Here is a 57,671-nt window from a genome sequence, read left to right on the forward strand (position 1 = left end):
AAAGTAGCACCTTTATAGCGTTAAACAATACTTTTTATTGACTATTTTTTTATGTTTTCTTAACGCATGACTTAACTCGCTGGAAATAGGAATCTTGAAGTGGAAAGTTTTTTCCTCCTACTCCCGAACCGTCGGGAATCTCCCAAGGAAAGGGAGAATTTGTGGACGTGGTTCGCCCTGTTTCGTTGAGAATACAGCATTTTTTATTGACTCCGTAGTAGTATCACATAGCATAACTAGCCTTGATTCCCGAATAATTTAGTGCTCTTGCTTTATATACTATTATATATAGGTGTTGTTTTTTGGAGATTTTATTACTAATATTTAAATCTCACTTCTAAAAGCGACTCACCTAGCCCCCATAGCAGTGGAAATCCTATCAAGCCAGTCCCTTCTCATCCGAAAAGACGAGAAGAGAAGGCCAGGTAGATTGTAGCGTCCCAAAGTGTCGGGGGCGGGAAATAGCTTCTGAAGAAAAGTGGTTACTCCTTATATATAGGTATAGTCTATTTTTTATATAACGAGGAACGTCCAAATACTATATCAATCGAAACGAATTGCTTTGACCGGTGAAATTTTGGTTATTATATAAGAAGGAATCAGTAATACTAAAAAACAAACACTAATGGTAAGTCCATTCAGTAATAATATGTACCCCAAATTAAGATATACCGGCGCTTGATCGACATAGTAGTTTTCAGGATTAAGTTTGATTATCCCGAAGTATTTCTGAATCAACAGAATTGCTATTCCGATTAGATTTCCCCAAAATAATCCGCGGAGAATTAAGTAGGACGCATTGTAAAGAAATATTTTCCGGATACTCCAATTGTTAGCTCCGAGTGCTTTTAATATTCCGATCATCTGAGTTCGTTCCAGAATAAGAACCAACAAAGCCACCACCATGTTGATTGTAGCAACCAATATCATGACTATTAATATGACAATGATATTAAAATCGAACAATTGCAGCCACTCAAATATATAACTGTATTTTTCGATGATCGTTTTAGTATCTAATGTAGAACCTGTATACTGATACACCTCTTCACCTACCGACCGAATATTATCAAAATCATCGACAAAAACTTCGAATGCCCCTACCTGATCCGCTTTCCATTTATTAATACGCTGAATATGGCGTATATCTCCTAACACATAGGTCGCATCGAATTCTTGAAAACCAGAATTAAAAATCCCGACGATTTTAAACCTCCTAATATTAGGCAATTTGTTCTGCCCTTCTTTCATGAAAAAGGTATTAAACGGATCTCCTACTTTGAGTTTTAACCTATCTGCCAGAAATTGAGATATCACTACATCTTCATTTATCTTGTCTGAAAAGTCAGGTAATTTTCCATCAATGAGATACTCCTTTATATTGTCCCACTTATAATCGGCACCTACCCCTTTGAATACGACTCCTTCAAAAGCATCTTCGGTTCTAATAATCCCAGCTTTACTGGCTATCGCCTGAATATGACTCACTCCAGCTACAGCATCAAAATTGGGATAAAAATTCTGTTTTTTCGAAATGGGAACTAGAGTAACTTCAGATTGATTGCTATCATAATTAGAAATAATGATCTGACCATTGAAGGCCGAAATTTTTTCTCTGATCTTTTGTTGCAAGCCAACACCAGTCGCTACTGAGATTATCATCATAACCATTCCGATGGCAATGGCTGAAATTGCAATTTTTATAATAGGTGCAGATATACTACTTTTATAATCTTTAGCGGTTATAAGTCTTTTGGCAATAAAATATTCTAAATTCAATTTGATTAAGTATCTGATTTGGATTCAAAAATACAGCTAAAACGTGAATTACGCTAATTGACACTAATTTTATTCAAATCCGTTATATGAATTCACTTTTTAAAAATATCCCATCAATATTTGTTCTAACAGTAATTTTGCTTTCTTGCTCTAGCTCAATAAATAAGAAATAAGGATTAGACCAGAGCAAGTCGAAAGATACTGCCGCGATTATTACTGAAGACACAAAAGAAGCCGCCTTACTAGATAAAGCTACCAAAACACATTCAATTAAAACCGGCGCAGACAATTATGAAGTTTATCTACCTCTTTTAAAAGGTAAAAACATAGGCTTAATTACCAATCAGTCAGGTATCGTTTTAATAGAAGAATCTCCCACAAGTTCTACAAGCACGAAGAAGCAAACCCATTTAGTTGATTTCTTGATAGACAAAAAAATTAATGTCCGAAAAATATTTGCTCCGGAACATGGTTTTCGAGGTACTGCCGATGCCGGCGAACATATCGTCGACGGAATGGATTCAAAAACTGGACTTCCTATTATTTCGCTTTATGGCAATAATAAAAAACCAAAGTCGGAGCAATTAGCTGGACTTGATGTTTTGGTCTTTGACTTACAAGATGTTGGCGCCCGCTTTTACACTTATATTTCCTCACTGCATTATATAATGGAAGCTTGTGCGAAAAACAATATTGAATTAATTGTTTTGGATAGACCCAATCCTAATGGAAGCATTGTTGACGGGCCAATTCTAGAAAAGGAATATAGCAGTTTTGTGGGAATGAATCCTATTCCCGTTTTACATGGAATGACAATTGGTGAATATGCAAAAATGATTAATGGTGAAAAATGGCTGAAAAAAGGAATCAACTGCAAACTAACAGTTATTCCTTGCTCCAACTATAATAGAAATATGCAAATACAGCCTTCCTGCAAAACCTTCGCCAAACTTACCAAATGAGCAATCGATCAATCTATACGCTAGTTTATGTTTTTTTGAAGGCACAAATGTAAGCGTAGGAAGAGGAACCGAACTGCAATTCCAAATCTACGGTTCGCCCTATTTAACAAAAGGTAATTTTAGTTTTACTCCCAAACCAAATATGGGAGCACAAAATCCAGTTTATAATGAAGTAAAATGCTTTGGCGAAGATTTGTCAACTCAAAATGAACTCCGACAACTGGAATTGAAATGGCTCATCAAAGCCTATACTAACACCATGGATAAATCCAAGTTCTTCAATGCGTTTTTTACAAATCTAGCTGGAACACGAAAGTTGCAACAACAAATTGAATCCGGAGTACCAGAAACTGAAATCAGAGAGAGTTGGAAAACAGGTTTAGATCAATTTAAAAAAATGAGAGAGAACTATTTAATTTACGAATAAAGTCGTTCACTACAACGGTAGCTTTTTCTTCATTTCCTCGACAATATTATAGGCAGCAGGGCAAATTGCAACATTCTTCAAGGTAAGATCTGCTATTTGCTGAAACTTCTTTCTATCTGTGTGTGGAAATTCTCGACAAGCCTTTGGTCGAACATCATAAATCATACAGGCATTTTCATGATCTAAAAAAGTGCAAGGCAGGCTTTGCAGCACATAATCCTTGTCTTCGTCAACCCGAAGGTATTGCTCGATGAACTGCTGTGGTTTTTGCTTAAGGTATTTTGAAACCCGTTCAATATCGGCTAACGTAAACAAAGGTCCAGTAGTTTTACAACAATTTGCACATTTTAAACAATCCGTTCGTTTAAATTCAGCAACATGTAAGTCTTGCATCACATAATCTAAATTTTTAGGGGTCTTCTTTTTAAGCTTATCGAAATACTTTTTGTTTTCTATATGCTTATCTTTGGCAAGTTTTCCGAGTTCGTTTAAAGTAGGTTTCAAGTTTAGATTTTAAAATTCTTTACAAAATTACACTTTTTGAGCGACGAACTTTGAATAATGAATGTTGAATTTTGAAATACAAACAATGAAAGACCTTTTTGGCAAAGCCATCCTAGATTATCAAACCAATAATTCTCCTGAAGATTTAATTACAGAAACCACCATATCCGAAGAAGACGAAATGAGTGTTGCTTATTTATTTCGTTCCTATAAAGAAATGCCAAAAATGGAACAAAAAGCTTTACAGCTTGCAAAAGGAAAAATCCTTGATGTAGGCTGCGGAGCAGGAAGTCATAGTTTGTACTTACAAAACGACTTGAATTTAGTAGTGACTGCAATCGATATTTCACCAAATGCAATTGAGGCCTGCAAACTACGAGGTATTAAAGATGCGCGAGTTCAAGATGTAATGACATTAGAAAAGGAAAGCTACGATACGATTTTACTGCTGATGAATGGCGCAGGAATGTGTGGGAAACTAAAAAATATTCCAAATTTCCTTCTAAAACTAAAATCACTATTGAATCCAGGTGGCCAAATTTTAATGGACAGTTCTGATATTATATACATGTTTGATGACGATGAAGACGGAGGAAAATGGATTCCTTCTGATAATGAATATTATGGAGAGGTAGTTTTTAACATTGGCTACAAGGGTGAAAAAGAAAAACCTTTCAACTGGATGTATATTGACTATAATACTTTACAAAACGCGGCTTTCGCAAATAACTTACAAGCAGAATTAATTCTTGAAGGAGAGCATTATGATTATCTAGCGAAACTTTCAGTTTAGAGGCACACACTTACTTATAGAATTCAGCTAAAAATTCAAATAAGAAAAGCCAAACAACAATTGTTGTTTGGCTTTTCTTATTTAATCTCAATTTTTTAAGGAATATTAAGAAATTTATGAGTCTGTAAAGAAACTCTCCATTTTGGACTATTCATAACATAATCTACAATAAGCGGTGTCATTTCCTCCTTTTTACTCCATTCTGGCTGAAGGAACAAGATGGCATCTTTATTAACTAATTCGGCCTGCTCTTCCGCAAAAATAAAATCATGCTTATTGTGGATAATCACTTTTAATTCATGTGCATTAGCATAAACAGTTTCGGTAGGAAGCTTGTTTTTCTTTGGCGAAAGACAAATCCAATCCCAAGTTCCAGACAAAGGATAAGCGCCAGACGTTTCAATATGTACCTTTCGATTATTCTCTTTCAACTTGCGAGTTAACAAACTCATATCCCACATTAAAGGCTCTCCACCAGTTACCACAACTGTTTCAGAATATTTACTTGCATTTGCAACAATCCTATCAACAGCTGTAGGTGGATGCAACTCTGCATTCCAACTTTCCTTAACATCACACCAATGACAGCCTACATCACAGCCACCAATTCTAATAAAGTATGCCGCGGTTCCAGTATGATACCCTTCACCTTGAATCGTATAAAACTCTTCCATCAAAGGCAACATAGCTCCTTTATTTACTTCCAATTGTATTTCTTTTGATAACATTTTTGTAATTTAAAGTGCAAAGATAGTTAATTAGAAAAGGACTTAAATTAATAATACAGAAAGGATATTTTAAAATCCCTTTAGCACAATAAAAAACGATAAAAAAAGACAACAAAAAACCCGATAGCTTTTCAACTATCGGGCTTTCCTATTTAGTAAACTTGACTACTTAAGTAAATTAAGTGATTGTGTTGCGTAAACATTCGTTGGGTCAAGTGCGAGGGTTTTAGCAAAAAATTCTTTAGCCTTAGCTTTATCAAAATTTGCATATCCTGCAGCCATAGAGTTGTAACACTCAATTAGTTTAGCCTTAACAGCTGGCTTCGCTAATTCTTCAGGTCCTTTCTTAGTAACGAGATCAATATATTGTTGGTAATATTTAATCATTGCTTGATCATCACCTAACAAACTATTTGTTCTAGCACGAGAAAGATATACGTCTTGAGTATCAGGTGAAGCTGTAATTACATTTCCATAAGCAATATCAGCCTTTCTCAAAGCAACTGTATCTTTTACAACACCAGGTTGTGCGTTATCAAAATAAATAGCATTACCTAAATAATAGTTGTCATATAGGAAACCGCTAGATTCATTGTTAGAAGTAGCAATTTCTAAAATCGCAGCTGCTTCTTTATATAATTTTTGCTCATAAAGGTTCTTACCTACTTCACCAAGTTCGTTAGTAACTGATTTTTCAATTTCAACCGCTTTTCTAATAGAAGCAAGTCCTTTTTCAAAAAGTACTGGATCTACAGAAGTACCATCTGCACTAGTTCCTTTTTTTATTTGGGCTAAACCTAAATACATATGATCTAAACTAATCACCTTATTTGATGGGTTAGCAATATAATCAGTTAAAGATTTAATTGCTAAATCAACATTATTATTTTGGTAAGCAGAATAACCTAAATAACGATAGATACGAGGATTCACCTGATCAATCTCTTTCATTTTATTTGCTTCAATTTCTAAAGCTTTGTAATCTTTAGCAAGAATTAAAAAGTCAGCATGACGCATACGAGAATCTAAAGAATAGTCAGTCAAAGACATGTACTTTTCATAGTGACCTAACGCCTCTTTCAAGTATTGGTCTTGTCTTCCTGGTACGTTAAGCGCCCATAAATAATAAGTCTCAGCTAACTCACGGTGCAATGGACCATAATTAGGATTAGTAGCCATAACATCACTGTATGCTTTTACTGCCTCAGTATACGCTTTAGCTCCTTTTAATAAAACACCTAATTGAACTTTTGCTCTAATTAAACTGTTATCAGCTTGAAAAGCGTTACGGTAATTAGAATAGGCTTCATTCTGGTTTTTATCACCATAATAAGCATCTCCAAAAGCTAAAAGTACTTGTGGCTCTTGACCATTTTTTTCTTTAGCTAATTCTAAAGTTGACAGCGCTTGTTTATAATCCGGTTTTGTAGAATTCATGTAAGCTCTTGCTACATAAACATATTCTTCAAAATCTTTTCTTTTCATTTCTTTGATCGCTGAATCAAAGTTAGCCTTTGCAGCTGAAGCTTTTCCATTGTCAAGATCTAATTGACCAAGTCCAATATAATTGAAATGCGCATCATTTTTAGCTGACAAACCACTTTTGTATGTCATTTGAGCAGAATCTGCTACGTTTTGATATAAGTAAACATTTCCTAAAAGGAAAAATGCTTTTCCTTGAGACGGATCTGATTTTACAATTGATTTCAAAGTTACCTTCGCAGCTTGGTATTTTTCGGCGTCAATTTCTTTTTTAGCTTGATCAATGTTCTGTGCGAAACTCACTGTCATTCCGGCCAAAAAGGCAACTCCTAGAATTCTAAATTTGTTCATTTTAACTTTATTTAATTTATCCTTATTCATTTTCTTTAATTGATTTGGTTTTAAACTCAACTTTTCTACCAGGCATACGTATAGGCAATAGTCCTGCTTTCAAAATTATCCTTTGTCCCACGTCTCCAGCAACAAATGAAGCGAACCCCATTCCTAAACCAGAATATCCCTGACAATTAATTATATACAAATCACGTGCCAAAGGGTATTTACCTTCTGCTAAATTGTTTTGTGTAGGCGCCACAAACTCCTGACTACCTTCTCCTTTAACGCTTAATACATTAATATTTTTAATGAAATCAGCAATGTCAGGCGAGGGTTGATACAACCAATTGAGACCAACAACACCTATCATCCCATCATTTTCAGATACAAACTTAACAACATCTTTGTTCGTTTTAAAAGAGAAAACTCCTTCCTTCGGCATTTCTGCAATACCCGCCAACTCGCTCATGTAACGCATGGTACTAGAATTTGGATTATCAAATACTAACCCTTTAATCCCCTTTTGTGATTTACCTTGCATAAAAAGAATAACGTCTTTTAAAGCTATTAACGTATCATTGTTGTTTTTATTTGAAATAAAAGCGATGGCATCACTACCAATTTTAGTTGTTTTAGGTTTAATTTTTAATTGCTCAAAATATTTAACCTCCTCATTATTCAATTTTCTAGATAAAAGAGCAATTCGAGAAGTGTCTTTTAGGAATGCAAGCATAACCTCTTTTTCAGACCTAGATTCCAATACAATCTCAGCCTTATAACGACCTTGAAAAACAGAAATCTGATCTTCCATTAGGGGTTGTAGCGTTTCGTCAACAAGTATAGTTGTTGTTCCTTTAAGAATAGTTTCCTTATTATCCTCTGATTTCTTACAACCAATAAATAATAACGAAATTAAGAGCACTACTACAAACGACTGCCTAGCAAAATTTATCATAATCTAATCTTTATTGTCTTTTATAATTCGAACCGCTCTTATAATAGAATATACGATAAGAAGCACCCCAAAGGCTATTCTATATTCCATAGCCATATCAAGCGGGAAATCATTCATAAATATAATAAATAATCCCAAAACAAAATAAACTACAAAAAACAAAATTGCCATAACGAGAAGAAATCGCTCTTTAAGCGATTTCTTCTGTATGTTTTTCATTGCTTGTTCTAACATTAATCCGCTGTTTGAATAGTAATAGGAAGAGAGTATAGTACTCTAACCGGTTTTCCATTTTGTACACCTGGATTCCATTTAGGACATTTACTTAAAACTCTAATAGCTTCTTTCCCTGTTCCATAACCAATATCTCTTAATACTTTGATATCTGTTAACGAACCATCTTTTTCAACTACGAAAGTAACATAAACTTTACCTTTAAGTCCTTCTTCTTCAGGAGCACGATAGTTTTTCCCTACATAAGAGTAAAACTTATCCATACCACCTGGAAATTCAGGTTTTACTTCGATACCAGCTGTGTTATAAATTTGATTGTCATCAGCTTCTACCACTTTAGTTGGTCCAGTACCCACTGGAGCAACAGTTAAAACTGCATCTGGATCTCCTTTAATTGTTTCAGCACCAATCTTTTTTTCTTTGATCTCAACAATTTTCGGCGGCTCTTCAGTCACTTCTTCTGCCTTAGCCACTACTGGCTTCACAAACTTAACCTGATCCACTTTTGGTGGTGGTGGTGGTGGTGGTGGAACATTTAACTTAGGCTCTTCTTTCTTCTTTGGAGGTAGTTTTATCGCAGTGATTTTAATATCTCTGTCCATATCTTTCTCTTCTCCTTTAGGAATTAAGTCCATGATTAGAGGAGCAGCAACAGCAACACTAAAAAATAAGGCTCCAATAATTAGCGCTTTAATAGTAGTTTTTCTATTGGTTCTTCTCAATTCATAAGCTCCGTAAACTTTATTACGTCCTTCGAATACGATCTCAAGCCATTGATTTTTTAATATGTCTAATTTCATTTTTCTTAATTATTAGGTTATTAAGAAAACAAGATTACTCTTGTTTTCCTTCTAACAATTTTTGTTCTTCAGGAGAAAAATCATTAACAATAGTATAGGTCGGAACGTCAGAAATTGCCATCTCATCTAGTATATCAATTACATTTCTATAATTTGCTTTCTTACTAGGCTTGATAATTACAATCATACCTTTGTCTTTATTTCCTGTATACTCCAGTACTGACTTCTTTCTAGATAGAATTTCCTTTCGTATACCATCTTTACCATATGGTAATTCTTTTGGACCTGCAATAGGAGTAGCCAACAAACCAACGTAATAAACCAACTTATTATCAGCACCTAACATAATTGTCATAGTACGATTTTCGTCCACTTTCATATCCACGTTATCTTTGCTAGGATCTTTATCTGGCAACCCCAAGTTCATCGATTGAGGTTTAGACAACGTCGTGGTAAGCATAAAGAATGTGATTAATAAGAAAGCTAAATCCACCATAGCAGTTAAATCTACCTTTGCATTCGCTTTTTTAGCTCTTACTTTACCACCTTTTTTGCCTCCACCGTCACCGGTATTTAATTCAGCCATTTTAGTGTCTTTTTTTTATTAAAAATCTTTTCCTCTTAAACCAGTAACCAAACTAAAGCTATTGATTTTTTGATCTTGCAACATATCCATCACTTTTCTAATGGCTGGATACTCTTCTTTTGCATCCCCTTTAATAGCGACCTGCAATTCTTTATCGTTCACCTCTATATTTGCAATACGCGCATTATAGATCCATTCTTTCAATTGATTATCAAGTGAATCTGCAGGAATACCAGGTTGCCCTGCTTTACTTCTATCAGACGCTTTCATATCAATGATTTGTTTAAGATTAAGAAGCGGCACACCAAAATCATCCATCCTTGAAAATACTTCCTTATCTTGATCAGAAAAAGTTACATCGTATTTCTCACCCATTAACTCTAAGGTTCTAACTCGAACTTCTTTTCCTTTCAAATCAAAGAAGACCTTTCCTTCACCTACAGTTAACGTAGCCAAATCAGTTTCAGGCAATTTAGTCTGAACTGTTGAAGTAGGAGTATCTACAGGCAATGCTTCAGGAATCTTAGCTGTTGAAGTCATTACAAAGAAGGTAAGCAATAGAAATGCGACATCACACATTGCGGTCATATCAGTAGACCCCGCATTCTTTTTTATATTTATTTTAGCCATTCTTTTTGTTTTTTATTTGATATAAATATCAACCTAATTATTGCTTCAAACTTCCTCTGAATCTTCTGTAAGTATTTACAATTGATACAGCTGCCTCATCAATAGAGTAAGTCAAATCATCAATTTTAGAAGTAAAGAAGTTGTAAGAGATAATTGCAACAGCAGAAGTCCCAATACCTGTAGCAGTATTAATAAGTGCCTCAGAAATACCAGCAGCAAGAGCAGCTTGATCAGGAGTACCAGCAGCTGCTAGTGCACCAAACGCTTTAATCATACCCGCTACAGTTCCTAATAATCCAACAAGAGTTCCTAAAGAAACTAAAGATGAAATAATTGTCATATTTTTTTGTAGCATTGGCATCTCAAGAGAAGTTGCCTCTTCTATTTCTTTGTGAATAGTCTCAGCTGCTTCTTCACTATTAAATCCTTCTTTCTTAACTGCTTGGTATTTTACAAGTGCAGATTTAATTGCATTTGCAACAGATCCTTGTTGTTTGTCGCAAGAAGCAATCGCCTCATCAATCTCACCTTGTTTGATACTTGCTTGTATCTTTGTCATAAAAGTATCTAATTTAGTTTTACCAGCTGCTTTAGATATAACGAAAAATCTTTCGATAGAAAAAACAAAAACCATTAACAACATTCCTAATAATACCGGTACAACCGCACCACCGTGATATACTTGACCTAACGTGTTCAACGGAATTCCATCAGGATTTCCACCTTCAAAATTCGCAGGGTTACCCATGATAAATTTCCAGATTAATACACCCACACCAATACATGCTAAAATAATCATTCCTGAAACCATTCCTCCACCGTTTGAAGTGTTTTCTTTTTTAACGTTTGCCATTTTTTTTAATTTTAATAGTTTTAAATAATTTTATTTTTACTTATAATAAACTTGTAGTCCCGCAAATTTATATTTTTAGTTCAAATAAAAAAACTTTTTTTAATTTTATTACAATTTAATTTATTCAAAATAAAACAAGATTTTTTTGATACAGCTATTTTACTCAATATCGTTAAACAAATTTACTATATTTCAACATAAAAACCATCAATTTATGAATTATTGACACAATACATCAAGAAATGAAATTTAATATACATATTTAAGTATTTTCACTATTAGCAATAAAAAAGGAATAAAAATACAGTAACTTCCAAAATTACTTCGTTTAAAAAATTAATAATATATTGCAGCTAACTTTAACAATATCAATGTTATGAATAAAAAAGAAGAATTTATACAACACATTACTAAAGGCTACACCTCTAAAGGCGAAAGTATTATCTTGGGAGGAGCCATTCTTGATGGAGAAGCATTAGCCGATGCTCATGTTAAAATTCCATTAAAAACGCTAAATAGACACGGCTTAATCGCTGGCGCAACCGGTACTGGGAAAACTAAAACTATTCAAGTTTTATCTGAACAGTTATCCTCTTTTGGAATTCCAGTATTAATGATGGACATCAAAGGTGACTTTAGCGGCATTGCCAAAAAAGGTGAAGAAAAGGCATTTATTACGGAAAGACATGCCAAAATAAACCTCCCGTACAACGTTTCTAAATTTCCTGTAGAATTATTATCACTATCTGAACAAAGCGGAGTGCGACTGCGTGCCACTGTATCAGAGTTTGGACCTGTTTTATTTTCGCGAATTTTGGATCTAAATGATACTCAATCCGGGGTAATGTCTGTTCTATTTAAATATTGCGATGACAATAAAATGCCTTTGTTAGATCTGAAAGACCTAAAAAAAGTCATCAATTACATCACCGAAGAGGGAAAAGAGGAAATAACGAGAGATTATGGCAAGATTTCAACTTCGACAACAGGAATCATTTTTAGAAAAATAATTGAACTAGAACAACAGGGAGCTGAACTCTTTTTTGGCGAAATGTCATTTGATATTAACGATTTAATGCGAATGGATGAAAACGGAAAAGGTTATATCAACATCATCCGACTGACAGATATTCAAGATAAACCAAAATTGTTTTCGACATTCATGTTAAGCTTATTAGCAGAAATATACCAACAAATACCAGAAAAGGGCGATTCAGAACAACCTGAATTAGTTATTTTTATTGACGAAGCACATTTAATTTTTAACGAGGCTAGCAAAGCTTTACTTGAACAAATCGAGACTATTGTAAAGCTAATTCGATCAAAAGGTATTGGAGTTTACTTTGTAACCCAAAATCCAATGGACGTTCCAAGCGGTATATTAGCACAATTAGGTCTAAAAATACAACATGCTCTGAGAGCTTTTACTGCCAAAGACCGACAATCCATTAAGCAAACTGCAGATAACTACCCTACTTCAGAGTACTACGAAACAAGTGAAGTGTTGACCAGCTTAGGAATTGGAGAAGCCTTAGTTACCGCTTTAAGCGAAAAAGGAATTCCAACTCCTCTTGTGGTCACCATGATGCGAGCTCCAATGAGCCGCATGGACGTTTTAACCGAGAGTGAAATTCAGGAAATCAACACCAAATCAAAATTAGTAAAGAAATACAGCGAACTTATCGATCGTGAAAGCGCATACGAGATGTTAAATAAAAAGATAGCTGTTATAGATGCCGAAATCGCCAAAGAAGAAAAAGAGAAAGAAGAGATTAAAGTAACCGTACCCAAACAAAGACAAACACAAAACACTACAGGCACAGTTAGCGGTAGAGTAACAAAATCTGTTTTAAAAGTCTTGACTAGCGCCACCTTTATAAGAGGAGCATTAGGGATTTTGTCGAAAATGATGAAAAAATAACATAATAAATAATGAAGAATTAAAGGAAGGCTTACTCGTTTCTTATAAATAGCCCTACCTTGATCCCTTTAAATTAATTATAATTAACCCCACTCATTATAATGATTACATTCATTACAGCCATAGTCTTACTCGTATTGGGATATATCTTTTACGGTAAATTTATTGAAAACATTTTTAAACCAGATCCTAACAGAGCTACTCCAGCCTACACTCACGCAGATGGAGTAGACTTTGTCCCCATGAACAGCAATAGAAATTCTTTGATACAAGTTTTAAATATTGCAGGAGTCGGACCTATTTTCGGACCTATTTTAGGCGCTTTATACGGTCCAGTAGCCTTCCTTTGGATCGTTATTGGTTGCATTTTTGCTGGAGCTGTCCACGATTATTTAACGGGAATGATCTCCATCAGATATGGAGGAGCTCACTTACCAGCCTTGGCCTCAAAATTCTTAGGAAAATCCTTCAGTCACATCGTTAATTTCTTTACCGTTCTACTGCTTCTTTTAGTGGGAACTGTTTTTATTTCCGCACCAGCAAGCATGATAGATGACCTTATAGGCAAAGATTTAAATATGTTTACCTTAATTGTACTCGCTATTTTCGTCTATTACATCATAGCTACAATTTTACCAATTGATAAAGTTATCGGAAAAATATACCCTATCCTTGGACTTCTATTATTATTGAGTGCCGTAGGTGTTGCAGTAGGGATGTTTATGTATGGAAATCCAATTCCTGAATTGACGCTGACAAATATGCATCCGAAAGACATCCCATATTACCCCGTAATATTCTTAACGATTTCGTGTGGTGCTTTATCAGGATTTCATGCAACCCAATCCCCTATAATCGCCAGAACCATTAGAAATGAGAAAGACGGTCGTAAAATATTCTACGGAATGATGATTGTAGAAGGAGTTATAGCAATGGTATGGGCCGCAGCGGCAATGAGCCTTATGAACGGAGAAGGGCTTAGTACTTTACTAGCAACTGAAGGACTCCCTGGAGTAGTTCATAAAATTGCAACAGTATTTCTAGGAACCATCGGTGGAACAATTGCTATTTTAGGGGTTATCGTCTTACCTATAACTTCTGGAGACACCTCTTTCAGGGCCGCAAGAATGATTATCGCAGATTACCTGAAAATTGATCAAAAGACACTTAGAAATCGTTTTATAATTGCAATTCCACTTTTTGCAATTGCCTTTATTCTAACTAAAATAGATTTTCAACTTCTTTGGAGGTATTTTTCTTGGGCAAATCAAAGTATATCCGCAATTGCGTTATGGATTGGAGCAGTTTATTTGTACCAAAAAAAAAACCATTATATCGTTGCCTTAATACCTGCATTTTTCATAACATCAGTCCTTGGGTCTTATCTTTTTTATGACCCTACAATAGGTTTTGGGTTAGACATCATAACTTCAGATATAATCGGAATTGTGATTGCTATTTTAACAACAATTCTGTTTTTTGTTGTCATGAAAAACAATACGGAATTACCCGCAAGCGAATAATTAGCGAAACATTAGAATACCTTTCAATCCTAAAATTGATTCCTTTTATACTTGAATCAATAGCGATACTAAAATTAGTAACTAGAATCGATTTTTACACGAAAGCAAAACACAAGAAAACTAAAGGCCTTTATTACACGCTAGATAAAGTAATAGAACTTAGAAAAGTGTAATTAATCTTTAACTAGAAAATATACAATGAAAAAATATTTTATTCAAAGCACTCCATTTGTTGTACCAACAACAGATGGAAAATTGATTGAAGAGCACCATGGTTTAGCGACTACAAACAATCCCGAAATATCGATTGCACACATGATCGCACCTCCTAAATGGAGTGAACCTTTTCAAACTCCAGAATTTGCAGAATACACCTATATTATAAAAGGAAAAAAACAGTTCATTATTGAGGTAGACACCATAATCCTAGAAGCCGGGCAGTCTATAAAAATTGAAAAAAATACCCGGGTTCAATACTCAAATCCATTTGACGAGCCTTGTGAGTATATTGCAATATGCACTCCTGCATTTGACTTTACTAAAGTACATCGCGAAGAATAAATAAAACAGTCAGGAATTAAACTTTAATTCCTGACTGTTTCTTTTTCAGATAAAAGTTCTAAAATCTTATTTTCTACGTCTGGAGAATCCCACACGCTTTCTATGTTTTTCATTTTTAAAACTTCCTCCATAATAGCATTTTGATCATCCCCGATAGCTAATGCTTCAGTATATGGACGGTCGCTAAACGTGACTCTACTATAAAGTGGAATCCACTTATCAGGATGTTTCTCAGAGAACCAGTTTTCAATCTTTTTTTGTAGTAGGAATTTATCGTCAGCTGTTTTAGAACTCATCTCCATGAAATTACGATAAGAGAGTTCTGCAATAGCATCAGCATTAGGCTTACGAGATTTTTGGTATTCAGAAAAAATCGACAACCAATCATCACCGTATTCTTCCATCATTTCGTTAAGAACTGAAATGTCTTCAAATCCAGCATTCATACCTTGTCCGTAAAAAGGCACGATAGCATGACATGCATCCCCTATCAAGGCGACTTTATCTTTATATGTCCAAGGATAACATTTCATAGTCACCAATGTACTTGTTGGATTCTGGAAAAAATCTTCCGTTAAATTTGGAATAACATCAATAGAATCAGGGAAATTCTTTTCGAAAAACAATTCTACATCTTTTATTTCGACCAATGATGCAAACGAATTTTCTCCTTCAAAAGGCATAAATAAAGTACAGGTAAAACTGCCGTCCAAATTGGGTAACGCAATCAACATGTATTCACCACGAGGCCAAATATGAAATGAATTTTTATCTATTTTATGCGATCCATCAGCATTTGCAGGGATATTTAATTCCTTGTACCCAATATTTAAAAACTCTTGAGAATAGTTAAACATACTTTGGCGTTGCATGCGGTGACGAATTCTGGAAAAAGCACCATCAGCACCAAAAACCAAGTCGTATTTCTTTTCCTGCCAAGCTCCTCTTTCTGTTTCCCCAATGTGCAAAGTAGCTTCCGACAAGCTAACATCCCAAATTTTCTGTTCGAAGAAAAATTCTGCTCCAGCTTCTTCCGCCAGATCGATCATTTTTCTATTTAAAGCCCCTCTTGAAATTGAATAAATGCTCTCACCTTCTTGACCGTAATTTTGAAAATTAAGCTTGTCAACCAAATGAATAGCGCGTCGCCCCATGGGTATTGCGATTTCCTGAACAGAATCCCCTATACCAACGCCATCCAAGGCTTTCCAGCCCCGAGTAGACATTGCTAAATTTATGGAACGACCCGAAAATTGAATTTGCCTAATATCTGGACTTCTATCATATATGTGAACGACGTGTCCTGCTTTGCGTAAGTAAATAGCTAATAAAGATCCGACTAAGCCAGAACCAACAACTGCTATCGTTTTTGGAGTTTGCATTATTTTCTTTAAAAAGTTAGGCTAAAATACTGATTTATTACTTTAAGGCCTTTAAAAACCCCTAATTTTTAACTGGTTTAAATATTAATTTTGTTGAAGTTTTAACAATCTCGCCCTCATTTAGCAACATTTTCCTGAAATTCCCCGCGTTATATATTGCTGCCTGATCGTTGTAATGCCTGCTTAATAAATTCCCTGATTGCCCAGTAGGCAAAACATTCCAGCTGTTTTCAATATCCGAAAAATCGATTACTCTCCTAGATGACGGGCCTCCTTTTACTACATATTTTGCTTCATTTGTATAATCAAACATTTGGTTATTGATGACTTCATTCGAACCATCAACATCATAGGGACCAACGTTAAATATTTTTCTCAACATAGCTACTTTGCCCAACGGATGCTGGTATTCTACAACATGAACTTTACTCCAATTCCAAGCAGGAATTGATTCTCCAAGTTGATTTTCTAATGCAGCTATCGCCTCTTTAAATGACTTCGAAATAATCTCTGATCGGGTTTCCTTTTTGTTTGTCGTTTTAATATTGTCCCACCAAAGCGAATTTTCGTTAACACTTTGTTTCGCGATTAGTTGCTTCATTATGTGCGTTGTTAAAAACTGCTTGAAGCCTTCTTCTCCTAACTCGTCTTCAAAGGTATTTTTTAGATAAAAATAAATCCACTTATTGTAAATCGTGGGGGCAACATCTACTTTATTATTCGTTCCTTTCCAAGATTTTAAAACAGCAACCGCTTCTTTTTCATTATTCGAAAGCGAATTCGTATTTAGATTCGAAATTAAATTCTTAACTACATCTGGCGCTACGGATGAAGTATTATCAGTGATCATTTTACCGACCGATTCTTTATCCCAATTTGATTTTGGATCTAACAGTTGGGTAATTCTTTTAGCTCTATCTTCGGGTAGATAATAACCCGGGTATAAAACTCCATCAATCGCTTCGGGTTGATTGTTTGCAGAATACACGTAGTTCCATTCCGGATTTTCAGCCGAAGGATTTTTGGAGAAATCCAAATAAGCTGCAATATCATCTTTTCCAGAAGCGCCATCCAAAATAAAATTAGGATTAACTCCTTCCTTATGTTTATATAGTTTGCCCGTTGCCCACCATCCTATATTACCTTTAGCATCTCCATACATCACATTTAGACCTGGAGCCGCGATAAGACTCACTCCTTTCTGGAAATCAGCCTTACTTTTGGAATGTGAAAGCATATAAACTGCTTCCAGAATTTGAATAGGTTGCTGAGTGTAAATCCAAGACATAGCCACTGGATTCTTGTTATCCAAACCATCAATTAAATCATTCATGACAGGACCATGACGGCTAATTTTTAAATTTAAAACCACATCTGAACTCTCTTTTACTTTTATAACTTTTCTCCTAATCTCATAGTCATTATAGCCGTTCGGTGTTTTATATTTATTAGCATCATTAGGATCATTCTGTTCTTGATAGAAATCGATATCATCATTTTCAAACATAGTCAAACCATAAGCATATTCACGGTTATGCCCTAACAATGGATACGGTGTCCCTGCAAGATAACAACCATACAATTCAAATTCTGGCGTTACAATATGAGCTTCGTACCATGTTCCTGGTTGCGAAAAACCAATGTGCGGATCATTGGCAAAAATAACTTTCCCGTTTTTAGTTTTCTCGGGAGCAATAACCCAGCTGTTACTTCCTATAAAAGGCGGAATTGGTGATTTATCTAACAAGGCTGCAATTGACTTAGAAATCGCAGCATACTCTTGTGGCCTCTTTTTTGCGGTTTTTATAATTGTAGTATTTAACGAACCATCTAATCCAAAATCCTTAAGATAATCCATTCCGTATTTATTTCTAATATCAGTCAATAACGGATCTGTTTTATGTGCCATGGCAAAACTGAATGACATATATCCAAAAATATTATAAACGTCTTTAATCGTGAATTTCTCTTTCTTCACACCAAGCAACTGAAATTCGATTGGACTAGCCCCTTCTTCCATATATTGATTAATCCCCTCCAGATAGGCCATTGTCCCCTTGTAACCTTCACTGTTTCTATCCAAAGCTGCAATCGCTTTTAGCGAAGCCTCTTCGATACCAAGACCAGCAAAAAATTGATCATTCTTTAAAGTCACATTCCCAAAAATTTCAGACAAACGGCCTGGAGCGATACGCCGCATCAGTTCCATTTGCCACAATCGATCTTGAGCATGCACATAACCTAAGGCTGTCATCGCATCTTCTGCATTTTGGGCATAAATATGCGGAATTCCGAAATCATCAAAATACACCGTAGTTTCTTTCTGAATGTTTTTCAATTGTAATTCCCCTTCATATTTTGGTTTTAAGTAAAAACCATACAACATGAACCCTATGATTAGAATTACAACGAACGAAACTATAACGAGAAGGACTTTTTTAAATATTTTCATACTGGTATTTTGAGACTAACAAATATAAATAAATTGCGATGCATTTGAACGAATTGTATTTCATTATCGAGATCACACGGTTAACCAACATTTAATTTACAAAATAAAAATATAATTTTGTTTAATTATATTTCATTTTTAATAAACAAAATTTACATTTGTCGTAAATACTACTCAAGATGAAAGAAATATCAATACAAGATCTATCCGAAATGGGAAGAGTTCAAAGACTAAACCTAATCAACTCCTGTACGGGCTATAAATCGGCGAATTTAATTGCTACACAATCCCTGGACGGGATTAATAATGTTGCAATCTTTAGTAGCGTTACACATTTAGGTAGTGATCCCGCTTTAATTGGACTGATTGTACGTCCCACGACTGTTCCTAGAGATACCTACAAAAACATCAAAGAAACAGGTTATTTTACAGTTAATCACGTTACTGAGAACATGATTGCTGATGCTCATCATACATCGGCAAATTATGAAAGTAATATATCAGAATTTGACAAGACAAATTTACAAGAAGAATATAAGGAAAATATAAAAACACCTTTCACTCAGGGAAGCCCAGTGCAACTATACTGCAAATATGTGAGTGAATATTATATTAAAGAAAACGATACTATTCATATTATTGCATCAATAGAAAAATTATATTACAACGAAGAACTAGCAAATGAAGATGGCTGGTTGCAAATTGACAAAGGAAATGTAGTTGCCCTAAATGGATTAGATGCCTATTGCTTACCGAAGTTAATTGATCGCTTTCAATATGCACGAAAAGACAAGCCTACTGAATCTTTTCCTAAATAAAAACAGCGGAACATATACGATATTGAAGTAAACAGAAAGAGTGTTTAAGTTCCCAATTGAACTTAAACACTCTTTTAAAAAATGATTATTCTTTTATTACTTTTTGCTTCCATCAATAATAGCACCAGTTCCAGCTCCAACACCAGCTCCAGCTAAACCACCAATTATTGCACCCTGTCCTTTTTTCTTACTTATAATCGCTCCGGTAGCAGCACCTACTCCAGCCCCAATTACAGCACCTTTAGCCGTACTACTCCACGCTTTTCTTTGGGTTGTTGTCGTTGTAGTTGTGTGCGTATTAGTATTAGTTCCTGGCTGATTAACAACTATAACTTCTTTTTGAGTCTCTACCTTTGCCATCTCAATCTGCATAGAATCGATTACTTTTTGTTTTGCAATTTCAGTTTTCATTGAATCGATACTAACCTGTTTTGCCGCTTCAACATCCATACTTCCTTGATTTTTACAAGAAATAATAAACAAGGACAATGCTATAAGATATAATGCTTTCATAATTTTTACTTTATTAATTAATATATTACAAAGAAACGGCTATAAAACACGAAACGATTTACATTATTAAATCTATTTGTTACATAATTAATGTGTCAATCAAAAACCTCTATTAATAGTTCTTATTTTTATAGCACCATAATACTGAAAATAACATAAACCTTCATTTTAATATTTAGAAGAAAAATAAAACTTATGTCTCTATTAAAAAAAATAGCACTCCTAGTCTTTAGTCTCCTTATTTTGGTTGTAATAATTAATGTTGGACTTAACTTTTGGCTCAATAAAAAACTTCCCATAATTATTTCAGAAAAGAATCCAACTTCGTATACTATTGCTTACAGTATTTTAGAAATTAATCTTTTATCGAAAAAAATAAAAGCCTCAAAATTAATAATTGCTCCAAAAACTAAACAGCTAGAAAACGGTAAAAAACTAAATATCTATTCGAAAATAGAGTCAATTGAAATAAGTGGATTTAAGGTCTGGGACATCCTTTTTAACGATCGCATCAAAGCGAACACTATTATTATTACAGCACCCGAAATTGTTGTCGAGAAGGATTCTCAGAATGCTATTAACAATTCTAAAAATTTAGGCTCTGCAGTGGTGAAACCATTTCAAGAAATCATTATGGTTTCAAATATCATCCTAAATAGAGGCAAGCTTAAAATCATGAATACAACAACTGACAAACCTATATTGAGCCTTACTAATATTAATTTAAGAATAAACAACATTATTGTAACTGATGATTTATTACAAAATAAGATCCCCTTTTCTTATCAAAACTTCGCCATAAAAACTGACAGTATTTATTACCGATTAAACAACAACTATCACCTTAAAGCCTCAAATTTAATAGCTTCAGACAAAGATTTTAGTGTTGAAAAATTTGAAATGATCCCAGAATATAGCCGAAGTCAATTCACTAAAAAACTAGATAAAGAAAAAGACCTTTTCACACTACGGTCCGAATCTATTAAAATCAACAATATAGATTGGGGTTTTAAAGATGACAAACCATTCTTCAACGCTAATTCAGTTATCATAGATCAATTGTCAGCAAATATCTACAGAAACAAACTACCGCCCGATGATTTAAGTAAAAAACCATTATATAATGCACTACTTCGAGACATAAAATTTCCACTAAAAATTGACACACTTGCTATAAGAAATTCCCTTTTAGTTTATGAAGAAGAAATAAATTTCCAGAAAGGACCTGGAAAACTCAGCTTTAATAAATTTAACCTTAAAGCAAACAATATACAAAGTGGTTTTCAACAAAAGAAACTCGCTGATGTCGCTATTGACATCAATTGTAAATTCATGAATCACTCACCTCTAAAGCTAAACTGGACGTTTAATGTTTTGGATCAAAAGGATCGCTTTACTATACATGGGAATGTATCTAATTTAAAAACAAGTGATCTAACCACATTTACAAAACCCTATCTCAACGCCACTACACAAGGTATAATTGATGAACTCAAATTTACCATTAAAGGAAATGATTTCAACTCTTATGAAGACGCATCCCTAAAATACCATGGATTAAAAGTTACTTTATATAGAAAAGGAGCTCCTGAAAAGAAAAACAAGCTAAAAAGTGCTCTGACTAATTTAATTGTTAAGAATGATACCAGTGGTCAAACCATTAATACTACAGCCACCGTCGAGCGAGATCGAGAAAAGTCATTCTATAATTTCTTATGGATTAACATTGCCGCAATATTGAAACAAATCATAATTTAGAGATAAGAAAAAACACCGCTTGATTACTCAAACGGTGTTGTTGTCTATATTTATTTTAAAATTCCCTCTTTCAAAATCTGCCCAAAATCATACATATCTTCAAAAGAACAGTACAAAGGAACTGGCGCTAACCGAATCACGTTGGGTTCTCGCCAATCTGTGATTACTCCGCTTTTCATTAAATAGTCAAATAAACTACGTCCTTCTCCATGAAGTAAAACAGATAATTGGCATCCTCTTTCGGCTGGATTCGTTGGTGTAATTATTTCGAAACTACTATTGACTTCTTTGTCGATTTCCTGAAGAATAAATTCTAAATAGGCAGTGATTTTATCTCTTTTTTCAATAAGCGCGTCCATTCCTATTTCGTCAAACATTTCTATTGAGGCCAAATAAGGTGCCAAAGAAAGTACTGGCAAATTACTTATTTGCCAACCGTCGACCCCATGAACGGGATCAAAAGTAGGTTCCATCTTGAAACGGCGTTCTTTGTTGTGTCCCCACCAGCCAGCAAATCTTGGTAAGTCAGGATTTTTGTGGTGTTTTTCATGAACGAAACATCCAGAAGCATTTCCCGGACCTGAATTCATGTACTTGTAACTGCACCAAGCAGCAAAATCCACATCCCAATCGTGTAATTCTAATTTTATGTTTCCGGCAGCATGAGCAAGATCCCAACCAACTATCGCACCTGCATCATGTCCAGCGAAAGTTATTGTTTTCATGTCAAAAACTTGACCTGTATAGTAGTTTACTCCGCCTATTAAAACTAAAGCCAACTCATCTCCTACTTCCTTAATTTTCGCTAATACATCTTCTAATCGAATGTTATGCTCGCCGTCGCGTCGTTTAATTTCTACAATGGCGTCCTCAGTTTTATATCCGTGGAAATGCACCTGACTTTGAAACATATATTGATCTGAAGGGAATGCTTTTTCTTCACAAATGATTTTGAACCTCTTTTTTGTAGGTCTGTAAAAGGAGACCATCAACAAATGAAGATTCACAGTCAACGTATTCATCACCGTAACTTCTGAAGGAAGTGCTCCAACGATTTTACTCAATGGTTCAGCGAAACGTTCGTGATAGTCCCACCAAGGTTTTTCGGCATAAAAATGCCCTTCTACCGCAAGATTTGCCCAGTCATTCATAACTTCATCGACATAAGCTTTGGTTCGTTTAGGCTGCAATCCCAATGAATTCCCTGTAAAATAAATTACTTTGTTATCATTCACTTTTGGAAAAATAAATTCGTCTCTGTATTTATTTAATTTGTCTTGTGAATCAAGTTGTTTTGCAAATTCTCTAGTATTTTCGAAAGTCATATCTCTAATTTAGTTCTGTAAAAATAACTAATAATTATTCCTACACAAAGTGACACCACTTTATTTTCAGAGTTACAAAAACTCAAATGCATAAGCCGAAGATTACTTCTCAACATTCCAAATACCGTCTTTATTTTATGTATATTTACTGGTATTAAAATCCAAAACAAATGCTAAAAAACAGTCTAAACGTAATTATCCTTTCAATAGCCTTAGTAATCTCTGCTTTTTTGTTTTCGAATGCTTTCCAAAACAGAAATAAAAGTAACGACACTATTAGCGTTACCGGTTTAGGAAAAACAGATTTCGTATCTGATTTAATTGTATGGACTGGATCTTTTTCAAAAAAGAGCAGCACCTTAAAAGATGCTTATGCATCCCTGGACGCTGACCGTGAAAAAATTAAAAGCTATTTATCTGCCAAAGGAATCCCTTCTACTGACATTGTATTTTCGGCAATTTCTTTCAACAAGGATTTTGAGACTACTTACAATGAAAATGGAACCATCAGACAATCTATTTTTACTGGCTTTACATTAAATCAAATTGTTACTATCCAGTCCAAAGACGTAAATAAAATAGAAGATATTTCGAGACAATCCAGCGAATTAATTAACACGGGAGTTGAGTTTTACTCGAATGCTCCCGAATATTATTACACTAAACTTGCGGAGCTAAAAATAAAAATGATTGCTGAAGCTACAAAAGACGCTAGCAACAGAGCTAAAAGTATTGCTGAAAATGCCGATGCCGGTTTAGGCAATCTAAAAAAATCTGACATGGGCGTTTTTCAGATTATAGCGCAAAACTCGTCTGAAGATTATTCTTATGGAGGTTCCTTTAATACCAATTCCAAAAACAAAACTGCCACCATTACAATTAAATTAGTTTATCAGGTGGATTAGATTTTTCAAAAAAATATTATTTTACACTTAGAGTTGCGTGAGGGATAGTCGTGGAAATCCTTTTTTATAATCAAGCGCTAGCGAAATATAAAAAAGATTGTAACAATAGCCCAACCCTTTTGGGGGCATGCCCAAAAAAAAAAATCTCGCCATTGCTGACGAGATAATTAGTGAATTAATCCTTTATTTTTATTAGATGATCAACATAGCATCACCATAAGAATAGAATTTGTAATTTTCTTTGATTGCTTCTTCATAAGCTCTTTTCATTAAATCATGTCCACAAAATGCAGAAACCATCATTAATAAAGTAGATTTTGGCGTATGAAAGTTGGTAATCATACAAGTAGGAATTGTAAAGTCATGAGGAGGGAAAACAAATTTGTTTGTCCAACCATCAAAAGGATTTAGTGTTCCATGTGAAGAAACTGAACTCTCAACAGCACGCATCGATGTAGTACCTACAGTACAAATACGTTTTTTGCGGGCTTTTGCGTCATTTACAATATCACAAGCTTCTTGAGTAATTTTTAATTCCTCAGAGTCCATTTTATGCTTAGACAAATCCTCAACCTCAACAGGGTTGAAAGTACCTAAACCAACGTGTAGTGTAACCTCGGCAAATTTAATTCCTTTAATTTCTAATTTTTTCAATAAATGCTTAGAGAAGTGTAATCCTGCAGTAGGCGCCGCGACAGCTCCTTCTTCTTTCGCATAAATCGTTTGGTAACGCTCCGCATCTTCTGGCGTAACGTCTCTGCTTATGTATTTTGGGATTGGAGTTTCTCCAAGTTCTGTCAATTTTTTTCTAAATTCTTCGTAGGAACCATCGTAAAGGAAACGCAATGTTCTTCCACGAGAAGTTGTGTTATCAATAACCTCAGCTACTAATGAATCATCGTCACCGAAATACAATTTGTTCCCAATTCTGATTTTACGTGCTGGATCTACTAAAACATCCCAAAGACGTTGTTCACCGTTTAGTTCTCTAAGTAAAAAAACTTCAATTCTTGCACCCGTTTTTTCTTTGTTTCCGTACAAACGTGCCGGAAAAACTTTGGTATTATTCAAAATTAAAACATCGCCATCGTCAAAATAATCGATAACATCTTTGAACGTTTTGTGTTCGATAGTTTGCTTCTTACGATCAACAACCATTAAACGAGCTTCATCTCTGTGTTCAGACGGAAATTCTGCCAGCAATTCTTTAGGTAAATCAAATTGAAAATGTGATAATTTCATCTTTATATTTTTATTTAAAAGTTTAAACCACAAGGCCTACTTATTTAGCCTTACAATCAAACTTATTTAAGAATGCAAATATACGACTGTGAGATAGGCGTTGTCAAGTGTTTTACTGTTTAATTTAAACACAAAAGCACAAAGTGCAAATACATTAACTGTGCACCCGCGTAAACATTGATAATTATGCTTTTAGTTCCGTGATATTAAAGTCTAAACTTTTCAAATCTTCCCAGAAATCAGGGTATGATTTAGATACAACCTCGGCATTTTCGATTATTATTGGCACTTTTAGTGCCAAAGGAGCAAAAGCCATCGCCATTCTATGATCGTTATAAGTAGCAATTTTAATATTCGGGTTAATAGAATTTGAAGCTACAAGCGTCAAACTTTCATTTGTCACCGAAATATTGGCCCCTAGTTTTGTAAGCTCAATTCTAAGTGCTTCTAGTCTATCTGTTTCCTTAATTTTTAATGTATGAAGTCCTGTTAAATGACAACCAATCCCTAAACCAAGGCATGTGACAACAATAGTTTGAGCAATGTCTGGCGTGTTATTTAGTTCGAAATCTACATCTACGAATTTAAAGCCAGGAACTTTCGTCAAAGTCATTTTATTTCCGTCGAAATGAGTTTCAACACCTAATTGCTTGTAAATTTCTATCAAGGCTGAATCTCCTTGTAAACTCGTTTCTCTATAACTACTCAAAGAAATTGAGGCCGTTTCTGACAAAGCCACTAAACTAAAAAAGTAAGATGCTGAACTCCAATCGGATTCCACAGTCATTTCTTTTGGTTCCACTTCTTGCTTTGGAAAAACTTTAATTACATTTCCTTCAAAGCTTGTTTTGATATCTAAATCATTCAGCAAAGCCAAAGTCATCTTGATGTAAGGCACAGAAGTTATTTCGCCTTCTAATGTCAATTCTAAACCATTTTCTAATTTTGGAGCCACTAACAATAAAGCCGAAATATATTGACTGCTTACATTCGCAGGAATATTTACCTTAGAAGCGGTTATCTTTTGTCCTTTGATGCGAATAGGTGGATATCCCACTTCTTTTTCATAGGAGATTATTGCGCCAAGTTGTTCCAAGGATTCCACCAAAACTTTTATAGGACGTTCTTGCATTCTGGCAGAACCAGTCAAGACTACATCACTACCTTCATTTACAGCAAAAAAAGCCGTAAGAAATCGCATCGCAGTTCCAGCATGATGAATATCTATTTCTTGGCTCTTCGAAAAGTCTTTACTTGTTAATGCTTTTTGCATCACTTCGCTATCATCAGAATTAGATGTGTTTGCTAACGTAATATTAGGAAACAAAGCTTGCAGCAATAACAAACGATTGGTTTCACTTTTTGAACCGGTTACGGCAATTTGGGCTTTTAAATTAGAGTGGGTGGTTTGTAACAGTAAATTCATATTGTACTAATGAGTGATGAGTAATGAATTATGACCTTTATAATTCAAGCACGCAATTTACTACTCCTTGCCAATAATTCATAATTTATAATCTACAAATTATTTCAGTTTTTCATTGTTTTTGTGACGATCCTTATCTCGTAGTGATTTAAAATCCATTTTCTTATCGAAAGCAGCTTGTAAATCAATTCCGGTTTGATTTGCGAGACACAAAACAACAAAAACAACATCGGCTAGTTCCTCGCCAAGGTCTTTGTTTTTATCGCTTTCTTTCTCTGATTGTTCCCCGTAACGACGAGCAATAATGCGGGCTACTTCTCCTACTTCTTCCGTAAGTTGCGCCATATTTGTCAATTCATTAAAATAACGAACTCCGTGCTCTTTAATCCAGTTGTCTACGTCTAGTTGGGAATTTTTTAGGTCCATTTTATCTATTTTTAAAGAATTTATTTAATCTTGTTTATCTAATCATCAGAAACATTTGCTGTAGTAATCCTTGAGGAAGTTATAATTTGGATATAATAAGCTGAAATATCTGTTCTACCGAAAAAACTTCTACTTTTATCTCCTAAAGCAATATTAATACAAATTGAAAAAGTCTACATTATGTTTCTATTTAAATTAACATCAAACCCATTAAACACTATTTCCCTTATCGACTAGTTCTAGTATGACATTATACAACTCCTCCGTCTCGAAAGGCTTAGACAAGTATCTATTTATTCCAACTGAAGAACTTAACTCAACAATAGAGCCTGTTACAACTGCAGTTAATGCAATAATTGGGATGTTTTTTTTAGTCTGATCTTCCAAATTACGAATGATCGTAGTAGCCTCATAGCCATTCATTATCGGCATCATTATATCCATCAAAATAACATCAAAATCTCCATTAATAACTGCCTCAACTGCTAAGCTCCCATTGCCTACAGTGACACATTCAAAATTAAATTTTGAAAGCACTTTTTCTACTAAAATTTGATTAATACGATTATCTTCTGCTAATAGCACTTTTATCTTTCTCCCGCCACCAACAGAAATTACTGGTTTATCTCTAGTTATTGAAGATTTAGAAATAACTGAATTAAGATTCCCTTTAGAAAAAGGCAAGTTTACTTTAAATTTCGTACCAACATCAAGTTTACTTTCAACCTGAATTTGGCCATTCATAATATCGATAATTTTCTTGGTGATCGTTAATCCTAGGCCAGTACCGCCATATTTTCTAGAAGTATCATTGCTTACTTGAATAAATGGATCAAAAATAGTTTCAATCTTATCGGAAGGTATTCCTATTCCTGAATCTTTTACTGAAACTTGAATACGGTTAAACCCTATTTCCTCTCTATCAAATTTAATCTTTATTCTAATTTTCCCTTTTTCGGGAGTAAATTTAACAGCATTACTTATTAAATTAAATAATATTTGAGAAACACGAATAGAATCCCCATTAAGAATTACAGGAACTTTTTTATCTATTGAAATTTTAAAATCAATCCCTTTTTCCTGTGTCTTAGTACAAAAAGTATCATATATTAACTGAGTAAGTTTAGATAAATTGAAGGGTTTTTCATAGAGAGTAATTTGTCCCGATTCAATTTTTGCCAAATCCAAAATGTCATTGATAATCACCAGAAGAATATCTCCTGACATCTTTATATAGTCTAATTGTTTTTTACTATCGACATCTAATGAAGTGTTTTTTAGCAATAAATCCGTAAATCCTAAAATGCCGTTAAGTGGCGTGCGAATTTCATGACTCATACTGGACAAGAATTGGTCTCTTGCCATGGCTAATTGTTCTGAAAGTTCCTTTTCTTCAACTAATTTTTTATTAATCGTTTCCAATGATTTTTTAGAAACCATCACTGCTTTTAATTCTTCTATATAGGTATTAAATCCCATACAGAAAACATCTAATTCATCCTGTAAATCTGAAATGGGTAAATAATTAAAAAAATCTCCTGAATAACAATCGGAAATATGCTCAATAATAGCATTGGTCCTATTCTTTTTGGATTCTATTTTTTCTGCCAAAAAAAGCAATTCTTTATGCACATCATCTAAACTGTCTCCATAGGTCAATTGTTCCTGAAACTCATCTTCATTAATGGAACGAACTAAAGTTAATATTTCTTCTAATTTAGACATCTTATACTCGTTTTATAACCTTTGTCTTTCTGCTCTTTCATCTCATTGAGCCATTTTACAGCAGCGGTTTCTGAGGAAAATATTTTAACAGGAATTTTTCGTTTTTTCATTCGATTAAAAACGTTAACCAAAAACTTCATTAAATGGGAATTTACAATCATAGCGCAAGCATGCAAAAATTCCTCCCCATATTCATCAATGTACTTCTTAGCTTCATCAGATGTATCTTTTAGATTTCTAAGATCCATGCACCAATATTGATGTTGATTATTTGAGATACTATGCCTTAATTCTATTGCACATTTCGCAACTTCTAAGGTCATATCAGTAGGTTTTATAAAAACACTAAATAATATCCCGCTATCAATCCAAAGTTTATAATCCGTATTTTCAATCATTGCCATTCTTAAATACTATTAATTTCGTTCTTAGCTTTTATTTCCAAGAGCCATTCCGTTGCTTTTTCTTCATTTGTAAATATCTGAAACGGAATTTTCGATTTTTTTAATTTTAGAAATGTATTAAATAAAAATTTCTGAATATGTGAATTTATAACTAAAGCACATGCAAACAAAAATTCTTGACCATAAATATCTACATAATCTCTGCATTCTTTTGAAAAACCATTTGCTTCTTTAACATCATAACACCAATACTGATTGTCATTATTCGAAATAACATGTCTGGTTTCTATTAATTTTTTTATTTTATCTAAATCAAAATTCACTTCGCATTTAAATTTACTATACAAAATTCCATCGTTAACCCAAAAACGGATAAATTCATTCTCTAATTCTGTCATATATCAACCTTTTTTCATGTTCGACATTGACTCTATTAACTCCATATTAAAAGTATCATCTAATTTAATAAAAGCATGTAAGGAAATGGTATTGGCTCCATATTTTTGCTTTTCATAATCGGCAGAATATCCTAAAAAAACTTTTTCTTTATTTAAATCGTTGGCTCTTTTTACCAATTGAAAAATGGCTTGCTTATACAGATTCAACGATTCAACATACTCATAATTCAATCCCATAATTAATGGAGAATAATGCTTGTCTCCCCTGAATGACCAAACGCAGCAGATTGTCTCATCACCTCCTTTTAATTTAATATCCATAAATTCCCAATCTTCATATTTAGAAAGTACTTGGGTAATCTTGGCCGGATATTTAAAATAATTAACGGCATGATTGTCTTTTTTAACGTTTTGAAATAAATTATAATAATGTTCCGCTTCTTGACTCGTTATTGTGTTTTTAAACGTAATATCGAATTGATCTTCGTATTTTAAAACATATCTTTCAATATTTCTTTTATTGTTTTTTGACGGAATCTGACTGAGAAATTCCTCGTTCGTTTTCCAACTTTGAATTGGAATTACATTAACATTTGGCATATTTATTTTAACGAAGCCTTCGTTTTCGAAATGTTCCATATATTTAAAATCGAACTGAAAATCTCTTAACATCACAACCTTTGAATCAGTAGCTTTTTTTAATTTTTCAACCTCAACAAAGAACCCACTCAAAGCTTCATTCACCAAAGGATGTTTTTCATTTACAAACAAATGATTCCCCTCAGTAAACAATGACCCCATAGCCAATGTTTTTGAACATAAATAATAAGGATCCTGCTCTCTTTGTTTTTCAATTTGTTTAGAAACATTTTCCAAAGCCAGCATATCGTCTTTGTAAAGCCCACTCGTAAAAAATGTAGCCAATACTATTTCATTACTATCATCCTTTATTACCACATAATGAAATCCCCAATTTTCTTCTATCTTTTTGTTATTTGAAAAAATTTCTTCAATACATTGCAAACCCTTGTGCGAATAACTACCATTATCCTTAAAAAAATAGTCCCATAAATGAGCATCTATTTCATTGATACTTTTATATATTTCTACAAAAATCTTCTGTGACTCAACTGGCTTTATCGTTTTCGCACCTTTAAAAGGAACATTAAAAGTCTTATAGATTTTCTCTAAATCTTCATTTTCCTCATCAACTGCAATTTGAAAGTTTCTACCTATTGAACTTACTAATTGATCAATATGCTCTTTTGTATTATGTCTGGTAAGCGTAAATCGCAATCCTGTTTTATCATTTGGCACAACTGGGAATGTCGCCGTATTGACATACAATCCGTCAGCCAAAACACGCTGAACTAGATTTTGAGCCACCTTCACAGAGCCCGTGCCTATAAAATAAATTGGCGTTTCATTTGAAGAAGTATTGGTCAAATTAAGCTCTTCTAATTTCTGATTCAAATACTCCATCGAATCCTTCAACTCTTTTTGATAGGTATGAATTTTATCTGAAAGTAAAAGCTCTGCCGAGCCAATGGCTGCACCAACATTAGATGGAGACAAAGGATGCGTATAAGCCTGAATTCCACCATAAATATTAACTTTCCTATGCATTTCTGCATCATTAAAAACAGCGATTCCTCCAATACATCCAAAACCTTTGGCCAATGTACTCATCAAAATCACCCTTTCACTATGCTTGAAATGTTCAAACACAGTTCCACATCCGTTTACGCCAGTCCATCCCACACCGTGAGCATCATCAAAATACAAATGAAGTTTTGGATATTTTTCTAGCAAATAAAGCAGCTCCGTTTTATGAGGCAAATCACCATGCATGGAATAAACTCCATCGGCCATATACCAAATCTTATCGTATTGGTTATAGCCTCTTTTTATGAATTCTTCCAACATTTCCATATTATTATGGCGAATCATTTTGACCATAGTCCCCTGCAATTTTGCAAATTGACAAGGATATTGCACACTGTAATGTACTTGTTGGTCCAGGATAATTAAATCACTTGGTTGAATAATAGTCCCTATTACCGATTGATGGGCAACCGAGGTCGAAGTAAATGTTATTACAGGATGGTTATCAAAAATATTACTAATTAAATTTTCTAATTCATCTTGATATGATGCTTTGACATACGTTCTTGAAATGGAGAAATGAGAACCGTATCTATCCAATAACTCATGACTTTTGGCTAAAATATGCGGATGCTTTTCTAATCCTAAATAACCGCAAGTACCAAAGTTGATTAATTCCTTATTGTTTATTTTTAAAAATTCTCCATTAAATTCTTCTTCCTGAGAAGAAAGATGCATTACATTATTTTTTTTTCCAGTTGTAGCTACATGATCGATTACATCATAAGCACTAGTGTGTTTGATTTTTGCCAAAATTTGAGGTTATTAAGTTAATAGATTTGGGGAAATCTTACTTCAAATATAAAAAAAAAACACTGTTTAAAAAAGTTAGTCTTTCTTCAAAAAAACACATACGGCTGAATAAGAAATAAATAGTTCTTAAAAATAAATTTTAATTGAGAATAATCGTATAAAACTAAGAAGTTACTCCCTGTTTTTACTGTCAATCAATATTGTAACAGGCCCGTCATTCAGAAGACTGACTTTCATATCAGCGCCAAAAACACCTGTTTGCACTTTCTTGGCTAATACTAATTCAATAGATTTTACAAATTTTTCATAAAGTGGAATCGCAATATCTGGTTTTGCCGCTTTAATATAAGAAGGACGATTGCCTTTCTTGGTAGACGCGTGAAGTGTAAATTGACTCACTACAATTATATCACCGTTGATATCCTCAACTGATAAGTTCATGACATGATTTTCATCATCAAAAACACGTATTTTAGTGATTTTCCCCACTAGCCAGTCAATATCTTCTTGACCGTCTGAATCTTCGATACCAACAAGAATTAATAAACCTTTTTGTATTTCGGCAACGATTTTAGAATCTATCGTTACTGAGGATTGTGAAACTCTTTGAATTACTACTTTCAATGGTTTTGATTTTTATTTTAAGAATTTCTCCTTTGAAGTTGGGAGTTTACTTTCTGTTTTCATCACTTATAGCGCGGTCTTCATTGTGGATGTCGGTACGATAATTTTCATCATCACCTTCTAACAGTTTAAGATAACTATTGTAACGCGACCAGGCTATTTCATCTTTTTCTAATGCTTCTTTTACAGCGCACTTTGGTTCGTCTTTATGCAGGCAATTATTAAACTTGCAGTGTTCTTTTAATTTGAAAAATTCAGGGAAGTACCCGCTTATTTCTGCAGGATCCATATCTACAACTCCAAAACCTTTAATTCCGGGTGTGTCTATAATTCGAGCGTTAAAAGACAAATCATACATTTCGGCAAAAGTCGTTGTGTGTTGTCCTTGTTTGCTGGCTTCTGAAATTACTTTTGTCTTTAAATGCAGCGAAGGCTCCATCGCATTGACCAAAGTTGATTTTCCAACACCCGAATGTCCTGAGAACATACTCACTTTATCTATCATCATTTCTTTCAACTGCTCTATTCCCTTCATTTCAGTTGAGGAAACACGAAGACATTTGTATCCAATTTCTTGATATACATGTTGCATATACAATTGTTCCTCTAAGGTAGCTTCATCAAAAGTGTCAATTTTATTGAATACCAAAATAGTTTCTATTCCATAAGCCTCAGCAGTTACTAAAAACCGATCGATAAAATTGAAAGTCGTTGGCGGATTATTTATGGTAACTAAAAGGAAAACACGATCAATATTTGACGCAATAATATGCATCTGATGCGATAAATTCACTGATTTTCGAACGATATAATTCTTTCTCTCGTGAATATTATGAATCGTTCCCGTTACAGTATCTGATGACTCTTCCAGTTCATAATCCACAATATCTCCCACAGCGATTGGATTTGTGCTTTTAATTCCTTTAATTCGGAATTTCCCTTTCATACGGCATTCTATAAAATCACCTTGTTCGGATTTTACGGTGTACCAACTTCCTGTAGATTTGTATACGAGTCCTGTCATTTTTATTTTTTACGATATTCTGCGTTCAATATGGCAATAAGTACTTATTAAATGCTTTGCAAAGATAATTGAATGTTTCACGTTTAAAGTACGATGTCTAAAGTTTTTGACCGCGACACAATCTTAGATAAAAAAATCCCCACAATTCTTAAAAAAGTGGGGATTCATTCCATTCAATAAAATGCTAATTATGCATTAAGCACTTTGTCTTGATGATTAATACTCTCTTGGTGAATTGCTTTAAACATTTTTAAAACAAACTCTTCTGAAAGTCCTTTTTTCTCTCCTTCGAGAATCATTTTTCCTAGAATTTCATTCCAACGCGTATTTTGCAATACAGCAACGTTAGCGTCTTTTTTAACTTGACCTATTTCGTCAGCCACTTTCATTCTTTTTCCTAACAAATCTAGTAGTGTAGCATCTAGCACATCAATATTTGCTCTCAATTTAGACATTTTAGAAGTGTACTCATCAGATACATCATTCAACTTTCTTACTTTCAAATCAACAAAAATTTGTTTCAGGGCAGTTGGAGTCACTTGCTGTGCAGCATCACTCCATGCATTATCTGGATCGTAATGAGTTTCGATAATCATACCGTCATAATTCAAGTCTAAAGCTTCTTGCGTTACTTCAAGAATCATATCACGATCTCCAGTAATATGAGAGGGATCAATTATTAATGGTAAATCAGGAAACTTATTTTGCAATTCAATAGCAATCTGCCATTCTGGAATATTTCTGTATTTTGTTTTTTCGTAGGTAGAAAAACCTCTGTGAATTACTCCTAATTTTTCGATACCTGCATTGTATAAACGCTCCACTCCACCTAACCACAAAGATAAATCTGGGTTTACAGGGTTTTTTACTAATACAATTTTTTTAGTTCCTTGTAAAGCATCGGCTAATTCTTGCATCGCAAAAGGGTTTACCGTTGTTCTAGCTCCCACCCATAACACATCAATATCATATTCTAAAGCTAGTTTCACGTGAGCTGCATTTGCAACCTCTGTTCCCATTAGCAATCCTGTTTCTTCTTTCGCTTTTTTCAACCATTTTAATCCTATTTCCCCAACACCTTCAAATCCTCCTGGACGTGTTCTCGGCTTCCAAATTCCTGCTCTAAAAACACTTACGTCAGAATCTTTCAATTCATGAGCTATTTTCAATACTTGTTCTTCTGTTTCAGCACTACAAGGTCCCGCAATCACAAATGGGTGAGATAAATTGAAATCGTTCAACCATGTTCTCATTTCTTTCTTGTTTTCCATCTTTTTAATTATTTATTTTATTATTTTTTGGTGTTGTTCTTCTTTTGTTAATTCTTGTATTAATAGACATTAGGTCTTTGCATGCATACCATTCAAAATTTCTTTTATTCTATTTACACTTTCCATTTCTTCAAAAATCGCATCGTAATCATCATTTACCAGCAAATCCTTAAAGTGAGAAAGATTCGAAATATACTCTTCTAATGTCTCTACAACTTGTATCTTATTTTGTTTAAAAATAGGTGTCCACATCGCTGGCGAACTTTTGGCCAGACGAACCGTACTTTCAAATCCTGAACCCGCCATATCAAAAATATCTTGTTCGTCCTTCTCTTTATTTATCACCGTTTTACCCAGCATAAAAGCACTAATATGAGAGAGATGTGACACATAAGCAATATGCTTGTCATGCGCATTGGGATCCATATAACGTATTCTCATACCTATTGATTTAAAAAGATCCAATGCTCTTTCTTGCAATTTAAACGCAGTACGTTCTACCTCACAGATGATGTTTGTTTTCCCTTCAAACAATCCTTTTATTGCTGCTGATGGTCCCGAGAATTCAGTTCCTGCAATAGGATGCGTCGCAATGAAATTTCTTCTTTTAGGATGATTACTAACCGCTTCACATATTGGAGCTTTAGTAGATCCAACTTCAAAAACAATTGTGTTTTTCCCAACTACGTCTAACACTTTTGGCAGCACAACTAAAGCAACATCCACCGGAACCGATAGAATTACAAAATCAGCATCTACAACATCCTCAATTGAAGCTCCAGCATCTACAACTCCTAAAACTAAGGCTTCCTGCAAATGATTTTCATTACTATCAATACCGTAAACGGTAGCTTCTGGGTGTAATTTTTTGATGTCTAATGCCATCGAACCGCCTATTAACCCTATTCCTATTATGTAAATTTTCATTTAATTAAAATCTATCAATTGCTTCTTGTACCTTTTCTTCTTTTACACATAATGCAAATCGAATGTATCCTTCTCCGTTGCTTCCAAAAATGGTTCCTGGTGCGATAAAAATATATTTTTCATGTAAAATCTGATCAATAAACTTCTCCGCCGATGTAATTCCCTCAGGCAATTTAGCCCAGACAAATAAACCTACACCTTCCTTATACACTTTACAGCCTAATTTCTCAGCAAGCTTTTCTGTTAAAACACGACGTTTTTTATAGATTTCGTTCATCGAGTCAAACCACGTTTTATCGCTTTTTAAAGCCGCGATCGCTCCTTTTTGAATTCCGAAGAACATTCCGCTATCCATATTGCTTTTTACTTTCAAAATGGCATCAATGGCTTCGGCATTTCCTAAAACCATTCCTACTCTCCAGCCCGCCATGTTAAAGGTCTTACTTAAAGAGTTCAGTTCTAATGCGACATCTTTAGCTCCTGCAATCTGCAACAAGCTCATTGGATTGTCATTTAAAACAAAACTATACGGATTATCATTGATCAGCAATATTTGATGTTTTTTGGCGAAAGCCACTAACTTTTCAAATAAACCTAGACTTCCCCTTGCTCCTGTTGGCATATGAGGATATCCAACCCACATAATTTTTACTTTCGATAAATCTAATTTCTCTAAAGCTTCAAAATCAGGCTCCCAATTTGTATTTTCTTTTAAATCATAATAAACCGGAACTGCACCTACTAAATTTGTTACCGAAGTGTACGTTGGATATCCTGGATTCGGAATCAAAACCTCATCTCCTTCATTCAAAAAAGCTAATGAAATATGCATGATTCCCTCTTTAGAACCCATCAAAGGCAAGATTTCAGTATTGGAATTCAAGGCTACATTATAATTATTCAAATAGAAATCAGCCATGCTCGTTCTCAATTCAGGCAATCCCTGATAACTCTGATATTGATGTGCATTTTCATCTTCCATCGCCGCTTTCACCGCATCAATAACTGATTGGGACGGACGTAAATCCGGACTTCCAATTCCCATGTTTATAATTGGTTTCCCTTCAGAAGCCAATTGCCTTACTTCTCTCAATTTAGACGAGAAATAGTATTCTTCAATAATGTCTAAACGCTTTGCTGTTGTAATCATGCTATTAAATTTCTCTTTTTAAGAGGTTACTTTCCTTTATTATAAATTTCAATTTATGGTCTTTTACAACTACGTTATTACGGCTTTGTATTTTTATATTCTCCTAATACTTTAAAATATTCGGCCATAATTGCAAGCAATGATTTTGCTTTCACAAAGTCAGCATACTTTTCGAAGGTCACATCCACAAAAAAAGAATATTTCCATGGTGTTTCTATTTTTGGTAAAGATTGAATCTTTGTTAGATTCATTTTACAATCACTCATTACGTTTAACACTGCCGCCAGACTACCACGCTTATGATCTAATTCAAATTTTATAGAAGCTCTATTAATATCTTCTTCTGGTATAACTGAGTTTTGTTTTTTTATGATAACAAAACGGGTCATGTTGTTTTTTATCGTCTGAATTTCAGGAGCTAAAATTTCTAAATCATACATTTCAGCAGCCGTTACACTTGCAATTGCAGCGATACCTTTTAACTGATTTTCTTGGATTCTACGAGCCGTTTCGGCGGTATCTTTATCTTCGACTAATTTAATGTTTGGATATTTTTTAAGGAAATCCATACATTGCAACAAAGCCATTGGATGGGAATGAACCTCTACAATATCTTCAATTTTCTGACCTTTGAGTGCCATCAAATTTTGATGAATCCTTAAATAATGTTCTCCTATTATATGTAAATCGTTCTTATCGATTAGTGCGTAATTAGGGATAATAGGTCCCGCAATAGAATTCTCAATTGCCATAACTGCCTGATCTGACTTACCTGAAAGCAAATTATCTACCAGCTCTTCAAAAGACAAACACTCGTCTACTAAGACAGCTTGTGCGAAATATTCTTGTGCCACCTGATGGTGAAAAGAGCCTTTTATACCTTGTATTCCTATTTTCGCATTCATATTATTCACTTTTAAGCAAAAAAAAATCCCGATTTTCATCGGGATTGTATATTTATAATTATCAATTTAATTTTCTAATTAAATAACCATACGTCAATCCCTACCCTGTTCCCAGAAGAAATAATAAGTATTGCTAAAATAAAATCGGTTATTTAACATCGTGTTGTGCATTAATTTTATGCTAAAGTATAAATAAATTCGAGCACACCAAAAAAAAAATCAACATTTACCAAACAAAAAAGGAATTCTCCATAAAACATCTAATAAATTACACAATAGTTAAAAACAAGGCCCTAAAACATTATTTAAGCAATTGACATTAAATAGGTTCTATAACATAAATGGCTGTTTTTGTTTGAATTAAACTTTTGGGCTTTACAGCTACTTTTCTCTTGTCTTCGTTTTAACTCTAATTTGATAATTATAACTATCAAAAAGCAGTTTAGCGTTACACATAAGGCAACTGTAATTATACATTTTTATATATTGTAATGTGAAAAATAATAAACGTCACTTTTTTCTGTTTACTTTTGCAACAAACACCACCTTATGTCAATAGAAGTAAATCAGATATCTAAAAGTTATGGTGCTCAAAAAGCATTAGACAACATTTCATTTTCTGTAAAGAAGGGAGAAATCGTTGGCTTCTTAGGTCCCAATGGAGCAGGGAAATCAACTTTAATGAAAATACTGACTACTTATCTCGCTGCAGATGAAGGTTCAGCCCTTGTAAATGGTCATGACGTAAACTCAAACCAGAAGGCCGTGCAGCTTTCCATCGGTTATTTACCGGAACACAATCCGTTATACTTGGATTTGTATGTTAGGGAATATCTAGCTTTTAATGCCGATATCTATAAAGTTGCTAAATCTAGAATCGAAGAAGTACTGCAAATGACTGGTTTGACTGCTGAAAGTCATAAAAAAATAGGTCAATTATCTAAAGGATACCGTCAACGTGTGGGACTTGCAAATTCTTTACTGCACAATCCAGATGTTTTGATTCTAGACGAACCAACAACAGGTTTAGATCCGAATCAATTGATCGAAATCCGTAATGTTATTAAAAATGCAGGAAAAGACAAAACTGTTTTTCTTTCCACGCACATCATGCAGGAAGTGGAAGCAATCTGCGACCGCGTCATTATCATCAATAACGGAAAAATCGTAGCCGATAAAAAACTGAACCACTTAATTTCTGCCGATAAAGAACAAGTAATCGAAGTAGAATTTGATTATAAAATAGAGGAACAGGCTGTGGCCAAAATAGAAAATCTAGTTTCGTTTAAAAATACGCACGACATGATTTGGGAATTAACTTTCCTATCAGATAAAGACATGCGTCCTGCAGTATTTGACTTTGCTACCGCCAATGGTTTAAAAACCCTACAACTAAATCAAAAGAATAAGAACCTTGAAGCTGTGTTTAGAGAAATTACTAAGAAGTAGTTTTCAGCAATAAGTAAACTGCCTCACGTTTTTACAGTTCATTTCATATATAAAAAGCTCGTTTAAAAATCAGATATATCTGGATTTTTAAACGAGCTTTTTTAATTATGCAAGTGTACATTAAAGTTTATTTCCCATCTAATGGCGCTCCCACAGGGATTTCACAACGATGACCTGGCTGTCCGTGTGGTGGATTCATCCCTTCAGCGGTAGGTGTAACTTCTGCCGAAGGCGCGGTATTGTTTACTGTATAAGTCGCAGCAGGAGCACTCTGCGGCTGACTACTTTGCTGGGTCGTTGTAGCACTTCCTGGGGTTGCAGCCGCTGAATTTAACGGAGCGCCTACAGCAATATCACAACGGTGTCCTGGCTGGCCGTGCTGTGGATTCATACCTGCAGCAGCCGAAGCTCCGGAAGTTGCCTGTTGTTCTCCAGATGGCGTTACTAATGGATTATTAGCCGTCGCTACATTCTGATAAAAAGGAACAACATTTGCTGGATTATTTTCAACCTGTTTTTTACTTTCATCTTTACAAGATGTTAACACAGTTAAAAAAATGAAGATGAAGAAAAATTGAGATTTCATATAAGTGTATTTATTTTTGATATAGATCAAATATAAGGCTTTTTAAAATATTTCTCCATGTTAAATTTTAAACTTATCAGACACCATCGTAAAACAAATTTTCCTTTTTAATTAACTATTAAAAAACCTTGCTAGCAATTTGTCTAATATTCTCTGATTTACCCATAGAGTAATAATGTAAAACAGGCACTCCCGCCGCTTTAAGTTCTAATGATTGTTGAATCGCCCATTCGATACCCACCTGTTTTATTTCGGCATTTGTTTTACATTGATCTACAGCATGAATTAAATCTTCGGGTAAATCGATTCTAAAAATTTGCGGCAATATTTGTAAGTGTCTTTGTACTGCGATAGGTTTTATCCCCGGAATGATAGGAACCGTAATTCCCATTGCTCTGGCTTTATCAACAAACTCAAAGTATTTAGCATTATCAAAAAACATTTGCGTTACCACATAATCGGCGCCCGCATCAACTTTTTCTTTTAGTCTTTTCAAGTCAGAAAGCAAGGATGGAGATTCCAAGTGTTTTTCTGGATAACCCGCAACACCAATACAAAAATCAGCTTTATTATCGATATGCATCACATCGTGTAAATACTTGCCTTGATTCAATAGATCAATTTGTTGAACTAAATCAACTGCAAAGTTATTTCCACCAGATTTTGGAACAAATGATTGTTCGTCTTTCATCGCATCACCACGCAAAGCCATTACATTATTAATTCCTAAATAGTGACAATCCACTAATAAATACTCTGTTTCTTCTTTTGTGAATCCACCACAAAGTACGTGCGGCACAGTGTCAACCGTATATTTATGTTTAATAGAAGCACAAATTCCCAAGGTTCCTGGGCGCATTCTCGTCAACTTTTTATCTAATAAGCCATTCCCTTTATCCACATAAATAAACTCCTCGCGAGAAGTAGTCACGTCTATAAATGGCGGATTAAAGTCCATCAATGGATCAATATTATCGTATAATTCTTGAATACTTTTCCCTTTTTGTGGCGGAATGATTTCAAACGAGAATAATGTTTTCCCTTTCGCTGCTTCTATATGTTCTGTTACTTTCATTATTATGTCTTAAATTTTGAAAGTCGAAGGTCGAAAGTCAAGGTCCGTTACAGACTTTATGACTTTTGACTTTCAGACTACGTTTTAATCTGCTATATTCGGGTTTAGCCATTTCATGGCTTTTTCTGTCGAAATACTTCTACGTTTTGCGTAGTCAATTACCTGATCTTCTTTTATTTTTCCAAGTCCGAAATATTTACTTTCTGGATTTCCAAAATAATAACCTGAAACTGCAGAAGCTGGCCACATCGCCATACTTTCTGTTAAAACCACTCCAATTTCTTCCTCTACATTTAATAGTTTCCAGATTGTTGGTTTTTCTAAATGGTCTGGACAAGCTGGATAACCTGGAGCTGGACGAATTCCTTTATAAGTCTCTGCGATCATATCTTCGGTACTCAAGGATTCATCTGCTGAATAACCCCAAATCTCTTTACGCACTTTTTCGTGAAGATATTCAGCGAAAGCTTCGGCCAAGCGATCTGCCATAGCCTTAACCATTATCGCATTATAATCGTCTAAATCTTTTTCAAATTCTGCCGCCCATTCATCAACTCCAAAACCAGTAGCAACACAAAACGCACCCATATAATCCGTTTTACCACTGTCTTTTGGCGCGATAAAATCAGATAAGGCAATATTTGGAGCACCTTTTGTTTTTTGAGATTGTTGACGTAAAGTCAAAAACTTATCTAATACTTTTCCATTTTCGTCACTCAGTTCAATATCATCATCATTGACTTGATTCGCTGGGAAAATACCGTATATTCCTTTGGCGTCAAGCCTCTTCTCTTTCAAAATAACTGCCAACATCGCCTGAGCATCAGCAAAAACTGCAGTTGCTTGCTCACCAACTACATCATCAGTAAGAATCGCTGGGTATTTTCCGTGTAATTCCCAAGTTCTAAAAAATGGCGTCCAGTCGATATACGGAACCAAAACATCTACATCAACTTCGATTGCTTTTACCCCAATAAAATTGGGTTTCTTAGGAGTATAATTTTCCCAATCCAATTGCAGTTTATTTTTTCTTGCTTGCTCAATAGTTAAGAAGTTTTTATCTCGAGATCGATTTAAAAAAGTCTCTCTAAAAGCATCATATTCTTCTCGAATCGAAGCCATGTATATTTTCTTATCACTATTTAACAAACTTCCAGCGACTGTTACTGCTCTTGAAGCATCATTAACGTGGATTACTGTTTGTCTATATTGCGGGGCAATTTTCACGGCAGTGTGCGCTCTAGAAGTTGTAGCTCCACCAATCATTATTGGAATTTTGATATCGCGTTTGTCTAATTCTTTAGCCAAATAAACCATTTCATCAAGCGAAGGAGTAATCAATCCGCTTAAACCAATAATATCTACGTTGTGTTCTATGGCAGCTGCAATAATTTTCTCTGGTGCAACCATAACTCCTAAATCGACAATCTCATAATTATTACAAGCTAAAACTACTGAAACAATGTTTTTTCCAATATCATGAACGTCACCTTTTACAGTAGCCATCAAGATTTTTCCATTCCCTTGCTTATCGCCTGCTTGTTTGGAAGCTTCGATGTAAGGCAATAAATACGCCACGGCTTTCTTCATTACACGAGCTGATTTTACCACTTGTGGTAAAAACATTTTCCCAGATCCGAACAAATCTCCTACGACATTCATGCCTGTCATCAAGTTGATTTCGATAACTTCAATTGGTTTTGCAGCCGCTAATCGAGCTTCCTCAACATCTTCTTCAATATATTGATCAACACCTTTTACAAGCGAGTGCGTAATTCTTTCTTGAACTGTTCCTGAACGCCATTCTTGAATTGCTTTCTCATTCCCTTTTACATCACCTTTTACATTTTCAGCAAAGTCCAACAATCGTTCTGTTGCATCATCGCGTCTATTCAGAATCACATCTTCAACATGCTCTAATAAATCTTTTGGAATTTCATCGTAAATCGTAAGCATTTCTGGATTTACGATTCCCATCGTCATTCCGTTTTGAATAGCGTGATACAAGAAAACCGAGTGCATCGCTTCTCTAACAGTATCATTTCCTCTAAACGAAAACGAAACATTACTCACACCACCACTAATGTGTGCGTGCGGTAAATTTTCACGCACCCATTTAGTTCCTCTAAAGAAATCCAAAGCGTTCAGGCGGTGCTCCTCCATCCCTGTAGCTACGGGAAATATATTCAAATCGAAGATTATGTCTTGAGCAGGAAAACCAACTTTATCAACTAAAATATCATACGAACGCTGGCAAATCTCTATTCTGCGCTCATAGTTATCAGCTTGTCCAACCTCATCAAAAGCCATCACAATTACTGCAGCTCCGTAACGCTTTATTAATTTAGCATGATGAATAAAAGCCTCTTCGCCTTCTTTCAAAGAAATAGAATTCACGACACTTTTCCCTTGAACTACTTTCAATCCGGCTTCGATAATATCCCATTTTGAGCTATCAATCATGATTGGCACACGAGAAATATCAGGTTCGGCAGCGATTAAATTCAGGAATTTTGTCATAGCATATACGCCATCAAGCATCCCTTCATCCATATTAATATCGATGATTTGGGCGCCACCTTCCACTTGCTCTTTTGCAATACTAAGTGCTTCTTCGTAATTTTCTTCCTTGATTAATCGAAGGAATTTTCTAGAACCAGTTACATTGGTACGTTCCCCAATATTGACAAATACGCTATCTGGCGTAATGATTAATGGTTCTAATCCCGATAATACAAGGTTTCTTCTAGTTTCTACTTGTGCCATTTTTTATTTTTATTTGTCCTACACTTTTTGAAAAAACCGTGTAGGCATCACTTATTATTTCTTATTATTTTGGGCGTGAACCCAAAAAAGGGTCGGGCTATTCGTTCCCGCTCTTTTTCTTTGGCTTAAAAGCCATAAAAAAAAGGAGCTCCACTATTATCCCTCACGCAGTTTTGTGCATGCGATCTCAATGCGGGGAACGGAAGCAATCTCGGCGGAATGACAAAATCATACAAAATATTTTTATTCCCTTTGTGGGCACGGATTGCAAATCCGCGCTAGCGGGGTTTCGAGTCACGAAGCAAAGCAATCATACTAGTTGCGCACTGTATGCGATTCCTTCGTTCCTCGGAATGACTTTCGTATTACATCGTCGCTGTCGAAACTCTCGGCTTATAATCCTTTGCTATATCAGCAATCAACTTGATATGGTTTGGTGTTGTTCCACAACAACCACCTATGATGTTTACTAAATTATCGTCTAAATACGTTTTGATTTGGGCTTGCATTTCCTCTGGTGTTTCATCATATTCTCCAAAAGCATTAGGCAATCCGGCATTAGGATGCGCTGAAACATTAAACGAAGTATTGTGCGACAAAGTTTGCAAGTATGGTTTTAATAAATCAGCACCAAGTGCACAATTGAAACCTACACTCAATAATGGAATATGTGAAACTGAAACCAGAAACGCTTCCACCGTTTGCCCCGAAAGTGTTCTTCCCGATGCATCGGTAATGGTTCCTGAAACCATGATGGGAATATCGATATTGCGTTCGTCTTTAACTTCTTCGATAGCAAAAAGTGCCGCTTTAGCATTAAGCGTATCAAAAATAGTTTCGACTAATAATAAATCGCAACCGCCATCCATTAAGGCTTCAACTTGTTGTTTGTAGGCAATTCGCAAATCATCAAAAGTTACAGCTCTGTAACCAGGATCGTTTACATCTGGCGACATGCTCGCTGTTCTATTTGTAGGTCCTACAGAGCCTGCAACAAATCTCGGTTTATTTGGATTTTTGGCTGTAAATTCATCGGCAACTTCACGGGCAATTTTTGCCGATTCGTAGTTGAGCTCATAAACAAGATCTTCGAGATGATAATCGGCCATACCGATTGTTGTGCTCGAAAAAGTATTGGTTTCTACAATATCAGCACCAGCTTCAAAATAAGCGGCATGTACTTCTTTGATTGCCTTTGGTTGCGTTATTGACAATAAATCATTATTCCCTTTTAGAGAATGTGGGAAATCTTTGAATCGATCCCCACGAAAATCTTCTTCGGAAAAATTATAGCGTTGTAACATGGTTCCCATTGCTCCATCGAGTATGAGTATGTTGTTTTTTATGGCTTCTTGAATGGTTGACATAACTTTTCATTTCTTGTAAATCACAATTAGAAACTGGGATTTATACTTTTGATTAATAATTACAAAAGCTCACTATATAAACTCTTTAGCCCTGATGGAAGCGGCATCCTATTGTGCCAGGGTTTGGCGCAATAGATATAGCGTACAGCAGGAAGGATGATGGCAAAAAAGCAGCAATCATTTGCTCTAAAAATATATTAAGATGTTGTCAAGAAAAGTTTTTGAGAAATACTGTAGAAGTATTCTTGTGTTATCTATCTTAGATACTGAAGTAAGTTCAATATAAAGTAGAATGTAGCACCTTCTTTATAAGATAAAGGGTTGCTAAGGTTTCATCGGGTCTTTCCCTCCGCCTTTCGTGATAACGATCAATAAATATAGGAACACTGCAAAGTAAAGACATAGCGTTAATAATTCCAAGTATTAACGCTACATTTTTATTTTAGTTTTATACGATGGCTTTAACTACTGCTTTTGGCGCTTCTTTACGAGTTCCATCAAATCCATCAACGCCTGAAACTGTTGTGTATTTTAGTACATATCGCTTACCAGGATTGATGATTTGATAAGCTGCTTGACACATTAATGTCGCTTCGTGAAAACCACAAAGTATTAATTTTAATTTTCCTGGGTAGGTATTTACGTCACCAATTGCAAAAATCCCTGGAATATTTGTTTGGTAATCCAAAGCGTTATTCACTTTAATGGCATTTTTCTCAATTTCTAACCCCCAATTCCCTATAGGACCTAACTTTGGCGTTAGTCCAAAAAGAGGAATAAAATAATCTGTTTCAATAGTTCTGTGCGCTCCATTTTCATCAAGAACGATAGATTCAATATGTTCAGCTCCATTCAAACCTATTACCTCAGCCGGAGTAATTAATCTAATTTTTCCTGCGTCTTTTAGTTCCTGTACTTTTTCTACCGAATCTAATGCGCCTCTAAATTCATTTCTTCTGTGTACCAAAGTCACTTCGGAAGCTATGTTTGAAAGGAAGATACTCCAGTCTAAAGCGGAATCTCCACCCCCTGCAATAACTACTCTTTTATCTCTAAACTTTTCTGGGTTCTTGATAAAATACTTTATCCCTTTATCTTCATAAAAGTTGATTCCGTCAATTAGCGGTTTTCTAGGCTCAAAACTTCCTAAACCTCCTGCAATTGCCACAACCGAAGCGTGAATCTCTGTTCCTTTATTCGAGGTAACAATAAAACTACCATCTTCTTGTTTGTCAATAGTTTCAGCACGTTCTCCAAGTGTAAATCCCGGCTCAAATTGCTTTATTTGGTCCATCAGATTATCTACTAAATCTCCAGCTAAAACTTCTGGAAATCCAGGAATATCGTAGATGGGTTTTTTAGGATATAATTCTGAAAGCTGCCCCCCAACTTGTGGTAACGCGTCTAATATATGACATTTTAATTTTAATAATCCTGCTTCAAAAACAGCAAATAAACCTGTTGGACCGGCTCCTATAATAAGGATATCTGTTTTAATAATTTCTCTATTCTTCATATGCTTACTATTATGCTAAACTAATTTATTGCAAATTAACGATTGCTCCTTTAAAAAATAAATGATAAATGTCATTCCAATTCTTTGTTCTTTATTCTTTTTCTGTTCTCTTTATTCTCTATTCTTTATTCTTCAACGACGCTGTAATTTCATTCATTTTTTGGACTTTGTCCTCAAAATTTCCTTTAAGGGTTTTGCGGTACTCGTTGAGATTCAAAACCATCTGGTTGATATCCTCCGGAATTATTTCTTCAAAAAACTCACGCAATCTTTTGGCTGTTGTTGGTGATTTTCCATTAGTTGAAATTGCAATTTTCACATTTCCTTTGGTTACGATTCCGCCTAAATAATAATCACATAAATCAGGTGTGTCGGCAATATTGCAAATTAAATACCTTTCTCTCGAGAGATCATAAATTCTTTTATTCACCTCCAAATCATCAGTACAAGCAATAACCATATGCCTTTTCTTGAGCATCTTTTTCTTGAATTTCTTCATGGTTAGCTTAACTGAATCGTGTTTATTAATTAAGTCTACTAATTCAGGTATAAATCGAGGTGCAACCACCTCAACATTTGCATTAGGACTGGATTTTAGCATGAAAGTGAGCTTTTCTAATCCTACATTTCCTCCGCCTACAATAAGTACATTGACTTGATGTAGCTTTAAAAATATGGGATACAATTCATTCCTTTCCATACGCTAACACCTTTTGGTTAGATCTTAATTCTTTATAAAAACCTACATTTTTCTTACTGTCTCCTACTACTTCTCCTATAACAATTATCGCTGGAGAACTCAATTTATTCTCAGCTACTACTTCCTGGATTGTATTAATAGTTCCAATTCCGACTTTCTCTTCAGGAGTTGTTCCGTTTTGAATTATAGCAACTGGCATTTCTCCTTTAGACTCTTTTTGGAATAAAGCTACTATTTGATCTAGTTTGCTCATTCCCATCAATATTACCACTGTTGCGGTTGATTGCGCCGCCAAAGCTACATCTGTAGATAATTTTCGTGCAGAAGTTGTTCCTGTTATTACCCAAAAACTCTCTGACACTCCCCTTTTTGTCAAAGAAATTCCTTGACAAGCTGGAACTGCAATGGAAGATGAAATTCCAGGAACTACAAATGTAGGAATTCCAAAACTTTCTACGAACTCTATTTCTTCACTTCCTCTTCCAAAAATAAACGGATCACCACCTTTTAATCGCACTACCTTTCCGTAAGTCAGTGCATTATCGACAATTAATTGATTTATTTCATCTTGAGAATAAGCATGACATCCTTTTCTTTTTCCAACAAATATTTTTAATGCTTTTTTAGGAGCAAAAGACAACAACTCATCATTTGCCAAAGCATCATACAAGACGACATTAGCTTCTGCCAATGCTTTTGCACCTTTTATTGTCAATAAATCTGGATCTCCTGGACCAGCACCTACTAAAGTTACTTGGGCTTCTATTTTATTTTTCATCTTCTAAGTCTTTAGCTCTGAATGCTTCGATAATATCAAAAAAAGCGATAGCTTCTTGAATATACCTTGTAGCGAATTCCTCAGATGGTTCATTCTTATTAATTTGGAACACTAAATCTTTTAATGTAAATTGTAGTGGAATTTTATTTGTTGCCACAAAAACGGTATCAAACAAGTCAATTATTCCAGCCTGATGATTTGTTTTTTGATTTTCTGAAAGCAACAAGGCTTTCGATCCATTTACAAATCCAGCATAAGCATGATAAATAGCATCAGACCATTTTTTGTCTTCAAAAGCTTCTTGAGCAAATGTCAATTTATCTTTGGCTTCTAATAATAAAGTAGCTACCAAATCAATTACAACACCTGCACATTCTCCTACTCCAACAGCTTTCACATAGTTATCAGCATTTCCCCAGTCTACAAAATCAGCTTCGGTAAGATTAGTAACATCGGCCAATGGCTTTAAAAACTCATAGAAATATTTCTCGCCTTTGGCATCATAATAATCTAAAAAAGATTGTCCGTTTGCATTTGATTCGAAGTCATTTAAGATGAAACGCAGAGCATCTGGTCCTCTACGACTTGGAATCTTGATTACTTTATCAGAAAAACGTCCTGATCCGTTTCCTAAATTCCCACCGCCTAATAATACCTGAAGTGCTGGCGCCACTAATTTCCCAGCATTGATTGACATTCCCTGAAAACCAATTGCCGACATATTATGTTGACCGCAGGCATTCATACAACCGCTAATTTTTATTGTGATTTCTCTATTGTTATGGTACTGTGGATATTCAGTTTCTAGTACTCTTTCTAGCTCTACAGCAATTCCCGTACTACTTGCAATCCCAAGATTACAGGTATCTGTACCCGGACAAGCAGTAATGTCAGAAATGGTATTATAGCCTAAATTCACCATTTCTAACTTGGTTAATTCTTGGTAGAAAAATTCTAAATTTTCTTCTTTTACATTTCGAATTAAAATATCCTGACGCAAAGTAAAACGCAATTCATTGGCAGCGTAGTTCTTTATTAAGTCGGCTAATAATCTAGCTTTATCAGTGTAAAAATCTCCTAAAAGAACTTTCACGCCTATAGCTACATAACCCGCTTGTTTTTGCTGAACTACATTCGATTCTTTCCATGCTTCGAATGCAGCTCTATCTTCGATAATTACTTTTGGTGCAACAAGCAACGGCTCTGGAATAGGATTGTCAAATGCAGTGGTGTCGATTTCAAATACTTGATATGACAATGCCTTTTTCTCTGCATCAACTAATCGTAAAAACTCTTCGCTTCCGATATCTTTGATTAGAAATTTCATTCTGGCTTTAAGTCTTTTTGCTCTTTCGCCAAAACGATCAAAAATTCTCAATACTCCTTCTGTAGTTGGAATAATTTGGTTTACAGGAACAAACTCTGATAACAATTCGGCGTGATTAGGTTGTGACCCTAATCCTCCACCAAGCATTATTTTAAAACCTCTTTCCCCATTTACAATCTTTGGAATAAATCCTAAATCATGTAAATAACTCAAAGCTGTATCTTCATCTGAGGAAGAAAACGAAATTTTAAATTTTCTACCCATCTCCTGACAAACCGGATTCCTCAATAAAAATTGGAATAAGGCGTGTGCATAAGGTGACACATCAAAAGGTTCGTTGACATCGATACCAGCCGTTTCACTTGCCGTGATGTTTCGTACCGTATTACCACAGGCCTCACGTAAGGTAACATCGTCTTTTTCAAGCTCTGCCCAAAGTTGCGGCGTTCTATCTAAACTTACATAGTGAATCTGGATATCCTGACGTGTTGTGATATGCAATCTACCCGTGGAATATTCATCTGAAACTTTAGCAATACGCAATAATTGCTCGCTAGTTACTTTCCCAAACGGCAGTTTGATTCGGATCATTTGAACACCCTCTTGACGTTGCCCGTAAACACCACGCGCTAACCGCAGGCTACGAAAACGTTCATCATCAATTTTTCCTTCTTTGAATAAACGAATCTTTCTCTCTAAATCGATGATGTCTTTTTGGACAATCGGGTTTTCAATTTCTGTTCTAAAACTTTCCATGTATTTTTGCTTTTGGCTAGTAGCTTTTGGCTAGTTAGCATATAATGTTTGTTTATTTTCGTGCTAAAGGCTAAAAGCCAATTGCTTATAGCTTATCGAATAAACCCTACTCCTGCTGTTGTATTTGTTGCTGCATCGATTAAGATAAAAGCACCGTTTGATTTGTTATCGTTGTAAGCATCAAAATAAATTGCTTTGCTTAACTTAATATTTACTTCTCCTATTTCGTTAATCGCTAATTGTGACGCTTCTTTTACTCCTGAAAAATCAGTTGCAATTACATTTTTCACGCTATCAATTTTAGCCAAAACTCTGTTGGTATTGTGTTGTACAAAATATTTTGCACCAGGAACTAGTTTCTTACTGTCCATCCAACAAACTGTTGTATTGATATCTTTCTCCACTTTAGGCAATTCAGACGATTTTACAATCATATCTCCTCTAGTTACATTGATATCATTTTCTAATTCGATGGTAATTGAAGAACCTACTGAAGCTTCATCAAATTGCTTATCAAAAAAGTGAATATTAGACACTATCGATTCTGTCAAAGAAGGTAATACCGTAACTGCATCTCCAACTTTAATGTTATTCCCGTACAGTTTACCAGCATATCCTCTAAAATCGTGGTATTCTTCTGTTTTTGGGCGAATTACTGTTTGCACTGGAAAACGCGCTTGTCCTTTTTCATAAACATCAGCTGGCTCTAAAGCTTCAAGGTGTTCTAAGATAGTTTGTCCTTCGTACCATGGCATTTCACCTAATGATTCTACTACATTATCACCAGTCAAAGCACTTAACGGAATGTAACTTACGTTTTGCTCTTTGAAAGTACTTTTGGCATTTAACGCTTCAAAGTCGGCTTTAATTTTATTATAAACTTCTTCAGAATAATCTACTAAATCCATTTTATTAACGGCAACGATTACTTCTTTTACACGCAATAAATTATTGATAAAAAAGTGACGGTAGGTTTGCTCAATAACTCCTTTACGAGCATCAATTAAAATAATTGAAACTTGGGAAGTCGAAGCACCTGTAACCATGTTACGAGTATACTCAACATGCCCAGGAGTATCTGCAATGATGTAACTTTTCTTAGCCGTAGAGAAGTAAATATGAGCCACATCAATTGTGATTCCTTGTTCTCTCTCAGCAACTAATCCGTCAGTAGCCAACGAAAAATCAAGAAAATCGTAGCCTTTTTGCTTGCTACTTTTTTCAATTGCTTCTAATTTATCTGTAGTTAAGGATTGCGTATCATACAATAATCTCCCAATTAATGTACTCTTTCCGTCATCTACACTTCCTGCTGTTGCTATTTTTAAAACTTCCATTTGTTTTTTGTTTAAAGTTTAAAAGTTTACGGTTTCAAGTTTCGTTGAATGTCGCTATACAAACTTTTAAATCTGAATGTTTTTATTTTTATTTTGTATACAGATTTTAATCTGAATTATATCTTAACCTTATGAATGAAGCTGAATCTTACAATATCTCTATTAAAGTAATCAACTCCGTTTGCTCTTTCTTGAAAACTATTTAAGTAACCTAATTCTAATGCAACTGCTGGACTCACTCCTACTTGTACTGCTACATAAACCCGGTTTTGATCAAATGTGTTTTTGATAATTTTGTTTCCGCCATTAATCATTATTTCATCGGATAGTATTACTTTTAGATATTGCTTTTCTTTTTTCCAAAAAGTATAATCTCCCTGAATACGATATCTAAATCTGAGATAAAACGTAATCCCATCTTCAACCATTACTTTACTCGCATTGTGAACAAATCGTTCTTCTATCGTATACCGATGCGTCAAATTCACTTTTCCTAAAGTTTGCTTCACGGTTGCATCTTGCTGCAAACGATATTCGGGAATATGAAAACCAGTTTTAATATCAGGATCTTGTGTTGCTACTGAGAAATAAGCAAAACCTACTCCTAACTCTACCTTATCCGTTATTTTGTCTCTCACTTGAACCCGACTTACAAAGGTATTTTGCGTCACTGGATTTATAAAAACCCTATTATCAATCTCAGTATGAACAGACCATTTATTATTTAATTCCAGCTGATTGTAATATCGGGTCCAGAGTAAACTTTGTTTGTCAACGTATTTGTCTGTTTGAGCTTTTATTCCAATACTGAAAAGAAACAAACACAAAAACATTTTCAAGAACTTCATTCTAAAAGTACCCTTGTTGTTTTCTTTTTTCCATCGCTGCCTCAGAACGTTTATCATCAATTCTAGCACCTCTTTCAGATATAGTTGACAATCTAATTTCGCCTACAACCTCTGATATTGTTGCTGCGTAAGAATCAACTGCTGCTGTACAACTCATATCTCCAACAGTTCTAAAACGAACAATTCTTTCTTCAATTTCTTCGTTTTCTTCTTGGTAAACAAAAGGAGAATGTGACCATATCATTCCGTCTCTCAAGAAAACTTTACGTTTATGTGAAAAATATATTGATGGAATTTCGATTTGCTCTTCTTCGATATAGCTCCATACATCTAATTCAGTCCAGTTTGAAATGGGAAAAACACGTACGTTTTGTCCGTTTTCAATCTTCCCGTTTAACAGATCGAATAACTCCGGACGTTGGTTTTTTTCATCCCATTGACCAAAATCATCACGAACAGAGAAAATACGCTCTTTAGCTCTTGCTTTTTCTTCATCTCTGCGCGCACCACCAATACAAGCATCAAACTTAAATTCTTCGATAGCATCTAAAAGCGTTGTTGTCTGCAAGCTGTTTCTACTCGAATATTTTCCTGTTTCCTCAACCACTTTTCCTTCGTCGATGGCATCTTGCACATTTCGAACAATTAGCTCTAATCCTAATTCTTTAACCAATCGATCTCTGAATTCAATTGTTTCAGGAAAATTATGACCTGTATCTACATGTAATAATGGAAAAGGAATTTTAGCTGGGAAGAATGCTTTTTGTGCTAAACGAACCAATGTAATTGAATCTTTTCCACCAGAAAAAAGCAGTACTGGCTTGTCAAATTGAGAAATTACTTCTCTAAAAATGTATATCGCTTCGCTTTCTAAAGCATTTGTTTTTAATATCGTACTCATTGTTTTTTATTTTATCCTCCCCCAACCCCCTCCTTCGGAGGGGGAGAGAAAACGGAGTTATATTCGTTTTTAAATTTTAATTCGAACCTCTATCTACGTATTTCGAACTTTATTTCCCATGTAAGCCACACTCCTTATGACTTGATTCCCACCACCATCTTCCGGCTCTAATATCTTCCCCTTCTGAAATAGCTCTAGTGCAAGGCGCACAACCTATACTTACAAACCCCTGTTTATGCAAAGCATTTTGTGGCACATTGTTTTTTTCTAAATAATCTTCAACTTCTTTCAAAGTCCACTTTAATAAGGGATTGAATTTTATTATTTCGAACTTGGAATCATATTCAAAAAGATGTAAATCATTTCTATTTTCTGACTGTTCAGCACGAAGACCAGTAATCCAAACTGAATTCCCTTTTAAGGCTTTCGTTAATGGAGCTACTTTTCGAATAAAACAACACTCTTTTCTATTATCAACCGATTCATAAAAACTATTCGGTCCTTTCTCGTTTAATAAATTTTCAACCGCACTCGCTTCGGGAAAATATACCTTTATAGGTATTTTATACTTCTTCTTCGTTTTATGAAAAACATCGTAGGTTTCTTGAAATAACCGACCTGTATCTAAAGTGAAGATGTTAATTGACAAATCTGATGTGGCAATTAATGCCGTTATAACTTGATCTTCCTGCCCAAATGAAGTCGAAAAAACCACCTTATCTTTATATTGGTTTGCTAAAAAAGCTAAGGTTTCTTCGATTGAGAAGTTTTGTGTCTTTTCGATTAATGTTTGTACTATTGTTGAACTCATTTTATTTTATTTATCAAAAAAATCTATTACCCTATCGGTTTAGTAGATTATATCGCAAAAGTAATACTTATTTCCAAAGTACAAAACAAAAAATGATTTTTTTATTCTATCAGACTCAATTCCTTAAGTACTCAAATAAAGCATATTACAATTACAGATACTGTTATTTATTAAATTCTTAAACAAACAAATCTCTTTTATTATATTCCTAAAAAAAGCAACAACATTCTATCAAATATTTATTTCTTCAATTATTTTTCACATAGTCTATCATCCCGATAGGATAATTATAAAATAGTTATTATTTTTGTCCAAAATATTTTTTTATGGATTTCCAAGTTGGATTAGTCATTGCGGGTTTAGCCGTTGGTTTTATAGTAGGATTAACAGGTGTAGGAGGTGGTTCATTAATGACTCCTATTTTACTATGGTTTGGAATTCCTCCAACAACTGCTGTTGGAACAGATTTACTGTATGCCGCATTTACTAAAATGGGTGGTATATATGTGCATCATAAAAAAAAGAATATCAATTGGACAATTACAGCTTGGCTTTCTTTAGGTAGTGTCCCAGCGGCATTAGTAACCTTATGGATTTTACATAGTATAAAAACAGATATTACTGCAATAAATACCGTCATAAAATACAGTTTAGGATGGGCATTACTTATGACATCTATCGCAGTTTTATTTAAAAAGAAGCTTTTGAACTTCTCTCAAAAACATTCAGGAGACAAATTCCACAGTGAGAGTAAGACACAAAACTTGTTAACCGTAGCTATAGGAATTCTATTAGGCGCTACTGTAACATTAACATCTATTGGAGCTGGAGCGTTAGGAACTGTTACCTTATTTTTCTTATACCCACTTTTAGCAACGCCAAAATTAGTTGGTACCGAAATCGCGCATGCTGTACCTTTAACTCTAGTCGCTGGTTTAGGACACGCAACTATGGGAAATTTAGATTTAGAACTGCTAGGACAGTTACTATTGGGTTCACTTCCTGGAATATACGTTGGAAGCATGATGAGTGGAAAAGTTCCTGATTTATACCTTAGAAATGCAATTGCAATTATGTTATTTTTCGTGGGATATAAACTGGTGTTCTAAGTCGACATACTTCTAATACAAAAGCCCCATTCATTGTGATTATTCAATGAATGGGGCTTTTTCTTGTAAATTGTTCTCTTCGTTAAACATTCTAAAATGCAATATCGGCCAGAGAGTTATTTTCTAATATCATCAAGGTATTATCTCGAACCTCGGTCATTAATTTACGTACTGCACACGCAGCTTCGTCAGTACAATCATCGCATTTTTCATAAAAGTTATGACTTGCGCAAGGTAGCAAGGCAATTGGCCCCTCTAGAATGCGATAGACTTTGGCCATATTAATTTCTTTTGGGTCTTTAATTAAATAATAACCACCGCCCTTTCCTTTTTTCGCACCTAAAAAACCGGAATTTCGCAAAAGCAATAAAATACTTTCCAAAAACTTAACCGAAATATTTTCGCTTTTTGCAATATCAGCAATGGCAACTGGTGTTTGATCTTCTTGGCGTGCCAAAAATGTCAATGCCTTAATTCCGTATTTTGTTTTCTTTGAAAGCATTTATAGTGATTTGTGATTCTTTGTCGAAGTCTAAATTATTAAAACCAAATCTACAATCTAAAATCGTTAATCACAAATCTAAAATTTAAGACAATGCTTGCTCTAAGTCAGCTATTACATCTTTAACGGTTTCTAATCCCACAGAAACACGTACTAAACCATCTGTAATACTTACTGCTAGACGCTCTTCAACAGATAATTTACTATGAGTTGTTGATGCTGGATGTGTAACAATCGTTCTGGTATCTCCTAAATTTGGCGAAAGCGAACATAATTTTATTTTATCTAAAAAGTTACGCCCTGCTTCTAGTCCGCCTTTTATTTCAAAAGCTACAATGTTGCCACCTAATTTCATTTGTTTTTGGGCAATTTCATATTGCGGATGGGATTTCAAGAATGGATACTTGACCTTATTAACATTAGGATGCTGTTCTAAAAACTCAGCCACTTTTAAAGCATTCTCACAATGTCTATCTAATCGAATCGCTAAAGTTTCTAAACTTTTCGATAAAACCCAAGCATTAAACGGAGACAAAGAAGGACCTGTAAGTCGGGAAAATAAATAGATTTTATGAATCAATTCAGGATCACCAACAGTTACTCCGCCTAAAACTCGTCCCTGGCCGTCCATTAACTTTGTAGCAGAATGCACCACCAAATGCGCTCCCCATTTTATAGGTTGCTGCAAATAAGGAGTTGCAAAACAGTTATCGATTACTAAAATCAAATTGTGCTTTTTGGCAATATTACCAAGCAATTCTAAATCTATAATATCAACGGCTGGATTCGTAGGTGATTCCGCAAAAAGAATCTTTGTATCAGCTGTGATGAAACTTTCAATAGTTTCGGGTTTGTTAATATCAAAATACGATGTTTGAATATTCCACTTTGGAAAATAATTAACAAACAAGGAATGTGTCGCTCCAAAAACACTACTGGAAGAAACAATATGATCGCCAGATTTCAATAATGCAGCTAAGGTTGAATACACGGCAGCCATTCCTGAAGCAAAAGCAAAACCAGCAGTTGCCCCTTCCATCTTGCACACTTTTTCCACAAACTCGTTAGTGTTCGGATTACTGTATCGACTATAAATATTTCTATCTTTCTCTTCGGCAAATGAGGCACGCATATCCTCAGCGTCTTCAAATACAAAACTAGAAGTTAAGTATAATGGCACGGAGTGCTCTAAATATTGGGTACGTTCTAATTGGGTACGGATGGCTTCGGTTTCAAAACCAAATTCTTCTTCGTTCATTTTATATTTTGTTTAAAGTTTAAGGTTTAAAGTCGTTGGAACTATTAAATTCAACTCACAGTTTTTCTTAAACAACTAATTTTACTTTTAATTTTTAGCTAATTCCACACCATTCAAAACTACCTTATAATGTATGGTTGCTGTAGGTTCTAATGTTTTAGAAACCGAACAGTATTTATCGAAAGACAATTGTGCGGCTTTTGCTGCCTTGTCTTCTTTTATATTTCCTTCTAAGTAAAAAACCAAGTAAATATCTTTAAACGGTTTTGCTTCGCCTACTTGAACACGTTCTCCTTCAACCTCAGCTTTGAAAGAAGTGATTTCTTGGCGTTGTTTCTTTAGAATCGAAATCATATCAATCGCGCTGCAGCCAGCAACTCCCATCAAAACTAATTCCATCGGACTTGGACCTTGATCA

The 57,671-nt window shown here is 34.7% G+C and carries 51 protein-coding genes, 1 pseudogene and 1 riboswitch (1 of these 53 running past the window's edge); of the genes and pseudogenes, 10 read left to right on the forward strand and 42 right to left on the reverse strand.

Features of this window, described 5'->3' with window-relative positions:
• Positions 1-543: 543 nt before the first annotated feature.
• On the reverse strand, positions 544-1,779 hold the full coding sequence (locus tag FQU23_RS13645) for an ABC transporter permease (protein WP_147674314.1): 1,236 nt from the start codon (positions 1,777-1,779) through the stop codon (positions 544-546).
• A gap of 209 nt (positions 1,780-1,988) precedes the next feature.
• Here FQU23_RS13645 and FQU23_RS13650 point away from each other — a divergent pair.
• Positions 1,989-3,168, forward strand: a pseudogene (locus tag FQU23_RS13650) (exo-beta-N-acetylmuramidase NamZ domain-containing protein).
• A 9-nt stretch (positions 3,169-3,177) separates the two neighbouring features.
• Here FQU23_RS13650 and FQU23_RS13655 read toward each other — a convergent pair.
• Positions 3,178-3,672 carry a YkgJ family cysteine cluster protein gene (locus FQU23_RS13655; protein ID WP_147674315.1) on the reverse strand — a complete coding sequence of 165 codons (495 nt, stop codon included), beginning with the start codon at positions 3,670-3,672 and terminating at the stop codon, positions 3,178-3,180.
• Positions 3,673-3,757: 85 nt separating this feature from the next.
• On the opposite strand from FQU23_RS13655, the gene FQU23_RS13660 reads away from it, so the two are divergent.
• Complete coding sequence (locus tag FQU23_RS13660; RefSeq protein WP_147674316.1) at positions 3,758-4,465, forward strand: class I SAM-dependent methyltransferase; 708 nt, start codon at positions 3,758-3,760, stop codon at positions 4,463-4,465.
• 95 nt (positions 4,466-4,560) lie between these two features.
• Here FQU23_RS13660 and FQU23_RS13665 read toward each other — a convergent pair whose 3' ends face one another.
• From FQU23_RS13665 to FQU23_RS13700, 8 genes are all read right to left on the reverse strand, one after another.
• Complete coding sequence (locus FQU23_RS13665; RefSeq protein ID WP_147674317.1) at positions 4,561-5,193, reverse strand: 7-carboxy-7-deazaguanine synthase QueE; 633 nt, start codon at positions 5,191-5,193, stop codon at positions 4,561-4,563.
• Between the two features lie 165 nt (positions 5,194-5,358).
• Positions 5,359-7,026, reverse strand: coding sequence for a tetratricopeptide repeat protein (locus FQU23_RS13670; RefSeq protein WP_147674318.1), 1,668 nt, complete (start codon positions 7,024-7,026; stop codon positions 5,359-5,361).
• Between the two features lie 22 nt (positions 7,027-7,048).
• Positions 7,049-7,966: a PstS family phosphate ABC transporter substrate-binding protein gene (locus FQU23_RS13675; protein WP_147674319.1), complete on the reverse strand. Its 918-nt coding sequence runs from the start codon at positions 7,964-7,966 to the stop codon at positions 7,049-7,051.
• A gap of 3 nt (positions 7,967-7,969) precedes the next feature.
• Entirely contained in the window at positions 7,970-8,200 is a 231-nt protein-coding gene (locus tag FQU23_RS13680; RefSeq protein ID WP_147674320.1) for a hypothetical protein, read from the reverse strand.
• Entirely contained in the window at positions 8,200-9,000 is an 801-nt protein-coding gene (locus FQU23_RS13685) for an energy transducer TonB (protein WP_132111908.1), read from the reverse strand. Before FQU23_RS13685 ends, FQU23_RS13680 begins: the two co-directional genes overlap by 1 nt.
• A gap of 34 nt (positions 9,001-9,034) precedes the next feature.
• Positions 9,035-9,586, reverse strand: coding sequence for an ExbD/TolR family protein (locus FQU23_RS13690; protein WP_132111906.1), 552 nt, complete (start codon positions 9,584-9,586; stop codon positions 9,035-9,037).
• Positions 9,587-9,604: 18 nt separating this feature from the next.
• Positions 9,605-10,216 carry an ExbD/TolR family protein gene (locus tag FQU23_RS13695; protein WP_132111904.1) on the reverse strand — a complete coding sequence of 204 codons (612 nt, stop codon included), beginning with the start codon at positions 10,214-10,216 and terminating at the stop codon, positions 9,605-9,607.
• 37 nt (positions 10,217-10,253) lie between these two features.
• A complete protein-coding gene (locus FQU23_RS13700; protein WP_132111902.1) occupies positions 10,254-11,069 on the reverse strand; it encodes a MotA/TolQ/ExbB proton channel family protein in 816 nt (271 codons plus the stop codon).
• Positions 11,070-11,445: 376 nt separating this feature from the next.
• Between FQU23_RS13700 and FQU23_RS13705 the strand changes: the two genes are divergently transcribed.
• The 3 genes from FQU23_RS13705 to FQU23_RS13715 all read left to right on the forward strand — a co-directional run bounded on the left by FQU23_RS13705 (position 11,446) and on the right by FQU23_RS13715 (position 15,074).
• The gene (locus tag FQU23_RS13705; RefSeq protein ID WP_147674321.1) at positions 11,446-12,990 is read left to right on the forward strand and encodes a helicase HerA-like domain-containing protein; all 1,545 of its coding nucleotides are present in this window, start codon (positions 11,446-11,448) and stop codon (positions 12,988-12,990) included.
• Between the two features lie 101 nt (positions 12,991-13,091).
• On the forward strand, positions 13,092-14,513 hold the full coding sequence (locus FQU23_RS13710; protein WP_147674322.1) for a carbon starvation protein A: 1,422 nt from the start codon (positions 13,092-13,094) through the stop codon (positions 14,511-14,513).
• A gap of 198 nt (positions 14,514-14,711) precedes the next feature.
• Positions 14,712-15,074, forward strand: coding sequence for a cupin domain-containing protein (locus FQU23_RS13715; protein WP_147674323.1), 363 nt, complete (start codon positions 14,712-14,714; stop codon positions 15,072-15,074).
• A 23-nt stretch (positions 15,075-15,097) separates the two neighbouring features.
• Here FQU23_RS13715 and FQU23_RS13720 read toward each other — a convergent pair whose 3' ends face one another.
• Positions 15,098-16,456, reverse strand: a complete 1,359-nt coding sequence (locus FQU23_RS13720) for an FAD-dependent oxidoreductase (RefSeq protein WP_147674324.1) — start codon at positions 16,454-16,456, stop codon at positions 15,098-15,100.
• A 61-nt stretch (positions 16,457-16,517) separates the two neighbouring features.
• Positions 16,518-18,908, reverse strand: coding sequence for a penicillin acylase family protein (locus tag FQU23_RS13725; protein WP_147674325.1), 2,391 nt, complete (start codon positions 18,906-18,908; stop codon positions 16,518-16,520).
• A 179-nt stretch (positions 18,909-19,087) separates the two neighbouring features.
• On the opposite strand from FQU23_RS13725, the gene FQU23_RS13730 reads away from it, so the two are divergent.
• Positions 19,088-19,726, forward strand: a complete 639-nt coding sequence (locus FQU23_RS13730; RefSeq protein ID WP_147674326.1) for a flavin reductase family protein — start codon at positions 19,088-19,090, stop codon at positions 19,724-19,726.
• 96 nt (positions 19,727-19,822) lie between these two features.
• On the opposite strand, the gene FQU23_RS13735 is transcribed toward FQU23_RS13730, so the two are convergent.
• A complete protein-coding gene (locus FQU23_RS13735; RefSeq protein ID WP_132111888.1) occupies positions 19,823-20,239 on the reverse strand; it encodes a YMGG-like glycine zipper-containing protein in 417 nt (138 codons plus the stop codon).
• 195 nt (positions 20,240-20,434) lie between these two features.
• Here FQU23_RS13735 and FQU23_RS13740 point away from each other — a divergent pair, with 195 nt between their 5' ends.
• Positions 20,435-21,997 (forward strand): hypothetical protein, encoded by a 1,563-nt coding sequence (locus FQU23_RS13740; protein ID WP_147674327.1) that lies wholly within the window; start codon positions 20,435-20,437, stop codon positions 21,995-21,997.
• Positions 21,998-22,047: 50 nt separating this feature from the next.
• Here FQU23_RS13740 and kynU read toward each other — a convergent pair whose 3' ends face one another.
• Complete coding sequence (kynU, locus tag FQU23_RS13745) at positions 22,048-23,322, reverse strand: kynureninase (protein WP_147674328.1); 1,275 nt, start codon at positions 23,320-23,322, stop codon at positions 22,048-22,050.
• A gap of 170 nt (positions 23,323-23,492) precedes the next feature.
• Here kynU and FQU23_RS13750 point away from each other — a divergent pair, with 170 nt between their 5' ends.
• Positions 23,493-24,227: an SIMPL domain-containing protein gene (locus FQU23_RS13750; RefSeq protein ID WP_132111882.1), complete on the forward strand. Its 735-nt coding sequence runs from the start codon at positions 23,493-23,495 to the stop codon at positions 24,225-24,227.
• Positions 24,228-24,419: 192 nt separating this feature from the next.
• Here the strand turns inward: FQU23_RS13750 and queA are convergent, their stop codons facing one another.
• The 13 genes from queA to FQU23_RS13815 form a co-directional block, all read right to left on the reverse strand.
• A complete protein-coding gene (gene queA / locus FQU23_RS13755) occupies positions 24,420-25,469 on the reverse strand; it encodes a tRNA preQ1(34) S-adenosylmethionine ribosyltransferase-isomerase QueA (protein ID WP_147674329.1) in 1,050 nt (349 codons plus the stop codon).
• 184 nt (positions 25,470-25,653) lie between these two features.
• A complete protein-coding gene (gene aroA, locus FQU23_RS13760; RefSeq protein WP_147674330.1) occupies positions 25,654-26,895 on the reverse strand; it encodes a 3-phosphoshikimate 1-carboxyvinyltransferase in 1,242 nt (413 codons plus the stop codon).
• Between the two features lie 99 nt (positions 26,896-26,994).
• Positions 26,995-27,321 carry a nucleotide pyrophosphohydrolase gene (locus FQU23_RS13765; protein WP_147674331.1) on the reverse strand — a complete coding sequence of 109 codons (327 nt, stop codon included), beginning with the start codon at positions 27,319-27,321 and terminating at the stop codon, positions 26,995-26,997.
• Positions 27,322-27,531: 210 nt separating this feature from the next.
• On the reverse strand, positions 27,532-29,046 hold the full coding sequence (locus FQU23_RS13770) for an ATP-binding protein (RefSeq protein ID WP_147674332.1): 1,515 nt from the start codon (positions 29,044-29,046) through the stop codon (positions 27,532-27,534).
• Positions 29,034-29,450 carry a hypothetical protein gene (locus FQU23_RS13775; protein ID WP_147674333.1) on the reverse strand — a complete coding sequence of 139 codons (417 nt, stop codon included), beginning with the start codon at positions 29,448-29,450 and terminating at the stop codon, positions 29,034-29,036. Before FQU23_RS13775 ends, FQU23_RS13770 begins: the two co-directional genes overlap by 13 nt.
• Positions 29,451-29,452: 2 nt before the next feature.
• A complete protein-coding gene (locus tag FQU23_RS13780; protein WP_147674334.1) occupies positions 29,453-29,848 on the reverse strand; it encodes a hypothetical protein in 396 nt (131 codons plus the stop codon).
• 3 nt (positions 29,849-29,851) lie between these two features.
• Positions 29,852-32,266 (reverse strand): aminotransferase class I/II-fold pyridoxal phosphate-dependent enzyme, encoded by a 2,415-nt coding sequence (locus FQU23_RS13785; protein WP_147674335.1) that lies wholly within the window; start codon positions 32,264-32,266, stop codon positions 29,852-29,854.
• Between the two features lie 171 nt (positions 32,267-32,437).
• The gene (dtd, locus tag FQU23_RS13790) at positions 32,438-32,890 is read right to left on the reverse strand and encodes a D-aminoacyl-tRNA deacylase (protein WP_147674336.1); all 453 of its coding nucleotides are present in this window, start codon (positions 32,888-32,890) and stop codon (positions 32,438-32,440) included.
• A 46-nt stretch (positions 32,891-32,936) separates the two neighbouring features.
• Positions 32,937-33,914 (reverse strand): ribosome small subunit-dependent GTPase A, encoded by a 978-nt coding sequence (rsgA, locus tag FQU23_RS13795; RefSeq protein WP_147674337.1) that lies wholly within the window; start codon positions 33,912-33,914, stop codon positions 32,937-32,939.
• Between the two features lie 188 nt (positions 33,915-34,102).
• Entirely contained in the window at positions 34,103-35,185 is a 1,083-nt protein-coding gene (locus tag FQU23_RS13800) for a bifunctional 3-deoxy-7-phosphoheptulonate synthase/chorismate mutase type II (protein ID WP_132111862.1), read from the reverse strand.
• A gap of 69 nt (positions 35,186-35,254) precedes the next feature.
• Positions 35,255-36,112 carry a prephenate dehydrogenase gene (locus FQU23_RS13805; protein WP_147674338.1) on the reverse strand — a complete coding sequence of 286 codons (858 nt, stop codon included), beginning with the start codon at positions 36,110-36,112 and terminating at the stop codon, positions 35,255-35,257.
• Between the two features lie 4 nt (positions 36,113-36,116).
• Positions 36,117-37,262: a pyridoxal phosphate-dependent aminotransferase gene (locus FQU23_RS13810; protein ID WP_147674339.1), complete on the reverse strand. Its 1,146-nt coding sequence runs from the start codon at positions 37,260-37,262 to the stop codon at positions 36,117-36,119.
• A gap of 77 nt (positions 37,263-37,339) precedes the next feature.
• Positions 37,340-38,167 carry a prephenate dehydratase gene (locus tag FQU23_RS13815; RefSeq protein WP_147674340.1) on the reverse strand — a complete coding sequence of 276 codons (828 nt, stop codon included), beginning with the start codon at positions 38,165-38,167 and terminating at the stop codon, positions 37,340-37,342.
• Positions 38,168-38,716: 549 nt separating this feature from the next.
• Between FQU23_RS13815 and gldA the strand changes: the two genes are divergently transcribed.
• Entirely contained in the window at positions 38,717-39,616 is a 900-nt protein-coding gene (gene gldA / locus FQU23_RS13820; RefSeq protein ID WP_147674341.1) for a gliding motility-associated ABC transporter ATP-binding subunit GldA, read from the forward strand.
• Between the two features lie 127 nt (positions 39,617-39,743).
• Here the strand turns inward: gldA and FQU23_RS13825 are convergent, their stop codons facing one another.
• The 12 genes from FQU23_RS13825 to FQU23_RS13880 form a co-directional block, all read right to left on the reverse strand.
• Entirely contained in the window at positions 39,744-40,202 is a 459-nt protein-coding gene (locus FQU23_RS13825; RefSeq protein ID WP_147674342.1) for a hypothetical protein, read from the reverse strand.
• A 118-nt stretch (positions 40,203-40,320) separates the two neighbouring features.
• The gene (gene metF, locus FQU23_RS13830) at positions 40,321-41,277 is read right to left on the reverse strand and encodes a methylenetetrahydrofolate reductase [NAD(P)H] (protein ID WP_147674343.1); all 957 of its coding nucleotides are present in this window, start codon (positions 41,275-41,277) and stop codon (positions 40,321-40,323) included.
• An 84-nt stretch (positions 41,278-41,361) separates the two neighbouring features.
• On the reverse strand, positions 41,362-44,043 hold the full coding sequence (metH, locus tag FQU23_RS13835) for a methionine synthase (protein WP_147674344.1): 2,682 nt from the start codon (positions 44,041-44,043) through the stop codon (positions 41,362-41,364).
• 365 nt (positions 44,044-44,408) lie between these two features.
• A complete protein-coding gene (locus FQU23_RS13840; RefSeq protein ID WP_147674345.1) occupies positions 44,409-45,410 on the reverse strand; it encodes a homocysteine S-methyltransferase family protein in 1,002 nt (333 codons plus the stop codon).
• 247 nt (positions 45,411-45,657) lie between these two features.
• Positions 45,658-45,778, reverse strand: a riboswitch (SAM riboswitch).
• 80 nt (positions 45,779-45,858) lie between these two features.
• Positions 45,859-46,911 (reverse strand): NAD(P)/FAD-dependent oxidoreductase, encoded by a 1,053-nt coding sequence (locus FQU23_RS13845; protein WP_147674428.1) that lies wholly within the window; start codon positions 46,909-46,911, stop codon positions 45,859-45,861.
• Between the two features lie 133 nt (positions 46,912-47,044).
• Positions 47,045-47,626, reverse strand: coding sequence for a bifunctional precorrin-2 dehydrogenase/sirohydrochlorin ferrochelatase (locus tag FQU23_RS13850; protein WP_147674346.1), 582 nt, complete (start codon positions 47,624-47,626; stop codon positions 47,045-47,047).
• Complete coding sequence (gene cobA / locus FQU23_RS13855) at positions 47,613-48,404, reverse strand: uroporphyrinogen-III C-methyltransferase (protein WP_147674347.1); 792 nt, start codon at positions 48,402-48,404, stop codon at positions 47,613-47,615. The genes FQU23_RS13850 and cobA overlap by 14 nt, the downstream gene beginning before the upstream one ends.
• On the reverse strand, positions 48,394-50,487 hold the full coding sequence (locus FQU23_RS13860) for a nitrite/sulfite reductase (protein WP_147674348.1): 2,094 nt from the start codon (positions 50,485-50,487) through the stop codon (positions 48,394-48,396). The genes cobA and FQU23_RS13860 overlap by 11 nt, the downstream gene beginning before the upstream one ends.
• A 92-nt stretch (positions 50,488-50,579) precedes the next feature.
• Positions 50,580-51,824, reverse strand: coding sequence for a sulfate adenylyltransferase subunit 1 (locus tag FQU23_RS13865; protein ID WP_147674349.1), 1,245 nt, complete (start codon positions 51,822-51,824; stop codon positions 50,580-50,582).
• Positions 51,825-51,940: 116 nt separating this feature from the next.
• On the reverse strand, positions 51,941-52,672 hold the full coding sequence (locus FQU23_RS13870; protein ID WP_147674429.1) for a DUF2490 domain-containing protein: 732 nt from the start codon (positions 52,670-52,672) through the stop codon (positions 51,941-51,943).
• 1 nt (position 52,673) lies between these two features.
• Entirely contained in the window at positions 52,674-53,573 is a 900-nt protein-coding gene (gene cysD, locus FQU23_RS13875) for a sulfate adenylyltransferase subunit CysD (protein WP_147674350.1), read from the reverse strand.
• Positions 53,574-53,682: 109 nt separating this feature from the next.
• The gene (locus FQU23_RS13880) at positions 53,683-54,384 is read right to left on the reverse strand and encodes a phosphoadenylyl-sulfate reductase (protein WP_147674351.1); all 702 of its coding nucleotides are present in this window, start codon (positions 54,382-54,384) and stop codon (positions 53,683-53,685) included.
• Positions 54,385-54,710: 326 nt separating this feature from the next.
• Between FQU23_RS13880 and FQU23_RS13885 the strand changes: the two genes are divergently transcribed.
• A complete protein-coding gene (locus tag FQU23_RS13885; RefSeq protein WP_147674352.1) occupies positions 54,711-55,493 on the forward strand; it encodes a sulfite exporter TauE/SafE family protein in 783 nt (260 codons plus the stop codon).
• Between the two features lie 91 nt (positions 55,494-55,584).
• On the opposite strand, the gene FQU23_RS13890 is transcribed toward FQU23_RS13885, so the two are convergent.
• The 3 genes from FQU23_RS13890 to FQU23_RS13900 form a co-directional block, all read right to left on the reverse strand.
• Entirely contained in the window at positions 55,585-55,995 is a 411-nt protein-coding gene (locus FQU23_RS13890; RefSeq protein ID WP_132111826.1) for an RrF2 family transcriptional regulator, read from the reverse strand.
• 85 nt (positions 55,996-56,080) lie between these two features.
• Positions 56,081-57,253, reverse strand: a complete 1,173-nt coding sequence (locus FQU23_RS13895; protein ID WP_147674353.1) for a trans-sulfuration enzyme family protein — start codon at positions 57,251-57,253, stop codon at positions 56,081-56,083.
• An 87-nt stretch (positions 57,254-57,340) separates the two neighbouring features.
• Positions 57,341-57,671, reverse strand: the 3' portion of a protein-coding gene (locus FQU23_RS13900; protein WP_147674354.1) for an OsmC family protein. The gene runs 104 nt beyond the window's last position; the window shows 331 of its 435 coding nt (coding positions 105-435); its start codon lies off the right edge, out of view; its stop codon occupies positions 57,341-57,343.

It is taken from the genome of Flavobacterium sp. XN-5 (assembly GCF_008033395.2).
Lineage (GTDB): Bacteria > Bacteroidota > Bacteroidia > Flavobacteriales > Flavobacteriaceae > Flavobacterium > Flavobacterium hiemivividum.

What these genes read in the sequence shown, in the direction of transcription:
- FQU23_RS13660 (WP_147674316.1), top strand. Translation starts at nt 3,758, where the DNA reads ATGAAAGACCTTTTTGGCAAAGCCATCCTAGATTATCAAACCAATAAT.
- FQU23_RS13665 (WP_147674317.1), bottom strand. Translation starts at nt 5,193, where the DNA reads ATGTTATCAAAAGAAATACAATTGGAAGTAAATAAAGGAGCTATGTTG.
- FQU23_RS13670 (WP_147674318.1), bottom strand. Translation starts at nt 7,026, where the DNA reads ATGAACAAATTTAGAATTCTAGGAGTTGCCTTTTTGGCCGGAATGACA.
- FQU23_RS13675 (WP_147674319.1), bottom strand. Translation starts at nt 7,966, where the DNA reads ATGATAAATTTTGCTAGGCAGTCGTTTGTAGTAGTGCTCTTAATTTCG.
- FQU23_RS13680 (WP_147674320.1), bottom strand. Translation starts at nt 8,200, where the DNA reads ATGTTAGAACAAGCAATGAAAAACATACAGAAGAAATCGCTTAAAGAG.
- FQU23_RS13685 (WP_132111908.1), bottom strand. Translation starts at nt 9,000, where the DNA reads ATGAAATTAGACATATTAAAAAATCAATGGCTTGAGATCGTATTCGAA.
- FQU23_RS13690 (WP_132111906.1), bottom strand. Translation starts at nt 9,586, where the DNA reads ATGGCTGAATTAAATACCGGTGACGGTGGAGGCAAAAAAGGTGGTAAA.
- FQU23_RS13695 (WP_132111904.1), bottom strand. Translation starts at nt 10,216, where the DNA reads ATGGCTAAAATAAATATAAAAAAGAATGCGGGGTCTACTGATATGACC.
- FQU23_RS13700 (WP_132111902.1), bottom strand. Translation starts at nt 11,069, where the DNA reads ATGGCAAACGTTAAAAAAGAAAACACTTCAAACGGTGGAGGAATGGTT.
- FQU23_RS13705 (WP_147674321.1), top strand. Translation starts at nt 11,446, where the DNA reads ATGAATAAAAAAGAAGAATTTATACAACACATTACTAAAGGCTACACC.
- FQU23_RS13710 (WP_147674322.1), top strand. Translation starts at nt 13,092, where the DNA reads ATGATTACATTCATTACAGCCATAGTCTTACTCGTATTGGGATATATC.
- FQU23_RS13715 (WP_147674323.1), top strand. Translation starts at nt 14,712, where the DNA reads ATGAAAAAATATTTTATTCAAAGCACTCCATTTGTTGTACCAACAACA.
- FQU23_RS13720 (WP_147674324.1), bottom strand. Translation starts at nt 16,456, where the DNA reads ATGCAAACTCCAAAAACGATAGCAGTTGTTGGTTCTGGCTTAGTCGGA.
- FQU23_RS13725 (WP_147674325.1), bottom strand. Translation starts at nt 18,908, where the DNA reads ATGAAAATATTTAAAAAAGTCCTTCTCGTTATAGTTTCGTTCGTTGTA.
- FQU23_RS13730 (WP_147674326.1), top strand. Translation starts at nt 19,088, where the DNA reads ATGAAAGAAATATCAATACAAGATCTATCCGAAATGGGAAGAGTTCAA.
- FQU23_RS13735 (WP_132111888.1), bottom strand. Translation starts at nt 20,239, where the DNA reads ATGAAAGCATTATATCTTATAGCATTGTCCTTGTTTATTATTTCTTGT.
- FQU23_RS13740 (WP_147674327.1), top strand. Translation starts at nt 20,435, where the DNA reads ATGTCTCTATTAAAAAAAATAGCACTCCTAGTCTTTAGTCTCCTTATT.
- kynU (WP_147674328.1), bottom strand. Translation starts at nt 23,322, where the DNA reads ATGACTTTCGAAAATACTAGAGAATTTGCAAAACAACTTGATTCACAA.
- FQU23_RS13750 (WP_132111882.1), top strand. Translation starts at nt 23,493, where the DNA reads ATGCTAAAAAACAGTCTAAACGTAATTATCCTTTCAATAGCCTTAGTA.
- queA (WP_147674329.1), bottom strand. Translation starts at nt 25,469, where the DNA reads ATGAAATTATCACATTTTCAATTTGATTTACCTAAAGAATTGCTGGCA.
- aroA (WP_147674330.1), bottom strand. Translation starts at nt 26,895, where the DNA reads ATGAATTTACTGTTACAAACCACCCACTCTAATTTAAAAGCCCAAATT.
- FQU23_RS13765 (WP_147674331.1), bottom strand. Translation starts at nt 27,321, where the DNA reads ATGGACCTAAAAAATTCCCAACTAGACGTAGACAACTGGATTAAAGAG.
- FQU23_RS13770 (WP_147674332.1), bottom strand. Translation starts at nt 29,046, where the DNA reads ATGTCTAAATTAGAAGAAATATTAACTTTAGTTCGTTCCATTAATGAA.
- FQU23_RS13775 (WP_147674333.1), bottom strand. Translation starts at nt 29,450, where the DNA reads ATGGCAATGATTGAAAATACGGATTATAAACTTTGGATTGATAGCGGG.
- FQU23_RS13780 (WP_147674334.1), bottom strand. Translation starts at nt 29,848, where the DNA reads ATGACAGAATTAGAGAATGAATTTATCCGTTTTTGGGTTAACGATGGA.
- rsgA (WP_147674337.1), bottom strand. Translation starts at nt 33,914, where the DNA reads ATGACAGGACTCGTATACAAATCTACAGGAAGTTGGTACACCGTAAAA.
- FQU23_RS13800 (WP_132111862.1), bottom strand. Translation starts at nt 35,185, where the DNA reads ATGGAAAACAAGAAAGAAATGAGAACATGGTTGAACGATTTCAATTTA.
- FQU23_RS13805 (WP_147674338.1), bottom strand. Translation starts at nt 36,112, where the DNA reads ATGAAAATTTACATAATAGGAATAGGGTTAATAGGCGGTTCGATGGCA.
- FQU23_RS13810 (WP_147674339.1), bottom strand. Translation starts at nt 37,262, where the DNA reads ATGATTACAACAGCAAAGCGTTTAGACATTATTGAAGAATACTATTTC.
- FQU23_RS13815 (WP_147674340.1), bottom strand. Translation starts at nt 38,167, where the DNA reads ATGAATGCGAAAATAGGAATACAAGGTATAAAAGGCTCTTTTCACCAT.
- gldA (WP_147674341.1), top strand. Translation starts at nt 38,717, where the DNA reads ATGTCAATAGAAGTAAATCAGATATCTAAAAGTTATGGTGCTCAAAAA.
- FQU23_RS13825 (WP_147674342.1), bottom strand. Translation starts at nt 40,202, where the DNA reads ATGAAATCTCAATTTTTCTTCATCTTCATTTTTTTAACTGTGTTAACA.
- metF (WP_147674343.1), bottom strand. Translation starts at nt 41,277, where the DNA reads ATGAAAGTAACAGAACATATAGAAGCAGCGAAAGGGAAAACATTATTC.
- metH (WP_147674344.1), bottom strand. Translation starts at nt 44,043, where the DNA reads ATGGCACAAGTAGAAACTAGAAGAAACCTTGTATTATCGGGATTAGAA.
- FQU23_RS13840 (WP_147674345.1), bottom strand. Translation starts at nt 45,410, where the DNA reads ATGTCAACCATTCAAGAAGCCATAAAAAACAACATACTCATACTCGAT.
- FQU23_RS13850 (WP_147674346.1), bottom strand. Translation starts at nt 47,626, where the DNA reads ATGGAAAGGAATGAATTGTATCCCATATTTTTAAAGCTACATCAAGTC.
- cobA (WP_147674347.1), bottom strand. Translation starts at nt 48,404, where the DNA reads ATGAAAAATAAAATAGAAGCCCAAGTAACTTTAGTAGGTGCTGGTCCA.
- FQU23_RS13860 (WP_147674348.1), bottom strand. Translation starts at nt 50,487, where the DNA reads ATGGAAAGTTTTAGAACAGAAATTGAAAACCCGATTGTCCAAAAAGAC.
- FQU23_RS13865 (WP_147674349.1), bottom strand. Translation starts at nt 51,824, where the DNA reads ATGGAAGTTTTAAAAATAGCAACAGCAGGAAGTGTAGATGACGGAAAG.
- FQU23_RS13870 (WP_147674429.1), bottom strand. Translation starts at nt 52,672, where the DNA reads ATGAAGTTCTTGAAAATGTTTTTGTGTTTGTTTCTTTTCAGTATTGGA.
- cysD (WP_147674350.1), bottom strand. Translation starts at nt 53,573, where the DNA reads ATGAGTACGATATTAAAAACAAATGCTTTAGAAAGCGAAGCGATATAC.
- FQU23_RS13880 (WP_147674351.1), bottom strand. Translation starts at nt 54,384, where the DNA reads ATGAGTTCAACAATAGTACAAACATTAATCGAAAAGACACAAAACTTC.
- FQU23_RS13885 (WP_147674352.1), top strand. Translation starts at nt 54,711, where the DNA reads ATGGATTTCCAAGTTGGATTAGTCATTGCGGGTTTAGCCGTTGGTTTT.
- FQU23_RS13890 (WP_132111826.1), bottom strand. Translation starts at nt 55,995, where the DNA reads ATGCTTTCAAAGAAAACAAAATACGGAATTAAGGCATTGACATTTTTG.
- FQU23_RS13895 (WP_147674353.1), bottom strand. Translation starts at nt 57,253, where the DNA reads ATGAACGAAGAAGAATTTGGTTTTGAAACCGAAGCCATCCGTACCCAA.